Origin of the sequence: Agrobacterium rosae (genome assembly GCF_002915175.1) — a bacterium.
Taxonomy (GTDB): domain Bacteria; phylum Pseudomonadota; class Alphaproteobacteria; order Rhizobiales; family Rhizobiaceae; genus Agrobacterium; species Agrobacterium rosae.
This window is the reverse complement of record NZ_NXEJ01000014.1, coordinates 1-50,598: the sequence shown is the minus strand read 5'-3', so window position 1 is coordinate 50,598 and position 50,598 is coordinate 1. Positions and strand designations below refer to the sequence as shown.

The window sequence follows — 50,598 nt, the reverse complement described above, 5'->3', positions numbered from 1 at the left end:
AGCAAACCGAGTGTCACCGCCTGATCCGTCTGGATTGTCACCGGCTCCACATCGCACAGAAGCGTACGTTGTCCGCCATCGTTTCAAGCTGACGACAAAGATCGATCATGAACCCATCAAGGCTGACGGTGTGCACCTCATCTGTGCGCCATAATCTGTCGTGGACCGACGCTTTTGTCTGAGCACGCGATTGAGCATCTGTTAGGGCCTTGCGAATTTCCTCGCCCGATGAACCTCTGGCCTGCATCGCAAGGCGGCCTCCATAGGTTGATATTATCGGATTCTTCTGACGTCAGAATGGAACGTTCCACCCCCTGTTTTCAGCCCCACGCCCCGAAATGGAATAGTTTTTGAGTGTGGACCGGACGTGGCTTTTTATACCGCCAAACAGAATTCTGATCCCGCACGGTATTCATGGTGCCGCGCCAACGCGCTATTCCGCCACCATCAAACGTAAGCCCCACACAATGACTCCACCGTCTATTTGTGATGTAATTATTAGCGCAATCTTGTGAGGTCAGGACAATGAGGCTCTTCAAAATCAAGCTTACATATCTGGACGGCGCGCGATCCCATCCTTGGTCGGTGTTCGCGTCAAGCTTCGGTTCCGCTCTATCAAAGTCTCGAATCAATCGGGGTCACATCCGAAATACTGCGTGCGGACATCCAGGAAGTTTTTAGGCCAGAAGCCGGGTATTGGGGGAGAGACTACGACAAGCCGAATAGACAAATTGAGGAACACCGCGACATTCAGTGGGTTGCAGGCTAATTTTTCCAAGATGCTGGCAAGGAGTTGGTTCGCTTCCTGGATTTCATTGAGAACGCTGAATGGCCCTCATCCCAGACGCAGGGTGAGATCGAACGCTTTCATCAGACGCTCAAGAACCGCATCCTGCTCGAAACTACTTCTTCAAGGAAGACCTCGAGGCCCAGATCGCGGCCTTTTTCGAGCATTACAATCATCGCCGATACCACGAAAGCCTCGACAATCTCACCCCCGGCCGACGTCTACTTCGGACGCAGCCAGACCATCCTCATCGAACGCGAAAGGATCAAACGAGAAACCATTAGGCACTGATCAACAGGGAAATCTTCAAGCGGCGTGCGAAACTGCATGCAGGCATTGTTGATCAAAATGTCGATTTGGCCAATGTCCAGCTCGATGGCGTCAACACCGCGCTTCACGGCTTCTGGATTTGTCACGTCAAAGTCCGAAATCGAAACCGAGCTGTGACCAGCCTGCCGCAAGCTCGCAGCGGCTTCCTCCAGCTTGCTGCGATCACGGCCGTTCAGAACGACTTCAGCGCCATGCCCCGCAAGCCCCTGCGCCAGCGCAAAACCGATGCCTTGAGACGAACCCGTAACCAACGCACGCGAACCGGATAGATCAAAGAGAAGAACGCTCATGCAAATCCCTGATCAACGGGACAGTGTCTTTTTAACGCCGTTCATGCCAATGCGCAGGAACGGATCGGAATGCATGTAAAAGAACTGGACGCCCTTCTCGAGCCAGTGCGGCAACTCGTCAGAGGTTGCCAGTGTTCCGGCAATCTTTCCAGCAGCCCGGATTTTTTCGACCGCAACGGCAACCTTGTCCATAACCACTGCTGGGCGCGGTTCACCGAAGGGCGGCGCAGGTGGAAAGCCCATATCCTGTGATAGATCACCAGGTCCGATGAAGAACACGTCGATGCCTTCAACGGCCAGCATCTCTTCAAGATTATCGACGGCTTTGACAGTCTCGACCATGCTGATCACCAGTCTCTTCTGGTAGTCGGCTGGAATAGCATACCGCACTGTATCGACAATCGCCTGCGCCTGTTGCGCCGTGTCGACCATCGGCACCATGATACCGTCTGCACCAGCATTTAGATACCGGATGATAAGCGGACGTTCGTGTGAATGCGGGCGAACAATCGCGGCACCATTAACGGAGCGGACGATCTGCGCTGTTTCACGAACGTCTTCGAAGCTCCATGTTCCATGTTCGCAATCGAGAAAAACAGAGTCCGCACCCAGTTCCACCAGACGCGCAGCCATGCCGGATGATGAATGGTGCGGCGTGAACATGGTGATCGCTTCGCCGGCCTGAAGGCGGGCACGTAATTTCGCACCGTTCATAATGGATGCTCCTCCTACTTAACTGTCTTGGGCAAATCGGGCGTGTCGGCTGGTGCGCCAACCCAACGTGCTGTCTCGATATCGGCAGATGTGTCGCGCATGAATGTCGGGCAAATATGCAGCTCCGGGATCACCGCGCCATTTTGAAGGCTGGCGCAGAGGTGAACAGCACGGGCCACATCATGCGGATCAAGCATGATCGCACGCTCGGTTTCCAGCGGCGGGCGGGCACGATTGTTCATGATCGGCGTGTTGGTTTCGCCGGGAAGGATCGTAGTCGCCCGAATACCCTGATTGCGGTAGGTGTTGTGAACGAAGGTCATGAAATTTTTGACGCCTGCCTTTGCCGCGCCATAAGCCGCGCCGCCTAGCAGATTGGGGTTAAGAGCCGCAAGCGAGGAAACGGTGATGACCGTTCCCTGCCCCCGAGCGATCATGTCCGGAAGGACTGCCTGCGTCAGATTGAAAACGGCGGTCAGGTTGACATTGACCGTCGAGTTCCACTCTTCTTCACTCAAAAAGCGGGCATTCAGCACCTTGCTTGCGCTGCCAGCATTGTTGACGAGAATATCGACTGGACCGATGCCGTTTTTGACCCATTCCACAGTGGCAAAAATCTCATCGCGGGATTCGATGTCGAGAACATAGGTAAATGCCTTGCCTCCCTTTTTCTCAATCAACGCAGAGACTTCCCGAAGCGGAGCAAGACGCCTGCCGGTGAGAACAACGGTCGCACCGTCCTGCGCCAGCAGCAGGGCGGCCTCGCGGCCGATACCCGTTCCGGCACCCGTGACCAGTGCGGTTTTTCCATCAAGCAAGCCCATTCCCAACTCCTATTCTGCGGCTACAGCGAGTTTACCGTTGTAGCTATATGCATCCTTCGCGGCCTTCAGCGTAATCAAGCCTTCTGCAAGATCATGTTCAACGTCCTGTGTCGCACGTTCGCTCGCACGACCCCATCCTCCGCCACCTGGTGTCTCCACTTCAAGCCGTTCATTCGTTTTAAGAACGACTTTTCCCTTGGGAAACTGTGGCTTTCCATCTTTCGATACCTTGCCGGGGGTGCCGCTTTCGCCTTCGACAACGCCAAAGCAGGGATGACGAACGCGCTCGGAAGCGAGGTAGATATTCATGGGCGTGTTTCCGATATTGCGAAGGACAACGCGCTGACCCAATCCGCCGCGGTATTTTCCGCGTCCGCCGGAATCTGCAATCAGTTCTTTCCGCTCGGTGAGAACCGGAACTGCAATTTCGAACATTTCAATGGCGGTGACTTTGCAGTTGGATGGGAAGCTTAAAGTGTCGAGGCCATCGAATTGCGCACGCGCACCTTGGCCGCCATGGAAGTTTTGAACAGAACCATATTGGGTTCCGTCATCCCTGCGGCCCACGCAGTTGGCAGCCCAGATGGGGGCACCACCGCTATCGCCCATGACCTTGTTCGGCACGACGGTTTCCAATGCTTTGAAAATCAGGGATGGAATAGCGTGGCCGATCAGATTTCGGGAGTTGCCAGCCGTCCATTGCTCAGGGTTCAAGATGGAGCCGAGCGGAGCATCATCGGTAATAGGCGTGATGCAGCCTTCATTGTTGGGCGTATCAGGGTCCAGCAGGCACTTCAGCGCATAAACCGAGTGGGCATAACGATAATTCGTGCGGCAGTTGATTGAATGGAGAACCTGATCCGACGTGCCGGCATAGTCGACATGAATGGAATCGTCCTTGACGATAACGGTAGCCTTCAACTTGATGTCGGCTTCATAACCATCCAGCAGCATCTCTGCTGAGTAGCTCCCATTCGGCCAGTCACCAATTGCCTTGCGGGTCTGCGCTTCGGAACGAACATGGATCGCTTCTGCTAGACCATCAACATCATCCAAACCATATTCGTCCAGAAACTTAACGAGTTCTCGGCCCATCACATTATTAGCCGCGATCATCGATTCCAGATCGCCGCGGACTTCCGTGGGGAGACGGACAGATGCCGCGATAATATCGAACACGTCTTCGTTCGGCACGCCCGCTTTTAGTAGCTTGACGATTGGAAAGCGGATGCCTTCCTCGAAGATATCGCTTGCCTCAGAGTGCAGCGGCGCACCGCCAATATCCGGCAAGTGAGCGATGGAGCCGGCATACGCAACGACCTTGCCGTTCTTGAAGATCGGCGTGATCATAGTTACGTCCGGCAGGTGGCCGGTGCCGATTTCAGGATCGTTTGTCGCCAGCACATCACCTTCGTTCAGGGATTCAGCCGGAAATTTCGGCAGGAAGTATTTCTGGGCTGCCGCTGGAAGCGATGTGATGAAAACTGGGATCGACCATGTGCACTGGGCAAGCGCCTGACCCTTGCTGTCGAGCAGCACGGTCACGTAATCGTGGTTCTCGCGGACGATGGGCGAGAACGCCGTCTTGCCAAGAACGTTGTCGGCTTGGTCAGCGATGAAGATCAGACGGTTCCACATGACCTGTAGATTGATCGGATCATTAAAATCGGTTGCGGGCTTCGACATCTGATGTCCCCTTAGAGAATATTGATCACGAGGTTGCCACGGGCATCCACATGGAAGACGCCGCTTGGACCAACGACTGCGGTTGATTCACGCTGCTCAACAATGGCTGGCCCCTTGATCTCGTGACCGACGGGAAGCTTGTAGTGATCATAGACCGACGTTTCGGTATATTTTCCAAGCTCCTGGAAATAGACCTCGCGGCTGCCCTTCTTGGCATCGGCAACCTGCGTTTCATGAGGACGAGTGACCTGATCCTTCTCACCGCTGGCGCGCAGGCGCCATGTGATGACTTCGACCGAAGCAGCAACCGTGCGTCCGAAAAGCTCCTTGTAAAGCTTGAAGAAGTTGTCGAGCAATTGCTTGAGGAACTCTTCCTTTGGAAGCTTGCGATCAGGCAGAACAACCGTAATTTCATGGCCTTGGCCAACGTGGCGCATATCGACGGTATAACGATTTGTGATCGTGTCCTTGCCAACACCAGCGGCAGAAACAACCTCTGCACCCTGTGCGGAGAGATCGTCCAACAGGGTGTTCATCGCATCCATGTCCCAGGCATCGACGCCCATCGGATGGCTTGCCGAAAGATCAACGGCGACTGGCGCAATCAGCAGACCGATGGCGGAGGTAACACCTGCACCCGTTGGGCAGATAACCCGCTTGATGCCGAGCTTTCTGGCAATTCCGTAAGCGTGGACCGGGCCAGCGCCACCGAAGGCGACCATTGGCAATGATCTTGGGTCAACGCCCAGATCAGTCGCGTGCATCGCCGCAGCCTTGCTCATGGATTCGTTGACGAGGTCATGAATGCCCCATGCGCAACGATCAACGCTGACATCGAGCGACGTGGCGAGTTTCGCCATGGCTTCGCGGGCCGCGTCTTTAGAAACCTTGAACGATCCGCCGACGAAAGATTCCGTGCCCATATAACCGAGTAGAATATCGGCATCGGTCACGGTGGGCTGTATGCCGCCGCGCTGATAAGCGGCTGGTCCCGGCATTGCACCGGCAGAATGTGGGCCAACATCAAGAAGACCAAGCGGGTTCTTGGCAGCAATGGAGCCGCCACCGGCACCGATTTCGATCATCTGAATGGACTGGATTTTCAGCGGAAAGCCTGAGCCCTTGCGGAAACGCTGGTAATGCGCGACCTCAAGATCAGTACCGACTGTTGGCTCACCATGCGGGATGAGGCAGAGTTTCGCAGTCGTGCCGCCCATGTCGAATGACAGAACGCTGTCTTCACCAGCGATACGACCAAATTCCGCAGCGGCAACAGCGCCCGCAGCAGGACCGGATTCAATCAATCTTACAGGCAGTTCAGCGGCGCGGCTGCTGGGAACAAGACCGCCAGAAGAGGTCATCCAGAGAACCTGACGATCAATACCCTTTGCGGCAAATTCGCGCTGAAGGTTGGCCACATGGCCTGCCATTTGTGGGCGGGTGTAAGCGTTTACGACAGTCGTGGAGGCGCGGTCAAACTCGCGCATTTCAGGGCAGACTTCCGAGGAAAGCGATACGAAGATATCAGGATATTCTTCACGCAGAAGCGCTGCGACACGCTGCTCATGCTGCGGATATTTGTAAGCGTGAAGGAGACACACCGCGACAGAGCGAATGCCCTTGTCCTTGAGCTTGATCGCGATCTCACGAACTGTGTCTTCTTTCAGTTCCGTCATGACCGTGCCGTCTGCGGCAATACGTTCCTGCGCGCCATAGCTGTTTGCGCGGGCAACCAGCGGATCTGGATATTTGATATTCAGATCGTAGAGATCATAGCGGCCTTCGTTGCGGATGCGGAGCATATCCTGAAAACCGTCTGTCGTGACAAAGCCGGTTTCAACGCCCTTGCGCTCCAGAACCGCGTTGGTCACAACCGTGGTTGCGCCAAGCACCTGCAGGTTCTCTATCGCAATCGCCCCTGAAAAATTTTCGAGAAGTTCAGAAACGCCCTGCACGACAGCTTCCGCAGGGTTCTTCGGCGTGCTGAGAACCTTGTGAAGATGAAGCTCGCCATTGTCATCCAGAAGAGCAAAATCCGTGAAGGTGCCGCCGGTATCAAATGCCAGTTTTGCCATGTTTTCCTCAGAGAAACGGTAAGGCAACGAGGTGCCGAACAGGTTAGGTCCGACTTTCCGGACCCGTTATCTGTCATGAGGTTAGGCGACTTGTGACATGATTGGCCAACACAACTATGGTCTGCCGCCATAGGGTTTGCTTATGGCAATTTGATCAGACGGCACGAATTCCCGGATGGTCGCCAGCCATCAATTTGCTGACGACGCCGAGCAGGACGGAGCGCGCCGCCAGCGCAGGTTCTGACAGCGGGAGATGGTCGGATATACAAAGCGAAACAGTCGCCTCAATAACCGGCTTCACCAAAGCGCGTATCTCTGCTCCTGCAAAAGCGGAGTTTTCCGTCACGACGGATGCGGGCAGAATGGTGGACCCCATGCCGTCCAGAACCGCGGCGCTGAGTGCCGGAACCGATTCGATTTCCGATATGACTTTCGGTGTTGCCCGCGCTCTGGCCATCGCCTCATCGATGAGCCTACGCAGAAGGTGCCCCTTGCTCGGCAAGAGCAGCGGAATATTATCCAGCTCCGACAGGGGCAATGGCTCTCCCTGATCACCCGGTAGCTTTATTCCAGGCGGGGAAACAAGGAACATTTCTTCGCGGAAAAGCGGCTGCAAGGTTACGCCTTTGATGGGGTCTGCCGCATAGATCAGCGCCATATCCATTTTGCCAGTCATGATCAGCTCGCTCAGGATGTGGCCGAAACTGTCATTGATATGCACGACGATTTGCGGGTGCTGCGCCTGCATTTCCCGGATGATCGGCAGGGTCAGCGCGCTGGAGGTCGAATAGGTAGCGAGACCAATCGATACGCGCCCGGCAAGGGACTGCGTGGAAAGATTGATGTCGGTCTGCGCCTGCTCAAGCTGCTTCAACAGCATTTGCGCATGTCGGTAAAGAATGAGGCCCGCTTCGGTGGGCGTTATGCCAACATTACTACGGATCAGGAGCTTGTGCTTGAAATGCGCCTCAAGCGATGCGATTTGCTGGGACAGTGCCGGCTGGGCCGTGCGCAAGATAGCGGCTGCTCGCGATACACTTCCGGTATCGACGATCTTGACGAAACTTTTCAGTTTTCTGAAATCAACGCTCATGGTCCCACCCTTTGGCGAAACCTAAAACGTCGGGCAGGTGTGATACAAGCCCTGCCCGACGAAAGACTTTAGCGAAGCGCAGCGACTGCACTTTCAATACGGTTACAAGCAGCCTTGATCACGTCCATGGAGGTCGCAATCGACAGGCGGAAATAGGGCGACAACCCATAGGCCGCACCTTGCAGAGCCGCAACGCCGACGCCATCCAGCAGATAAAGCACGAAATCAAGGTCGTTTTCGATGGTTTTGCCATCCGGCGTCGTCTTGCCGATAACGCCGCTGCAATTGGGGAAAAGATAGAATGCGCCGTCTGGCACAAGGCATGACAGTCCTGGGACGGCATTCAACCGTTCGCAGGCGTAGTCTCGGCGCTCTTTATAGACCTTGACGCTATCGTTGACGAAAGACTGGTCAGCAGACAGTGCGTAGGCCGCAGCAGCCTGACTGACTGAAGACGGGCACGACGACATCTGGGATTGCAGCTTGTTGATCGCAGCAATCAATGGAGCTGGCCCCGCCGCATAACCGATACGCCATCCGGTCATTGCGTAGGATTTGGATACACCGTTTGCGAGGACGATACGGTCTTTCAGTTCCGGCACCGCCGCAACCAGCGTCGTCATCGGCTCATCCTTGAACCAGACCTGGTCATAGATATCGTCGCACAGCACGAAGACATGTGGGTGACGAAGGAGAACCTCGCCAAGCGCTTTCAGTTCGTCCTTGCTGTAAGCCGCGCCGGTTGGATTGGACGGCGCGTTCAGGATCAACCACAGCGTCTTCGGCGTAATGGCCGCTTCCAGTGCCGCCGGTGTCAGCTTGAAACCCTGCTCCTGCGGGCATTGCACTATGACGGGCTTACCATCATTGGCGATGACCATATCGGGATAGGAAACCCAATAGGGTGCCGGGATGATGACTTCGGCGTCATTTTCGACGCTTGCCATCAAGGCCAGAAAGAGAATCTGCTTGGCACCACCGCCCACGCAAATCTCGTTTTCGGCGTAGCTGACATTCAGGCGACGCTGAAAATCACCAATGATTGCCTTGCGCAATGCAGGCGTGCCATTGACGGCGGTATACTTCGTTTCGCCTTTGTCGATTGCCGCATGGGCTGCGGCCTTCACGTCATCTGGCGTATCGAAATCAGGTTCGCCCACCGTCATATCGACAATATCGCGGCCTGCGGCCTTCAATTCGCGGGCGCGCGCGGCGGCAGCGGTGCTTGGAGACACCTTGATTTTGGACACGCGCGATGCAGGCACAAAAGTGCTCATGGAAGTTTCCTTAGATTGTTCTGTGATTATGTTCAGGCAAGGCTAGTGAACAGCCTCGGTCTCACCACGCATTTTTCCGGTCAGGAACAGTTCGCCCAATTCGTCATGCGTAATGTCCTTGGGCAGACCATCCCAAATCACCTTACCCAGACGCAATATGACGGCACGCTCCGCGACTTCCATTGCCTTCTTGGTGTTCTGTTCGACGAGAAGAATGGTTTGTCCTGCGGAATGCAAGCGAAGAAGCTCATCAAAGACGATGCCGATGGCGGCGGGCGACAGGCCAACCGAAGGCTCGTCCACCAGCAAGACCTTGGGCCGTTGCAACACCGCCATGGCGACTTCCAGCAATTGCTGCTCACCACCAGACATATTGCCAGCCAGCGTGGCGCGACGGTCTTTCAGAATGGGGAACAGGTCATAGACATAGTCCCTGTCCGCTTTCACCTTGGCGTCTCGCAGCGTATAGGCGGCCATTTGCAGGTTTTCATCCACCGTCATGACGGGGAAATTACAGCGCCCCTGCGGCACGAAGGAAATGCCCTCGCCCAAAATCGCTCTGGATTTGGCACCGGCAATATTCTTGCCCTGCCAGTCGATGACACCGCCTTTAACGGTCGTCATACCATAAAGCGTTTTCAGAAGCGTCGATTTACCAGCCCCGTTCGGCCCCATCAGCGCGACGAACTGACCCGATGGAATGTCGAGATCGACGCCGTTCAAAATATCAAGTGAACCGTAGCCTGCGCGGAGATCTTTGATCGTAAGGTTGGAATTAGCCACCAAGATAGGCCTCCCTGACACGCTGGTCTGCAATGATATCGTGCGGCAATCCCTCGACAAGCTTCTTTCCCTGATCGAGAACGATGACACGTTCGCAAATGCTGGTCACGACATCGATGTTATGTTCGATGACGAGAAAACTGGTTCCGAGGGACTTGTTCGCGTAGCGAATGGTATCGACGACACGTTCGATGATTTTCGGATTGATGCCTGCCATCGGCTCATCCAGAAGAATGATCTTCGGTTCCGGCATCAACATTGATGCGAACTGAATGAGCTTCTGCTGGCCGCCCGAAAGGTTGCCCGCAGGCATGTGGCGCACGTCCCACAGACCCGCCATCTTGATCAGCTCACGAGCGCGTCCACGCAGAGCAGAAACACGGGTCTCGGACATGCGGCCAAGACCAAATGTCGACAGGATCGAAGGGAAGGTAAACATTTGCCCGGCAATGATGAGGTTTTCTTCCACATCCAGCGCCTTGAAGACGACTGTTTTCTGGAACGACCGCAGCATCCGGCCTTCCCGCGCAATACGGTTCAACGTCCAGCCTGTGATATCCTGACCATCAAGTTTGACAGTACCAGAATCCGGTTTTCCAAGGCCCGTGCTGCAATCGAAAAATGTGGATTTGCCTGAGCCATTCGGGCCGATCAATCCCGCGATTTCACCGCGATTGACATGAACGCTGACGTCATTGACGGCTTTTACGGCACCGTAAGACTTGGTGAGGTTGCTGATCTCAAGGATAGGAAGGTGGTTCATTTCGTGCCTCCGATCAGGTTCCAGAAGCGGTTGATGAGAGGTGCACAGCCCTTTTTGAACCAGAATACCAGCACCAGAAGGCAAAGCCCGTAGGCAATCATTCTAAGTTCCGGAGTGATTCTGAGCGCTTCGGTCAAGCCCACAAATAACAGGCTACCGAAGACCACGCCTGAAATCGTACCCGCACCGCCGCCAAGCACGATGATCAGCATCGTCGTGGAATAGTACATCTGGAACGTCAGCGGGCTGACAACCGTGAGGTAATGGGCATAAAGGCTTCCACCAACACCAGCGAAGACGGCACTGAGCATGAAGACGATAAGCTTATAGCGCCATGTTGGAATTCCAACAGATTCCGCCAGTGTTTCGTTTTCACGAATGGCAATCATATTGCGTCCGGCTGGCGATCTTACGATGGCCCACACAGCCAAGGTTGCCAAGGCACCAACGGAAAGCGCGAGATAATAAAACGCGGTGGTTCCAGAGACCGTGAACGACAAAGGGCCAAGCTCAAAATAGGGCTTTGGAATACCTGACAGGCCCATGTCGCCGCGGGTCACGGTAATCCAGTTTTTGGCGATGGCCTGTCCGATGATAACGAAGCCGAGCGTACACATAACGAAGGATGTTGCACGCAGACGAAGGGCTGGAATTCCTAAAGGAAGCGCAATGGCACCAGTGACCAGACCTGCCGCCGCCATATTGATATAGAAGGGCGTGCCGTAGGTCACGGCAAGCAGGCCCGCAACATAAGCACCGATGCCGAAGAATGCGGCCTGCGCCAGTGAAAGCAGGCCGGTATAGCCCACCAGCAGGTTAAGACCGTGGGCGGGAAGCATGAAGATCAAAGCGATGATCAGAGAGTGTGTAACGTATCGGCTGCCGATAAAGGGGGCGGCAAGTGCGACAACGATCAGAATAACAGCCAGCGGGATACGCAGATCTCGCTTTCTTATCGGCTGTGTTGTTTCTGTAATAGCCATGTCGGGTCCTCGAATTCAGGATTGATCGGCGGATGCGCGTCAGAAGCGCGCTTGCGTCGAAAAGAGACCGTGTGGACGCCACATCAGCATCAGGATAAGGGTTGCAAAGCCAACCGTATCGCGGAACTGAAGCCCCACATAGGTCGCAACCAGACTTTCAGCGACACCAAGGATCATGGCTGCAAAGAAGGTTCCCCGCACGTTGCCAAGACCACCCATGATGATGATTGGGAGGGTTTTGAAGGTGATAAGTTCACCCATGCCGCCATAGACGCTGACATTGACAGGTGCCGTGAGGACACCGGACAGGGCAGCAAGTGCAGCACCAAGAACGAACGTCCGCATCACGATCTGTGGCACGTCGATGCCAACCACTTCGCAGCATTCGACATTCTGCGAAACGGCCCGCATCGCCTTGCCCATGCGGCTGTAAGTTACCATCAGTTCAAGGCCGACAAAGACGAGCAGGCACACGACCAGAATGAGGATGCGCTGCTGCGCCAGGCTGAAGCCAAGAATCGAAACCGGCTCGATATAACCGCCAGCAAAGAACTTGTAGCCCCCGCCGAACACGAGGATCACCGTGTTCTGCAAAACCAGTGCGATACCTAGCGTGGCAAGCACGCCGGATTCAGCCGGAGCACCAACCATGCGACGCATGACCAGTTGCCCGACAATATAGGCAACAACGATGGTGGAAAGGACGCCTACGAAGATTGAAGCCTCGTAGGAAAGCCCGAGATAGTCGATGGCAAACCATGCCCCGAAGGTCCCGAGCATGTAATATTCGCCATGAGCGAAGTTGATCGCCCGCAGCACGCCGAAAATCATCGTCATGCCGACTGCGACAATCGCGTAGACGGAACCCGTCACAATACCATTGATAATCTGCTCGAGAACTGTCGAGAACATGGTTCTATCCTCCAGAAAGCATTACTTGGCAGGATACTGGATATCTGCTGTGAAGGCACCCTTGATGCTCGGCTTGCCGTTCTCAATCTGAAGAAGGATCATCGGCAGACGCGCTTGGTTGTGGTCATCGAATGTGACGTCCCCAACAGGGCTCTTGTATTGGATTTTGGAGAGAGCATCGCGAACCTTCTCACGGTCCGGGCTGCCGGCTTCTTTGATTGCCTTGGCAAGCAAGTTTACCGTGTCCCAGTGAACATAAGCATGGTTGTTTGGTGCTTCGTTGTATTCCTTCGTGAATTTCTCGACGAAGGCCTTGCTGGCAGAAGAATCGAAGGCAGGAAGCCAAGCCGCCGCCTCGACAGCGCCTTCCATGGCGGTCGGTGCAGACTTGATAGTTTTTTCGGTGTTGAATTCACCATTGCCAATCAGCGTTACCTTGCCGGCAATGCCTAGCTCAACCATCTGGCGGGCGATGATTGGCGTGGTGTCGGCCAAACCATACATGATGATTGCCTGAGCGCCGTTGTCGCGGATTTTGGCGAGAACGCTGCGGAAGTCGACTTCACCTTCCTTGTAGTAATCTTCGCTGAGGATTTCGCCCTTGAATTCGGGAAGATACTTCTTGGTGAAGGTAATGGCGGAGCGTCCATAATCGCTATCGACGGACAGAACAGCAAATTTGGTAAAGCCGCGCTGTTCAGCTGCATATTTTGCAACGATCAAGGCGCGATTTTCATCGGTTGGATAGTTGCGGAACGTCCACTTAAAGCCGCCGACACCAGCACCATAGGTAATTTTTGGGTTGGATGAAGCCGCGTTCAGCAAGAGCACGCCAGAATCTTCTGCGACAGGCTGCATCGCGAGTGTTACGGAGCTGGAAACGTCGCCGATCACATAATCGACTTCATCTTCGTCGATCAGTCTGCGCGTGGCGGAAACACCTTCAACCGGCGTTCCCTGGCTGTCTGCGTTGAAAAGCTTTATTTTGCGTCCATCGATGCCGCCAGCCTCATTGATTTCTTTAACTGCAAGCTCAGCACCGTGCATGGAAAATGCGCCGTAACGGGCGTTTGGTCCGCTCATTGGCGCGACAAGACCAAGCTTGATCGCGTCGTCTGCCGCCTGAGCAAGTCCTGAAATAGCCGGCATAGCCGACGCCAGCGAAAGAACTGCTGTCGAAATGCAAAGTATTCTGCGAGTTAGCGTGTGTTTCATGTTCCCACTCCGTTTTTCGGATGCTTTCGTCCGGCACATGCCGTGACGTGCTTGCTGCCGCTTTTGCGGTTCTATTTTTTGCGCCAGCGCGTAGCCGACACCATCACAGTAGGTTCATAAAAGCGTTTTTGGCCAACACAACTCCATTCTGCCGCCATAGCGTTTCACGATGGCGGGAGAGGGCGTTTTATAGGATTTGATAGCAATCTAGGCGTGACATGCACTTTTGGCATGCCCAACCTGCGCGCATATGCATTCTATTTCATCACAAAATGCACATATATTGCGCAGCAAAGCAGGAGCTTACAATGAACATCTTCAAGAAAATCAAGACATATGCCTCTAACCGTCGCGCCATGCATGAACTAGGTTCGCTAGACGACCGTACCTTGCAGGACCTCGGCGTCTCTCGTTCGCATATCCGCAGTGCGGTAACCGGTGCTACAAGAGGTTAATAGGTGGCACTCTCCGGTTGGGTAGTCGCAGCCATTTGATCGCCAATCTTTGCCGTGCATAATTACATGAGTGAACCGCTATGCAAATTGCCAAAGATTTGCTGCTCTTGCCGTGTTGAACGCGTAAAGCAAGATCAAGCTATCTGACTGCTCTTGATAGGAATTGAACTGGCGACCAATATCAAAACGCGCTTCGGGGTCCCACTCTTGAAGACATCATTTGCTCCGGCAGGCTGAACTTAGCGCTCAATAAGATGATCGAAACGCTCCACTATTGATTCTTATCCGGCTCGTCGCTATGCAAGTCTCAACGAACTCATGGTGCTGATCCAGTCACCGGATAGCGATCATATCGGCCGGGGCCGCAACGAATGGCAAGCCACGATGAAAAAATGGTCGCAATTTTCATGCGCGAACGCGCAGGAATATCACGCTACCTGTCCAGACGCGCCGGATCCGCTGAAGATGGCGAGGATTTGGCGCAGGAGGCATGGATCCGGTTTTCCCAAAGCAAAGCGATGACCCTTGTCGCTCCCGTCCCCTACCTCCGCCGCCTTGTCAAAAATCTTGCTATCGACCACAGCCGATCGGCTCACCGCCGCCGCCTCCATTCGCATGAGGTTGACGAGCTCCTGAATGTCGATGATAACAGACCCGATCCCGAAGCCGTCTTGATGTCTCGCGACACACTGTCGAGGTTGTTGAAAATCATGGACGAATTGCCTGAAAGGCGTCGAGCAATCGTTTTTGCCGCACGCGTTGAGTGCGAGCCACATCGGCAAATCGCGGCGACCCATGGCGTCTCGACCCGAACCATTGAACTGGAAATTCGAGCGGCAATCGAATACTGCTTCGCACGCCTGCACGAACCTGCTGATCCAGAATAATAATCTGCCAGCGGGTTTCGGCACCACTGCTGCCAATCGTCTTATCATTGTAATACAACTTCGCTGACTGATATCCTGATCGATTTTGCCCCATGCCCCTCGACGACGAGATTAAACGCGGCTCACCCCTCACGCAGGAGGCAGCCGAATGGATTGTGATCCTTACGTCAGGCGACGCCACGACGGATGATGTACAGCGTCTGCAGGCATGGCGCGGCATCAGTCCCAGCCACGAGCAGGCCTTCGTTGATGCGGCCCGGCTCTGGAAAACGATGGGACCGGCGTTAACGCGAAACCATTCACGGGGCATGGGCTTATCCCGCCGTGCGTTTATCGGTGGAGGCGCCATCGCTGCGTCCGGCGTTGGAACAGCTGTCGTAGGCTCCCTCCTGGGAATAACCCCATCCTATTCGGCACTTGCAGCCGATTTTGCGACAGCGCGCGGAGAACAGAAGACCGTCATGCTTGCCGATGGCTCGACCGTTGAAATGGATGGCGGGTCAAGTCTGTCATGGGACTTCACCTCATACACGCGAGCGTTGACCCTCAGCGACGGCGCCGCGGTATTCCATGTTGTCCCTGATTCCCAACGCCAGTTTCGGCTCTCCGCCGAGAGCGGCATCACGACCGCATATGCCGCAAACTTTGCCATTGGACGTGGCTCAGATGAAGTGTCCGTAGAATGCCTGGAAGGGCAGATCGAAGTCGAATGTCGTGGGAAGATGTTTTTGAAGTCTGGTCAGTCGGTCCGCTATTTCGATACGGGCCTGGGCGAGATCAATCAAGACGAACCGCAAAACATGGCCGCGTGGAGACGCGGGCTACTGGTGTTTCGGGACAAGCCCCTGTCCAGTGTCGTGATGGACATCAATCGCCATCGACGTGGCAATGTCGTTATCGCTAGCAGTACGCTTGGTCAAAGACGCGTTTCTGGTGTCTTTCACCTGTCCCGGCCCAACGAGATCATTGCCCAGTTGGAGGCGACGCTGAATGTTTCAGCAACGCGCTTGCCCGCAGGTATCGTCATTTTGCGTTAGCGCCCACGGCCATTTTCAACCGCTCGGCTAAATTTCTCAGAAAAATCATCAAAAGCGATTTCGGCTTCAGCGCGGACATTCGTTCTTGTCTTTAGTGGTGTCGGCAAAACCGTGCCATGGGCAGCATATTTTGGGGACTATGATGAGCAAGCAGAAACGCGGCGCGGCGAAAAAAAACCGGTTCCATCTTTCAAACGTCACGACGGCGGTTGCCTTAGTGATCGGGACATCATTGATGACCGCAGGACCGAGCTGGTCTCAGCAACAGACGCAACAGATTTCCGTCCCGGCAGGGGCACTCGATACAGCGCTGTCCAGGTTCGGTGTCGCGAGCGGTGTTCAGGTTCTATATGATGCCGGGCTGACGCGGGGACGAACGTCGCCTGGCACCAAAGGCGCGCCCTCGACGGAAGCCGCCATCAGACAGATCCTTGACGGAACCGGCCTTACATACAATTTTACCAGCCCAACCTCCGTCACCATAGCGAGCGCTGCGAGTCAAAAGACTAGCGTCATTTCATCAGGTGCTTCCACCGTCCTAGAGACCATTGTTGTTCAAGGACAAAATGCCTTTGGCCCGGTCGAGGGGTATCTCGCCCAGAGCAACTCATCTGCCACCAAAACAGACACTCCCCTCATCGAGACACCGCAGTCTGTCACAGTCGTGACGGCAGACCAGATCAGCAATCAAAAAGCGACCTCGGTCGCCGACACACTCAGCTACACTCCCGGGGTGACGACGCAGTCTGGCACCTTCAGCCGTATTGTGGATGACTTTACAATCCGGGGCTTCAATGTGGCGAATGGCAATACCGGCACACTTCGCGACGGAATGAAGTTTCAGTCAAATGTCTATGATGGTGGACAGGAGCCTTACGGCCTTGAGCGAGTCGAGATTCTGAGAGGCGCATCATCGGTTCTCTATGGGCAGTTGGCTCCTGGTGGCATCGTCAACGGCGTATCGAAACGCCCAACCGATACGGAGCTGCGCGAGCTAAACGTCGAATATGGCAGCAACAACCGCAAGCAGATTTCAGGTGATTTCGGCGGACCAGTCACCGATGACGGGGTGCTGACGTACCGTCTGACAGGACTGTTGCGCAATGCCGACAACTGGGTCGACAACACACCTGACAACAAGACCTACATCGCACCTGCCTTGACCTGGAAGCCCGATGAAGCAACGTCATTGACGGTTTTATCCAGCTACCAGCACATTCATACCCGGTTTGCCACGCCGCTCCTCTACTCTGATGTCAGTGCCGGAAATATTCCCAGGAACACGTTTCTCGGCATAGACGGTTTCGACAAATACAACATCGACATGTACGCGATCGGCACGATCTTCCAACACGAGTTCGATAATGGTGTGAAGCTTTCAAACAGCAATCGTTATTTCCGTTCTGACCTTGAATGGAATTACATGATGGGAAATCTTGCTCCCCTGTCGAGGAACGGCGGGCTGCTGGCGCGTCTGGGCAGCGCACGTAACGAATCGTCCTATGGCGTCACCTCGGACAGTTCACTTGAATACTCTTTCGATGCGCTGGGTGCTGATCACACCGTCCTTGGCGGATTTGATTATTACCGCCGCTCATATGATTCCCATCGTTTCCGGGGTGCGGCAACAGACTTCCTTGATCTCGACACCGGCAATTATAGCGGATCGCCGTCCATCAACTACGCCGTTGATCGTGGCGCTGATGCGATTGGTGATCAGTATGGGGTCTATTTGCAGGATCAAATAAAGTTCGACGATCACTGGGTCTTGCTTCTGGGCGGTCGGCACGACTGGGCAAACAGCGAGTCGAAGAGCTATCAAACAGGGGTCATTACCGGACAGACGGATTCCGCTCTGACAGGACGCGTTGGTCTTGTTTATCTGTTCGACAATGGATTTGCGCCTTATCTTAGTGCCAGTCAGTCGTTCCTGCCGCAGGCAGGCATCGATAATATTACGAAGGCAGCATTGAAGCCCAACGAGGGTGTGCAGTACGAGGCCGGTCTGCGCTACCAGCCACTCGGCAGCAACATGCTGTTCAGCGCGGCTGTCTATGATCTGACACAGACCAATGTCGTTACGTATGATTCCGCCGGGCTTTCCTACCAGCAGGGAAAAGTGAAATCGCGCGGCCTCGAGCTTGAAGCACGCGGCGAATTCGGCAATCTCGGTCTCATCGCAGCCTATGCCTATACGGATGCAGAAATTACTGAGAGCGCAAAAACGGCCGAAATCGGCGAGCAGGTTTCTCTGGTTCCTCGACACAATGTCTCTCTGTGGGCAGATTATGCACTCGACGATGTCGGGTTGGAAGGCGTGAAGATCGGCGGTGGTGTCCGCTATGTCGGCGAGACCAATCTTACCGATAGTACCAGCGACATCCCAGGTTACGTGCTTGTCGACGCGATGGCGAGTTTCGATTTGGGTAAGTTCAAAAACGAACTCGATGGCGCCACGCTGAAACTGAACGCGCGCAACTTGTTCGACAAGCAGTTTTACACTTGCGTCGCGTCTGATGGATGCCGCTATGGCGAGCCACTGACCGTGTTCGCGACCCTTTCTTACAAATGGTAGGAGCGCCACTCCTCGACAGGCGAAAGTTCATCGGGGTGGCCTTGGCCGCTCCGGCCCTTTTCGCCTGGGTCGGCACTGCCAAGGCAGCGACACCGCAGCGCATCGTAAGCATGGATCTGCTGTTAACCGAATTGCTGCTGACGCTTGGCATTCAACCCATCGCTATTGCCAACATTCCTTTGTACCGGCGACTGGTGGCCGAGCCTGCCCTGTCGGACAAGGTCGCCGATCTTGGCCCGTTGAACGAGCCCAATCTCGAGTTTTTGCAGATTCTGAAGCCGGATCTGTTGCTGATGGCCGACTGGCAAACCGCGGGTCTCGACAATTTAAACAGGATTACCGAAGTACTGCCGTTTGCGGTCTTTCCCAAAAACATTCCGGCGGTCATTTTCGTCCAGTCCGTGTTGCGGCAACTAGCAAAGCTTCTGAGCAGACAAACAGAAGCAGAATCCGCGATCGCTGCCTGCGAACAGGCAATTGCGAATGCCCGTGGAACCTTGAGTGGCCTGCGCCGTCCTGTCTATGTGTGTCGGTTCACGCGTGACGGTCGCAACGCCGCAGTGTTTGGTGGCAACGGCATGATTAGCGATACCCTGGCACGTCTAGGCCTGCGCAATGCCTTTGGCGGTCGTGTCAATGGATCGGGAGTAGCTTCAGTATCCCTAAGACGTCTGGCGGATGTGCCCGATGCAATCATCATTCATTTCGATCGGGGCATAGAGACCGACCGCGCCCTGGAACGTCTGGCGGAAAGCCCGCTCTGGAACGCCTTTTCAGCCGTGCGGGGCGGTCGGGTCTTGCGGATGCCGGTTATTTACCCCAATGGCGGAGTACGCTCGATCGAGCGACTGGCAACGCAGTTGGAAAACGGTCTTGCGCAGGTGAAGGATGTCTGATGCCATAACTGGCGGCCCGGCCAGAAACCGGGGTTTGCTACTCGCAACCTTGTTGATAACAGCAGGATGCGCGCTATTCATTTTCAGTTTGCGATCCACGAACCTCTCTGCGCCCGGATGGGCAACTGCGCTCGACCCGGATCTGACTAATATTGATCAGGTTGCGGTATATTTCAGCCTATTACCGCGGTTCGTCGTCGCCATCCTGAGCGGGTTAATGCTCGGCCTCAGCAGCACGATCCTGCAGCAGGTGATGCGCAATCCCCTTGCGGAACCAGGTACGCTTGGCATTTTTTCAGGCGCGCGCGTCGGAGTAGCAATCGCCATGCTGTGGTTCCCTCCCCTGCTCGTATTCGGCTTTGCACTGCCTGCCCTCTTGGGCGCGTCACTGACCATTGCATTGGTTTTGGCTCTATCGGCGCGCGGCAACTTTTCTCCGCTGTATCTTGTCCTCAACGGTCTTTTGTTATCGCTATGTCTGGACGCACTGACAGCCATGCTGATCCTGGCCAACTTCGAGGACCTTGGCGAACTTCTCACGTGGCAGGTCGGATCTCTAACGCAAGACAATTGGCGCATAGCCCTCCTGCTGTTGCCCAGTTTAGCTGCGGCCTGGATATCGGCATTCTGGTTGTGCCGTCCTTTGACGCTGATTGGACTGGAAGAGGTTTCTGCCCGTGGGCTAGGGATTTCCCCGGCTCGACTGCGAGCGCTGGCGCTTTCGATTGCAATCGTTCCAGCAGTGTTGGTCGTTGCCCAGTTGGGCGTGATCGGCTTCGTCGGCTTGGCCGGCGCCGGATTGTCGCAGGCCAGCGGCGCGCGACGGTTCAAGGATCGTCTGCTTACGGCCCCGTTGATTTCGGCAGGTCTGCTGCTGGTCACTGATCAGGCTCTGCAAACATTCATCACTGTAATCGAAATCCCAGCTGGTGCGGTGACCGCAATTCTTGGCGCGCCTATGCTGATCTGGCTGCTCAGCAGGGTGAAAAACAGTCCTGCCGGACATCGGCAGCCGCACCTGCCGGCACTTTGCCGCAGTCCAAGAACCAGTTTGCTTGCAGTGGCCAGCGCACTTGTGCTCACCGCACTGATCGCCACCAGTGTTGGCAGGCTTCCCGACGGCTGGCACATAGCAACCGGTACAGATTGGGTTAATCTGTTACAATGGCGACTTCCGCGCACAGTCGCTGCTGCCAGCGCCGGCGCGATGTTGGCGATGGCGGGTTGCCTTATGCAGCGGATGACCGGAAACGCGCTTGCCAGTCCAGAGTTACTGGGGGTCTCTTCTGGCGCCGCATTGCTGATGATCCCCGTCGTCTTTTTTCTACCGCCACTTGGGCGCACCCAGACAATGCTTCTGGCGACGTTGGGTTGCCTGTTGTTCCTAGCCTTCACCATGCGCATCGCGAGACGCTCGGCTTTCGCGCCGGAAAAGCTGCTCCTAAATGGCGTGGCCGTCACCGCATTGGCGGGCTCGGTCATCTCCGTTTCGGTGCTGTTCGGCGACGTCCGCGTCACTCGGATGCTGGGTTGGATGTCGGGATCAACCTATTCCGTACGAGCCGAAGACGCTGTCGTCGCCATCGTGTTACTTCTGATATTTCTGATACTCCTGCCGCTGGTACGTCGATGGCTGACCATCGTTCCGCTGGGGCCTTCGGCTGCCATCTCGGTCGGCCTGCCTCTTGCAAATGCCCGTCTGACCATGTTGCTCATGACCGCCGGGCTCACGGGAACGGCAACAATGATCGTTGGGCCCCTAAGCTTTGCGGGGCTGATTGCACCGCATCTCGCCCGCATGATCGGCTTGCGAAAACCGGTTACCCAATTGGCAGGAGCGGCATTCATAGGTGCAACGATCCTTGTTCTTTCAGACTGGGTTGGACGCACCATCGCATTCCCCTGGGAAGTCCCGGCCGGGCTGGTATCAATGATTATTGGTGCAGGCTTTTACGGACTGCTTTTGGTGCGTCGATGAATCCCGAACTGGCAGGATTATTCCGCGGAGACCTGGCCGCTGTAGGAGCAGCGCTCGTCATCAAAGACCATACCCGCAGTTTCGAACCCGTCGCTGACCTGATGCAACCCGATCGTCTGTCTGCGATCCTCGAAAAGTTTTCCACGTGCTATCAAAAACCGGAACGACGAGCGGTCGCGTCGCAGTGGTCGAAAATCTACTTTTCAAAACTGATTGTTCCCTCGGTCGCGGCCGCGCTCATGCTTGATTGGAGGCTGCCGCTTGACCTCGGTGTCACCGGTATCACACTGGACGAGTTTGGTCGTCCAGGAGCCTTTTGCCTCACAGATGCTGGCTTAGCGATAGCTGCACAGACCGCAGACGAACGTTTTTCCTTTGTGATTGACGCACATATCGCCCCGGTCATCGGCGCCATCGCTGGTGCTTCAGTACTGTCGCAAAAAGTTCTCTGGAGCAATGCAGGCAATATCGTCGAGAACGTTGTCAGCTACAGCGAAAAATCTGCCCCTGCGAAAAAAAGCGTTGAGCAAGCACGGTTGCTCCTAAGGGCTCGCCGACTGTCTTCTGGCGAACCCAACCCGCTTTTTGAACCAGTTCGCTATACTCATATTGGTGAGACACAGGTCAGAAAACGGCGGGTCTGTTGCATCCGGTATCTGATCCCATCCTTGGGCTACTGCAAGACGTGCCCACTTACAAAACAAGACATGGGATAGTGGTGCGCTTCGCATCTTTACCCGTCGCTGCGTAGTGATTTTCCGCTTCAACCCTTACAACATTCAGATGATACGGCCACCAGACTGTCCCAAAGGAAAGGAATTGATGTGGCGATAGCTCAAGAGATCGACGAAGCAGAGTGGGTCACCAAGGCGTTCGCTGTTCAGAACATAGGACTTGTGATTGACCGCCGCGTAATCCTGTCGGATGTCACCCTCGACTTCCCTGCCGGCGAGGTTGTAGCTCTCGTCGGGCACAACGGCTCGGGAAAATCCAGTCTTCTCAAAATCCTCGCCCGACAAATTCTACCGACGACTGGACGTGTCACCTACGACAGCCAGAACCTGCGGATTTTCCAGGATCGAGCCTTCGCTCGATCGGTCGCCTATTTGCCGCAAGACGTCAGCACTGGGTCGGAGATGACGGTCCGCGAGCTCATAGCCTGTGGTCGCTACCCGTGGCACGGTGCACTCGGCCGATTTTCACAAATAGACCACCAAAAGGTTGAGGCCGCCCTAGAAGCTACCAAAATCGAGAGCTTGGGCGACCGGATTGTGGAAACCCTTTCGGGTGGCGAACGACAACGCGCTTGGATCGCTATGATGATCGCTCAAGACGCGAATTGCATCCTACTAGACGAACCCACAGCAGCACTCGACGTCGCCCATCAGATCGAGGTGCTTACGCTTGTCCGACGTCTGGCGCACGAACGCCGCAGGAGCGTCATCATCGTTCTGCACGACATAAACATGGCAGCCCGTTTCTGTGACCGCATTCACGCATTGAGGGCAGGGTCCGTTGTCGCCAGCGGACCGCCGAACGACATTCTTGTACCAAAGGTGCTGCATGACATCTACGGGATCGACATGGATGTAATTTCCTCGCCCAACCTTGCAAATCCCCTCGCCTATGTTCGCTAAGAGGACTTGGGGACGAAGCCAGGACAGGTTCAGCATTCACTGTCCGACCTGAGAGATAGGTGACGTTTTGTACCGGAGACATGGGTAATGCTTTTCGCTGTTGAGCGTAGTGCGGCCGCCATCATCGGAAAGATCATCCGATAGGCCAAGGTGACCCAGCACGGCAGGAGAAACTTGGAAGATAATCTATTGAACCTTGACGAACCAAAGTGGCTCAACGATTTTCGAGGTGAACAATAGGGTGTCTTTTCATGACCGCATTCACGATCCGCGTCCCAGACGAGGTGGCCAACCGCCTGAACGAGATTGCTCAAAAGCTCGACCGTTCCCGCTCTTACATGGCAGCGCAGGCCGTTGAAAATTTCGTTTCACGCGAAGAATGGCAGCTTGCGGAAATAGAAGCCGGAATTGCGGAGGCGGACCGGGGCGAAGTCGCAAGTGATGAAGACGTGGCACGCGTAATCGGTAAACATATCAAGGCGACTGCTTAGTCATGAAGCAGAGGCGCATTCGCTGGACAGTGCGGGCGTTGCAGCGTCTTGACGAAATTGGTGCGTACATTGAGCATGAAGACCCAGATGCCGCTGCAAGGGCCGTTGCACGGATTGTAGCCTCGTTGATATGTTGGCAGAGCTACCAGCCGCTGGTCGTATCGGTCGCATAACCGGCACGCGCGAAGTTGTATTGTCCGACATTCCTATATCATCCCTTATCGGGTTCGGCAGGGCATCGAGATTATTACGGTGATGCACGCCTCGTAGAAATGGCCGAAAAGGCTTTGGAAACAGTGCGTCACGTGGATCGACGTCGGCAGTTATGATTCTGCCATCACACTGAAGGAATAGGAACCGTCGATCCCTTGGTTCTATAAATCATACCGGCTTTAAATTTTCAGTCCAGGCAACTACTGAGCCTCTGGGAAGGCTGGAGTGGGGCCGATCGCTGACTGGCAGTGCAACTGGTACTTCAATCGATAAGCTGGCATATCGGCGATGAATGTCCGAGGTAGAGACCGGCTCTAAGCAGCCATCGGCAGTTTCATGATCGTGCGTTTCAGTGGTGTCGCGGGACACTGTATTCCTCTGGAATACCGCCATGGCACCTCGTCCGGTCTCGGCGTTTCCCGTTAAATGGCTGGGATGTCAGCATTGCGCCCCATTGATCGAGCATCGATTGCGCCTCCTCCAATGAAAACTTATGATTGCGAACTACAATTAAAAGGCGCATACCGGTCTTCGCTCAGCAGCTCTCCTCCGGATGTTGCTCGTAGCTTTCGTCAGGATTGCCACATGAACGTGCAAGAGATGACGACGCCTGAATGCCGGGCCATGCTCGAAGCCAACAGTATATGCCACTTGGGCTGCATAGCGGCCGGCAAACCCTATATCGTGCCGCTCCAGTACATTTATCGTGGTGGTATGCTTTACGCTTTCTCGATGCCGGGCAAGAAGATTGATAGCCTGCGCGCCGACCCGCATGTCTGTCTGCAACTGGATCATGTAGAGACAAAACAGGAGTGGCAAAGCGTTCTGGTCGAGGGACGTTACCAAGAGTTGCCCGATGACGAAAAGTGGCACGGAGAGCATATGTATGCTTGGTCACTCCTCCAAAAGAAAAACGACTGGTGGGAACCCGGTGCATATAAACCAGCCGGAGTTGAGCCTCCCAAACCTGCATCTCTGCCCGTCTTTTTCAGCGTGGAGATTGAGACCCTGTCTGGCCGCTGCGCGAGAAACGATTAGGATGATCAGATGCTTGAGCCGTCTGATCACCGTCGTCAAGGTCTGCGATCGAACGACGGAAAACTCCTGACATTCAACGCTGGTTCGTCGTCCATCAAAATGGGTCTCTTTAGCCTGGTAACCGGCACTCCCGAAAGGATCGGCAATGGCACAATCGATTTTCAGGGAAAGTCTTTAAGATTCCATATTGAGGGTTCAGGGACATCCGAGATCGCATTTGAGCACGGCGGCGAACCGCATCCCAACGCTATTGTTGAAGCCGTTTTTACAAGTCTGGCTTCCCATATCGATATCTCACATATCGCAGCGGTCGGCCACCGCATGGTGCATGGAGGCGACCTTTTCCACGGTGCAGTGGCGATGAACAACTCGGTGCGGACATCAGTGGAGAGCCTGCTTCCTCAGGCTCCTCTCCACCAGCAGCACAGCCTTGAGCTGATTGACGCGGTGTTGCAACTGCATCCAAACATGTTCCAGACCACATCTTTCGATACATCGTTCCACAACACCAACTCTGCGCTTGTGAAACGATACGCCCTGCCCCGTGCCCTGCATGACCAGGGCATAAAGCGTTTCGGATTTCACGGCTTATCCTATTCATTCATTGCCCGGGAGTTGGCCCGAGTGGCACCAGAGATAGCGCATGCAAAAGTCGTTATCGCCCATCTTGGTAGCGGCTCCAGCCTCTGCGGGATGGATGGTGGCCTGAGCCGCGATGTCAGCATGGGGTTTTCGACGCTGGACGGCATACCGATGGCCACGCGCTGTGGCGCGCTGGATCCCGGCGTCCTGCTTTATCTGCTCACTGAAAAGAACCGCACCCCGGCAGAGCTAGAGCATCTCTTATATCACGAAAGCGGCCTCCTGGGCGTTTCAGGGATCAGTTCGGACAGCCGCGTCCTTCTTGAAAGTGATCTCCGTGAGGCAACAGAGGCCATCGACCTGTTTGCGTTTCGCACCGCTGGTGAGACCGCACGGATCGTCAACACTCTGGGCGGAATAGACGCCTTCGTGTTCACCGCTGGAGTAGGTGAAAATCAACCATCGATCAGGGCAGCCATCTCTTCGCATCTCGGCTGGCTCGGTCTCGACATCGATTTTGAGGCGAATGCGGCGAACGCCCAGCTCATCAGCAGCACGGACAGCAGGATCAAGGTCTTTGTGATTGCGACGGATGAAGAGCAGGTGATTGCAGACGATGCCTTCGGCTTGCTGAAAGCACTGAGGGCGAACTGGGCCAGGCCTTTAGGCTAGACGCCAAGCAGCCACGTTTCCACGCGCACGACAAACCTCTTGGTTTCCGTTTTCAAGCCGCAAAACCAGATGCCACAGGAGCAACTATGGATCATCTCAATCAGACGGCGCAGCCACTCAGTGGTGAGGAACTTCACAAGATCGATGCGTGGTGGAGGGCAGCTAACTATCTGAATGTGGGGCAAATTTACCTTTCAGCGAACCCACTTCTACGCGAGCCTCTAAAAGTCGAGCATATCAAGCCGAGGCTGCTGGGGCATTGGGGTACGTCCCCAGGCCTGAATTTGATCTACGCTCACATGAACCGCCTGATCAAGAAATTCGACCTTAACACTATTTACATGGCTGGCCCCGGCCATGGTGGCCCTGCCCTGATTGCAAACGTCTATCTTGAAAAAAGCTACACTGAGTTTTACCCTGACGTAACACAGGACGAAGCCGGTCTGCTGCGCCTGTTCCGGCAGTTTTCGACACCCGGCGGCATACCCAGCCATGTCAGCGTTCCCACACCCGGCTCGATCCACGAGGGCGGGGAACTCGGTTATGTTCTGGTCCACGCCTTCGGAGCGGTCATGGATAATCCTGACCTTCTTGTCGTTGCTGTGGTCGGCGATGGCGAGGCGGAAACCGGTCCACTGGCTGGCAGCTGGAAAAGCATCGACTTCATCAACGCAGCACGCGACGGAGCAGTTCTCCCGATCCTGCACCTCAACGGCTACAAAATCGCCGGTCCAACAGTCCTTGCGCGTCATAGCGATGAAGACTTGCGGAAGTTTTTCGAGGGCCAAGGCTACGAGCCCTATTTCGTCGAGGGTGACGTGCCCGTGGTCGTCCATCAGCTTTTCGCCGGCGTGGTCGAGCGCGCTGTCTTGAAAATCCGCGCGATCCAATCATCGGCGCGCAATGGCAGCGCAAGCACTAGACCTCGCTGGCCAATGATCGTCCTGCGCACGCCAAAAGGCTGGACCGGACCCAAGGTCGTTGACGGCATTCCCATCGAGGGCACGTTTCGAGCCCACCAGGTGCCTGTATCTGAGGTTCGGACAAACCCAGAGCATCTCACCATTCTGGAAGACTGGATGCGCAGCTATAGACCGGAAGAGCTGTTTGATGGCAACGGAACGTTCCGCGCAGAATACGCAAATCTTTCTCCCGAGGGGACGTCGCGCATGGGGTCAAACCCGCATGCCAATGGCGGCACGCTGACAAAGCCTCTCGATCTACCGGATTACAGGTCCTATGCCGTCCAATTGGAGCAACGCGCCACGGAGCGGATGGGGTCTACGGCGGGCCTCGGAGACTATCTTCGCGATATTCACATCAAGAACCCGCACACCTTTCGTCTGTTTTGTCCCGACGAAACCAACTCCAACCGGCTTGGAGCAATCTTCGAAGTGACCGATCGATGCTTGGTGAGCGAGATCTTGCCGGGCGATGACCACGTCTCCCATGATGGTCGTGTCATGGAGGTGTTGAGCGAACACTGCTGCCACGGATGGCTGGAAGGATATACGCTGACAGGCCGCCATGGCCTCTTTGCAACCTATGAAGCCTTCGCCATGATCGTCGATTCAATGTCGATGCAGCATGGCAAGTGGATGGAACATGCAAAACATGTCCCCTGGCGCGCCGACATCCCGTCGCTGAACTATCTCCTGACATCGACCTGCTGGCGGAATGACCACAATGGCTTCAGCCATCAGGGACCCGGCTTCATCAACACCATTATCCACCGCAAACCAGCGGTTGCCCGTGTTTATCTTCCGCCAGATGCCAATTGCCTTCTGTCCGTCGCTGACCACTGTTTCCGCAGTCGTAACTATCTCAATCTCATCGTCATCGACAAGCAACCGCAGTTGCAATGGCTGACGATGGATGAGGCTCGCGAACACTGCGCGAAAGGTGCTGGCATCTGGGATATGTACAGTAATGAACCCGATGAGCCGGACGTCGTTCTGGCCTGTGCAGGCGATATCCCGACACAGGAAACGATTGCCGCGGCATGGTTGCTCCGTCAAAAAACTGCGGGATTGAAAGTTCGCATCGTCAATGTTGTCGATCTGATGCGTCTATGTCCCGCAAACAAGCACCCCCATGGCATGAGCGACATCGAATTTGCAGAGATATTCACGACAACGGCACCCGTCATCTTCACATTCCACGGATATCCGGGCGTCATCCACGATCTCTTGCATGGCCGTGAAGCGCACGACCGCTTCCATGTGCGTGGCTACCTCGAAGAAGGAACAACCACCACGCCGTTCGACATGGTGGTTCTAAACAAGATCAGCCGCCTGCATCTATGTCTGGACGTTCTGCGGTACGTTCCAAAAATGCTGATCGATGGCGCTGACCTGCTGACATATTGCACCGACACGCTCGCAACACACCACGATTACATCCGCGAGCATTTTGACGATTTGCCGGAGATCAAAGACTGGGTGTGGAGCTCTTGAACAATTACGAACCCTCGACCACCCGTGAAATCGCATCTGGTCATAAATTACCTCCTGCTCAGCAAAAACATTAAGAACGGGGCTCCGACGAGAGCGGAGACGAGGCCTGCGGGGATTTGGTAAGGAGCGGCTATCGTGCGACCGATAAAATCCGCTGCGACCATCAGCCCGCCGCCGATGACGGCGGCACCTATCATCTGTGGCAGGGCTCGCGTGACACCCGCCTCCCTGGCAAGATGGGGACCCATGAGACCCACGAAGGACAATGGACCGACGGTCAGCGTCGCGGCTGCGGTCATAAGTCCGGCGAGCCCAAATAGCGCCAATCTTGATTTTGCCAAAGGCATACCAACGGCAGTTGACGTCGCTGGCCCAAGCGGGAGGATGTTCAACCAGCGGCGCGCACCCAAAGCGGCTGCAATCAATACGGCTCCGATGGCCACTTCTGCCGCAGCGGTCGTGCCTGAGACCAAATATGTTGAGCCGCTCATCCAGCGCATCAGCAGGACCGCTCTCGGGTCTCCCGTCGAACTCAGTATGCCGACGACCGCATCAACCATCGCGCTGAGCGCAATGCCTGCCAGCAGAATGCGTTCCGGAGCGAAATTGGACTGTCTCGAACTTAACAGAATAACGGTAAGAACGGAGACGGCACCGCCAACAGCAAAGACGAACTGACCGGAAAAACCAGGGGCAATGACAAACAGCGCGATGGCCACCCCAAAGGTCGCACCCGCGCTGATTCCTAAAACTTCAGGGCTCGCCATCTCATTACCGGTCAATCTCTGGAGGATCGATCCAGCCACGCCAAGCATCGCGCCGGACGCGAGCGCCGCGAACACTTTTGGCGCGCGGATCGCAAGAATATCATCGACGTATTCCCCAGAAAGGAATGTCCAGCCTCCAGCCGGCCCTCGGCCAACAAAAAGGCTGACAATCAGAAGAACCAAGATGCCGGTAAAAGCGACGACTGCCAGAGATTTTGTATTCCATTTTCTTGGTCGCGGGCGAGATACAACCGGCTGAAGTCTATGGCGAATTTTCAACCGCGGTAGCAGTGCCAGAAGCAACGGCGAACCGAAAATTGCCGTGACTGCGCCAGTCGGTAGAAAATCGCCAAGCCCTCCTGCAGTGAGTTGCAGGACGGAATCGGCAAGCAGAAGTAGGCCAGCACCGATAATGGGTGACCATATGATCAACTGCATGGGCCGACGTGCGCCGGTAAGCCTTGCAAGTGTGGGAGCGACCAGCCCGATGAAGCCAATGACGCCAACAGCGCTTGTGACAAAAGCAGCAAGCGTTACCGCACAGCCGACAACAACAATGCGAAGGCGGACCAGCCTCACCCCAAGTGCTGCCGAACTGCTTTCTCCCAGATCAAGCAGCGACAGCGGCCGCATCACAAGTGCGCAGATTAAAGCGATGACGGCAATCTTCCAGCTGAGTGACAAGGGGATCACCCAGCTCTGCTGCGATAATGAACCGGCACCCCAGATGAAGAGGCTCGCGAGATATCGCTGATTGAGATACGTCAAGATCGCCGCAAGTCCGCCGCACCAGAGGCTCAGCACAAGGCCCGCAAGAACGAGAGAATAAGGAGAAAAGCCCCGGCGCGCGCCAAAACCCACGACGATTGCAGCAGCGACCGAACTTCCCAACAAGGCGACGACGTCCCGGCCGGCACCGAGAAGGCCAGGGATAAAAAGCGACACCAGAATCAGTGCAAGATTGGCACCAGCCGATACGCCCAGCGTCGTTGGATCAGCCAGTGGATTTCGCAAAACCTGCTGGAAGAGGGCCCCGGACAATGCGAGCGCACCTCCGGCAAGCACCGCCGTGGCGAGACGAGGCAAGGTCGAATAGTAGAGCACCATGCGCTGAATGTCATAGTTGTGTAATGTTGCTTCCGAAAGTGCCGGCTGCACCAGAAGCCATGATGCTAAACACCCGCCGCAGAGCAACATCACAGACACAACGGCTGGTCCAAGATTATCACGCTGAATTCCGTTCATGCGTCTTGTTCCAGTAGATCGGTTACCAGACCTGCGAACCGAACAGCCTCGTTCACCATGCCGAACATAAGTGCTGGCGGAACGACCGAGAACTGACCGGGCCGTGCGAATGGCAGCGCTTGCCACAAGGGGCTCTCGGCGAGTTTCGGCAGGACGTCTGGCGGAACAGGATCGAATGCGATCAGCCTTGCGTCCGTTTGGGTTATCACTGAAAGCTCCTCTATGCCGATCGTCTCGAAGCCCCAATAGTTCGACTGCCGTGTCCAGGCGTTGCGTATGCCAATGCGCTCAAGCGCGTTGTGGAACAGACCAGGAGCCGAATAGACACGGACATGTCGCGCATCCATAAAGCTCACCAGCGCGACCGGCGGAACCGCTACTCCTCCCAGCCGTTCGCGGCATTTATTGAAGAAAGCATCGGAACGTGCGAGAAATTGTTCCCCTTCATGTGCACGCCCGAGTTCGGCCGCCAGTTTTCTCGTCGCCGCCATGGCCGCTGGCAAAATTTGGCCCGTATCTGGCGTGAAGATCTCCATCCGGAGAATTTTTGCAATCGGTTGAAGCTTGGGCAGCAGTTCATCCAGATAAGGTGTCGTGAGGATAACATCCGGCTTCAACTGTATGAGACGTTCAAAATCGACTTCGTAGGAGCTGCCGATATCGACGACCGAATGTGGCACGACGGGATCGACAACCCACCTGCCCCAGTCGGCAAGGTCGGATATTCCAACGGGGATCACGCCAAGCGACAGTAGCGTGGATGTCAGTCCATAATCGAGGCTAACCACCCTTTTTCCGGCTACCTGCGCCCGTAATGGTGCCGGGATCAACAGACTGGCAGTCACGATGGAGTGCAGAAAAACGCGTCGTGAAATCGTCATCTGGGAGCAAACCTCAGCACGCATAGGCCAGCGGATATGGCAGGTGCGGAACGGAAACCACATCCATGTCGATCCCGTAGATGGCATGGAGTGTTTTCGGCAGCAGAATTTCCCCCGGCGTCCCGCTTGCCACCACTCGCCCGCCTTTCAGCGCGTGAATTCGGTCGCAGAAGCGAGCGGCCATGTTGATGTCGTGCAGCACGACAATGACGCTGCGCCCATGCTCGCGTGCCAACTGGCGCACCAGAGAGAGCACCTCGACCTGATGGGCGATATCCAGCGCCGCGGTCGGCTCATCCAGCAGCAGACATCCGGCATCCTGCGCGATCAGCATGGCAATCCAGGCCCGCTGTCGTTCGCCACCGGAGAGTGTTCCGACCACACGTTCGGCAAAAGCCTCGATATGCGTTGCGACAATGGCCGCCTCCACCTTTTCCTTGTCGAGAGCAGAGAACCGGCCAAGAGCGCCGTGCCAAGGATATCGCCCGCAACCGACGAGTTCCCGGATCGTCATGTCCGATCCAGTCCCAAGATCCTGAGGCAGATAGGCGACGGACCGCGCAAAGTCGCGGCTATGATATTGCGCCAAGTCTCGACCATTATAGGTAATCGATCCTGCGGTCGGCGTGATCTGCCGTGCAAGAATTTTCAAGAGGCTGGATTTGCCCGATCCATTGTGACCGACTAAAGCCACGACCTCTCCTGCCGGAAAATCGAGACTGACATTTGACAGGATTGCGCGCTCGTCGATCATAAGACCGACGTTGTTGATTGCAAACGCTCGCATTGTGTCAGGCCCCTTCTGAGCTAGCTGTACCGAGACCACGTCACCTCCTCTATCAACATTAAACGGAACGGCGAAAACGAAGGTGCTTGTCACGCATTCGTAGCTATCACTTCAAAGGCAATGCCGACGGCACGATTGACGGCCGGTCCGACGACGGACATGTGGGTCTGCCCTGCAAAAACTTCGAACTGCGTGCGAATGCCGTCAACGCTATTCAATCGTTCTGCCATCTCCTTGGCCAATGCCACAGTCCGTTCAGCTTTCCGCTTGTCCAGGCGCGATGCTGCATCTTCGTTTTGGTACTGAAAGGGCGCTAGTTCATCGCCCTCATGTTCACCGGCCGAAAGATGCAGGAAAGTCGAACGTCCTATACTCTTGCGGTTGGCCTCATTGTTATGGATTTCACTGCCTTCCCAATAGATAGTCGGGCTCGCGGCAATCCAGTTGGCAAAGAGGTCTGGACGTTCAAAAAGAGCGTAGAGCGTGAAAAGACCGCCAAAAGAATGCCCGAAAAGCGATCGACGCTCCCTATTGATTGGCAGCCGATCGGCAAGCAGAGGCAACAGTTGTTTTTCGATGAAGTCGAGGAGTTCCCCTGTCCCACCAATACGGACCGGTGGACCACCTTCGAAATAAGGCGAATAGGATTTGACCGGCGGAGGACCTAGGTCCCACGCCCTTCGCAACGCATCATAGGGTTCGTCGGACGGATATCCAATTGCCGCGATGACGCCCCAACCGACATTGGTTCCAGTGGGATAAGGCGCTTGCGTCACCAGACTGGCAACCGCAAACGGGAAGGTCGCATTGCCATCGGTCATGACGAGAAGGGGCCATCCCTCGGCAGGCGGGTCTCCTGCGGGCATATACAAGAATATACGATACGGTTCGCGGCCCGTTGATGGTTCTAGGTCGAAGTGAAGGGTTCCGGGCAACGCATATCGCTCTTCAGTCATGCTCATCTCGCTCTGGGTTTTTCATGGGCACCATTTGATCGATCTCTAAGCATTCGTTCCGGCCTGAGTGTTATCTTTAGGGTGACCGCATCGATTGGTTAATGCTGTGGTTGACCCCGTCACCACTTATACTTCAGCGAACCTAAAACCGTGCGGCCCTGGCCGAAGTAGCAGTACCCCCCATTGCAAACCTGCTCTTGACGGCCTGCAAGGTTTGTTGCGCTCACGGCAAGCGAAAGACCTTTCAGGTCAGGCGACTTCACGCCGAAATCATAGGAGAGCGAAGCATCAAAATAGACTGCGCCGGCATTCTTGGCCGTATTGATGTCATCGGTAAAGGATTCGCTTGTTGCACGTATTCCACCACCGATGCTGAAACCACCGATAATCAGATCTTCCGCTACGGTGTAATTGGCCCACAACGAAGCCATATGCCGGGGCGTCGTTGTCGGCGTGTTACCAATGATGGAGCTGTCGAGATTTCCCGTAATTTCTCCATGGGTATAGGTGTAGGCAGCGATCAGACTGATACCGTTGTCAAACGTAGTGCGGCCTTCGACCTCAAAGCCGGTGAAGGTATTTTCACCCGAATTTTCATAGAGAAAGAGCGGAGCGGAATAGCCCGCATATTGTGGCTTGCCTGTTTCGACCAGCTTATAGACCGAAGTGCTGAGAGAATAATTTTCACCATCGGGCTGATATTTTATCCCGGCTTCAATTTGGCGGCCTTTCGTAGGATCAAGCACGCCACCATTCGCGGAACGCTGCGTCGAGGGCACAAAGGAGGTTCCGTAGCTCACATAGGGAGCAAGGCCATTGTCGAAGAGATAGAGGAGCCCAACCTGTCCGGACAGAGCGCCGTCATCTTTCTGGGCACCTGTCGCAGCGACTTTGTCCCGTGTTTCCTGATGCAGCCAGTCGTAGCGCAGGCCGCCGACGAAACGCCAATTTCCGATTTCCGCCTGCTCTTGCGCGTAAAGTCCCGTCTGGCGGAGATCGTTACTGGTGAAGCCCGTTAGTGCGGGAGATAGTGCGGAGCCGATATCAGCTGGGAGCGTCGAACCATATCCGTCGGCGAAATCCGAATTTACACTGGTAGAATCTAATCCCGCGAGGAGCGTATGGGAAATGGCGCCGGTATCGAATTTGGCCTGAAACTGGTTATCAATCTGATAGGCGCGCACTTTGTCAGTTACAGCTGCAGTGGGCCAAGGATCGGCGGGAGCGCTGAACATGGTTCGACGGTCTGCATATCGCGCCCTCAGTTCAAGATCGCTCGCTCGTGCGTTTTGTCTAAACGTAAGGCCATTATCAAATTCATGCTCCAACTGATAGCCCAGCTGATACTGCCGAACCTTCTGGTAGTCGTAATCCGGGTCGCTGACGCGATAAATTTTTCCGTCGTTCTCGAAAGTCCAAGCACTCGATTCAGTTTCGGTATCCTGAGCCAGGCCGTAGATTGTGAATTTGGTCGCCTCGGTCGGTTCCCATGTGAATGATGGCTGTAGCAGGTAGCGGTCATCCTGGATGTCGTAGTTGCTCTCCCCTTGACGAACGAGACCAACGACGCGGTAGAACAGTTCGTCGCTTTCGCCGACTGGTCCACCAAAATCGAACGCCGCCTGCTTGCGCCCAATGGTGCCGTACTGAACCTCGATCTCGTGATGCGCATCCTTTAGAGGAAGCTTGGAAATCTTGTTGACGATGCCGGCAGCGCTCGCAGCTCCGTACATGACTGAGACAGGACCTTTCATAACTTCAACACGGTCGAGCGTGTAAATCTCGGTCGTGAAAGCACCGTAGTTCATCACGGGCTGGCGCAATCCGTCCCGGAAATCACCGCTCTCAGTTGTTTCGATCCCTCGAATAGTAATCTGGTCAAATCGCGGGTCGTAGCCGAAACCACCCGTACTCACCCCAGAACTGTACCGCGTTGCTTGAACCATGTCAGTCGCGCCGCGCTGTTCCATTTCCTTCCGTGTGACAACAGAAATCGACCGCGGTGTCTCCACCAACGGCGTGTCGGTTTTTGAGGCCGAGACGGCGCGTGTTGGAACGATGGTATCATTGTCCTCACTGATCGTCCTTCCGGAGCCTTGTATAATGATTGTCTCAAGTTGTGTCGCACCGCCAGCGGCATCCTGCGCAGATGCGATGCAAGGCGCGAAACCTGTAGTCATCGCACCAGCGAGTATTGTGGAGGTTAGAAGATTGCGACTCGGGAAATGGTCGAAAGAAAAATTCATTGCCCTATCCTCTTCGGCAAGCGGCAGATTTCGGTAGTGATCCGGAAGGTCACAGATGAAGGGGAGCAGCGAGGAAGGTCGCCGAGCGGTATGTTCGCCAACCCGACCTATAAGAACTGAATTTGTGACAATCAACAAATATGATAATTAAAATCAACTTTCCTGGGGAAAGCGGCAAATCCTTGGGACAGCTCAAACGGTGGTGTCCCAACTCAAGCGAGTATCTCCAACTCTCATAGGCGCGATAGCTTAACCGCAGACTGACCAAGCCTTGACGGCGGTTCTACCTGCCTGCCTTGAACAGATGTGAACCGTCGGAACAAGGATCGCCAACATGCCACACCATTGACAAATATAAGGATTGCGGCGGTCAATATTTTCTATTGGAGTGAATGTCCTCAAATTTTATGCTTGGATGGCCACTCAACCTTTTGTAACTCCAAGCCTCAAATTATCCTTCCAGATCGCTTGGCTTATTGTGCGATTGCCAAATCTGCTATTCCAATAATCCCAGCTTTCGATCCCAGGGTTGCCGCTTCCACGTATGGTATTGCTGATGGCGCAAGCGCTATAATTTCCGCTCTCACTTTTTCCAGAAATCCGGTGGCCAGCCCCACACCGCCGCCAACAACGATCCGCGCTGGATCGATCGAAAGCTGAATGTCGCAGCAAAGAAGAGCAAACCGTTTGGCAACGCCGTTGACGATCCCGTTTGCCCAGTCTTGGCCTGATTGGGCCGCTTCGAAAACTGCCTTGGGATCGCATTCATGGCCCAGACGCTTTGCTTCGGCTGCGATCCATGGACCGCAGATCTGACTTTCGAGCGGGAGATCGGATCCGGACGATCCGCGCATCTGTCCGAAGTGGCCGGCGACGCCGCGTAGAAGATGGCCGCCAGAAACGATGCCACCGCCAAGTCCCGTAGAAACAGTGATGAACACGAGATCGGACTGATCTGCCTTCGCTTTGAACTCGCCCCAGGCAGCAGCCTGTGCATCGTTGACGACCATGACCGGCAGCCCGAGGAGGTCCTTTGCTCGCGCCTCCAATGGGAATTCCCCCTCAATGCCGAGAGTTGCCTTGTTCATGGCGCGCCAGTGTCCGTGGCGGACTGCACCGGTGACCGCAATACCGGCAGAGGTATAACGCCCGGCCCAAGGCTTCACAGCTTCGGCGATTGAAGCGAGCCATCCTTCGGGCCCCCCGTTGCGATCGGTTGCGAACGTGAGGCTGTCGAGAACTTGATCGCTCTGAACAAGCGAGGCCATGATTTTTGTCCCGCCAAGGTCAACTGCCAGAACGACGGGCGCGGGCGAGTAGATCTCATCAAGGGCCTCACGAAACCAGGCCGTTACATGTTCCGTCCTGGTAATTGCGGATCCGACAACGACGCACGCGGCCCCTGCCCGCGCCGCAGCCTGGGCCTGTTCAAGGGTGCGAATTCGCCCTTCCGCAATCACATGCGGGGTCAGCTCTCGCAGCGCTGCGACAAGTACGATATCGGGATCGACCGGCTCCGGGCCTCCTGTATAGCCCGACATCGTTGAACCTACGAAATCGACCCCGGCGGCAAGAGCGCGGCGAGCATCATCGATGCAGCTACAATCCGCCATTGACAGCTTACCGGCATCACGGACGGCCTGAGCCAGATCTTCAAGGCTGACGGGGCGAATGCGGTCCGTTGCATCGAAAGCGATGATGTCGGCACCAGCTTCTGCAAGTGCGGCGACGTCGTGAAGGAATGGCGTGATCCGGACCGGACTGTCGGCAAGATCCCGCTTTATCAGGCCGATGACCGGGGCGTCGGTGGCGGCACGCACGGCCGCCACATAGCGTGCAGACTCAATGCGAAGCGCAGATGCGCCGGAGGCCATGGCCGCAAGCGCAAATGCCACCACAAACTGGCTATCATCCATGGCACCGCCAGGAACAGGCTGACATGAGACAATCAGAGCGTTCTTGAGCGTGTCTTTCAGACCGCTTGCGTGGTTGTCGGCATCTTCGCGTGTCATGCTCCAAGCTCCGATACTTGCGCGCGCTCCAGTTTCTGCGCCGCTGCTTTGTCCAATACGAAGGTAGTGTTGGTGTGCCTCAAGAGAGCAGACCCAGGAACATCCGCCGAGACAGGCCCCTTGACGCTGGCCGCGACCGCACTCGATTTCTCGGCGCCGGTCGCAAGAACGATGATCCGACGGCTTTCGAGGATAGTACCGATTCCCATTGTTATGGCGTGCGATGGCTGTGTTTTGTCCGACGCGAAATAGGCGGCATTCGCTTCAATCGTCGACTGGGCCAGTGCAACGCGGCGAGTTCGTGACTCATGGCTAGAGCCCGGCTCGTTGAAGCCGATATGAGCGTTCCGGCCGAGACCAAGCAGCATGACGTCAATACCGCCGGTCTCGGCGATCAGGGCGTCGTATCGCCTGGCTTCCGCATCGGCGTCTTTCGCCGAACCGTCGGGGATATGTGCATGGGCGGGATCGATATCGACATGCCAAAAGAAATTCTTGCGCATATAGAACGCGTAGGAAGCCGGGTCTTCGGATGATAGGCCGAGATACTCGTCGAGATTGAATGTGGTGAGCCCGCCATAGGATCCGCGTCCACCGGCGAACTCCTCGGCCAGATAAGCGTAGACGGGAAGCGGTGTTCCGCCTGTCGGGAGGCCGAGAACGCTGTCGGGCTTGTCGGAAATTTGCCGCAAAAGCATATCCGCAACAGCCGTGGAGGCATCCGCAGCCGTGTCCTTGATGATGATCTTCATGGGTATTCCGTTTAGTTAAGTCGTTTTCCGTTCGCCGCGTCGAACAGCGAGACCTTATCGGTGGCGATCTGCACTCTCACCGTCTGTCCAGCCTTCGTACTGCCTGTTTCTAGGCGTGCGGTGACTTTCTGGCCATTGACGGAGAGGATGACGTTGTCTTCAGGTCCTGTGGATTCGACCAGATCAACGAGGGCTTCGTGCCCCTCTTGATCGGGGCCAACGAGTTTGATGTGCTCGGGACGGACACCGAGAATAATCTCGTCGCCTCTTTCTAGCGGTAACTCGTTGAAGGGCAGCGAAAGCGTCCAGTCTTTTCCATCGCTGAAACTCACGCCCTCGGCAGCAGTGGTCAACGTTCCGGTCATGAACTGCATGGATGGGGAGCCGACAAATCTCGCAACGAAGGTATTTGCGGGCTTATGGTAAACCTCAAAAGGGGTTCCGATCTGCTGGATGTCGCCCTTGTTCATAACCACGATCCGGGTCGCCAGTGTCATGGCCTCGATTTGGTCGTGGGTCACATAGACCATCGTCTTGCCGATACGCTCGTGCAGACGCTTGATTTCGGCACGCGTCTCGACGCGTAGAGTTGCGTCGAGATTGGAGAGCGGTTCATCGAAGAGAAAGACCTTTGGGTCGCGCACGAGGGCGCGTCCGATGGCAACACGTTGACGCTGACCACCGGACAGTTCGCGAGGCTTGCGTTGAAGCAAGGGCTCGATCTGCAAAAGACGAGCCACATCGGCGACCTTCTCGGCAATCGCTTCTTTCGATAATCTCCGCATACGAAGCGGGAAACCGATATTCTGCGCGACCGACATGTTTGGATAGAGTGCATAGGACTGAAACACCATCGCGATATCGCGCTCGCGTGTCGGAATATTCGTAACCTGTCGACCCTCAATGAAGATCTGACCTGAATCAATTGGATGCAGACCGGCAATAGCGTGGAGCAAGGTCGACTTCCCGCACCCCGACGGTCCAAGGAGAACGATAAACTCTCCCTCCGAAACTTCGACGTCGATGCCTTTTAGGACGGTATAGTCCCCGTAAGCTTTGGTGATTTTCTGAAGAGACAGAGAGCTTTTGTTTGTTGGGGTCATGCCGATCATCCTTTGATACTACCGAGCGACATGCCGCGCACGACTTGTCCTTGAACGAGCATGCCAAGCACCAGCATCGGCAGCATAACGAGGGTGGCAGCCGCCGTAAGAGGGCCCCACTGGACGCCTTGGAACGTCAGGAACGAGGTGATGCTTACGGGCAGCGTCTGGGTGTCACGACCGGTCAGGACCAGAGCGACGAAGAATTCATTCCAGGTGAAAAGGACGTTGAGAATAAGGGTTGCAACGATGCCACCCTTGGCCACGGGCAAGAACACGTTCCAGAAAATCGTAAATTCTCGAGCTCCGTCAACCTTCGCAGCGTCACGCAATTCCCGCGGAATATCCTCGAAGAATGTGATGAGGAGCGAGATGGCGAACGGCACGTTGATGAATGCGTAGACAGCGATGATCACCCAGTGGTTATTCAACAGCTTGAGTTGTGCGGCGAGGAAGTAGGTAGGGATGATAAAAATAAGGGGTGGCGCGATACGCAGGCTGAGCACGAACTTCTCATTCTTTCGTCTCACTGGCTCCTCTTGTGCGACGAGGCCGTAGGCTACCAGCGCTCCAATTCCAACTGAGATGACACTGGCGCTGAAGGAGACAATCACGCTGTTGAAGAACGCCCGGACGAATGACCCATTGTTGAGAATGCGCTGGTAGTTCTCCCAGGTTGGTTCGAAGAACCAGACAGGCGGGATTGCGAAAGCATCCTTGGTTGACTTGATCGACGTTACGACAACCCAATAGAGCGGGAAGAGAACTGCAACGAGGAGGATCGCGATCGCGACATAAAACACCAGTTTACGCATCATGCGGCTCCCCTCGCCTGAGCCTTGAAGGCCAGATTGTAAAGCAGAAGCAGGGCGACATTCGTGAAAATTGTCAGCACCATCGCGATGGTGAGAGAATAGGAAATGTCGAAGTTGGTGAAAGCTGAAATATAGCCGTAGAGATTGAGTGTTTCGGTCGACAGGGCCGGCCCCCCACGTGTCATGATATAGAAAATATCAAAGGTCTTGACGCTGTCGATGCCGCGAATCAGGGCCACGACAAGCAAGGCACGCTGCAGCGCAGGGAGCGTGATGTACCAGAGCACCTGCCACTCGCGGGCTCCGTCAACGCGGGCCGCATTTTGTGGGTCTCCTGGCAGGGATTCTAGCGACGCCATGGTCAGTAGGACCACAAACGGTGTCCATTGCCAAACATCTGCAATCATCACTGAGTATAGTGCGACGCTTGGATTGCCGAGCCAGTCGATCGGTCCAAGATTGACCAGCGAAAGAACATAATTGGCCATGCCGCTCGAAGGATCGAACATGAAGCGCCAGGTCAAACCGACAACAATCGGGGTCATGACGATCGGCACGAGCATGATGGCGCGCGCAATCTTCTTGCCAAAGAATTCTTTGTCGAGCAGCAGCGCGATGGCAAGCCCCAGGACCAGCTCGATGGCGGTGGCGCAGATCGTAAACAGAACGGTTCGCCACAGTGCGCTTAGACCACGCGAGTCGAACAGCAACCGGATGTAGTTGTCGAAACCGATGAACTGCTGGGCTCCGGGCCGCAGTAGGTTTATGTTATGCAATGTCAACCACAGTACGTAGATCGTGATGACTACCGAAACAGCGCCAAAAAACGCGATCACGGGTTGGTAAAAAAGCTTGGTTGCGTCCCTGTACACGACACGATCCCCTTTTATTGGTGCCACGCCTGGCATCGACCGGGCGTGGCTACGGATTGCTATCGGGCCAATGCGGCTTCGTTTGCCGTGTTTGCCTCAGCGAGCGCATCCTTGGCGGAAGCTGTTCCGGCTATGGCCTTGGAGACAGCGATACCAGCGTTGTTGATGATTTCGTTTGCGGCCTGGACAGTTGGCAGATATTGCGGATTGCCTCTGGCGATCGAGGCGAGCATCGCTTCTTTGAAGGTACCGTATCGCTTGTTGAATTCATCGGAATTCATGGCGCCCTGGGACGTAACACCCGAATTCGGAGCAAGGTCGAAGGACTTGATCTGCTGCTGCTTGGCGGTCGCCCACGATGCAAAAAGCCACGCGGCTTCCTTTTGTTGCGACGCGGATGTAACGTAGAGGCTGTGGACGGCAAGAGATGAAGAACCGCCTTTGAGATTGTCGCTCTGCGCGGGAACAGGCACGTAGCCAACCTTTCCGACGACCGACGATACCGAAGGATCTTCGTTGAACGCGCCGTTGACGGTGGCGTCCATAGTCATACCAGCCTTGCCCTGCTGGAAAAGAACACGGTTTTCTTCCCAGCCGAAATTCGCAACGCCGACGGGCCCGTAGTTACGCAGAATATTTGCGTAGGCATCGAGCGACTTCGCTGCCTCTTCGGTACCGAGTGCCGATTTGCCATCCTTGGAAATGAACTCTGCACCGTAACCCCACAGCCAACCAGCCCAGACGTAGACGTTCTCAATGCCCTGCTTGCCACGCATGGTGATGCCGACAATCTTACCGTCCGACTTTTCCTTGATTGTCTTTGCAGCGGTAGTCACGTCGTCGAACGTTTTTGGCGGTTGCAGGCCATACTTTTCAAACAGATCCTTCCGATACATCAGAAAGGTGCTCTCGCCATATACCGGAAGGCCGTAGAGCTTCCCGTCGGCGATACTGGTGTTGAGGTATCCTGGAACGAAGTCGGCCTTGTCGAGATACCTTGGCAGCTTATTGGCGAGATCGTCGAGCGGATCGATGTAGCCGGCCTGAACGAAGCCGGGAATGTAAATTATATTGTTCTCGACGAGATCATATCGACCAGAGCCGGAGGAAAACTCTAAGAGCATCTTGGCGGTTATATCGGACTCCGGCACCACTTCGAGCTGGACCTCAATGCCAGTTTCCTTAGTGAATTCCGGAAGCAAGGCCTGGATCCCGTCAGTCGTTGGATGGCCTTCCATCAGTACCGACAGCTGGATTCCGGCGTATGGCTGGGCTGCGTCTTGCGAAAAGGCCGGGACAGCGGCCGAGGCCGAAAGAGCAAGAGTCAAAGCAAGTAGATGGCGTCTTTTCACGTTATTCCCCTTTTATGATTTTCATGAGTTGCGTTGAATTGACTAGTCGATATCAAGTCAGAGCTTGACCACTTCTCCAGTCTCAGCAGACTGGATGAGAGCACGCGTGAGTTCGAGCGAGCGTATGGCTTCTTCGCCGCTCGCAACGTTCGACGGTCCGCCATCAAGCCATTCCAGGACGCTGGCGAGCTGGATCTTGAGGTCCCCTCCAACGCGCCCGCCGATGATCGGCCAATGCTGGGTATCGATTTCACGTGATGTCTGGTTGTCGGCAAAATAGAGGCCGCTATCTCCGCATTGGACCTCAAACGAGCCCTCGGTTCCGATCAGCTCCATGCGGGCGTCGATCATGTGGCGCGCGCCACCGGGCAGCGACCAGGCGCTTTCGAAGTTGACAACTGTTCCGCCAGAGAAGCGAACAATCCCCGCGATCGTGTCCTGGGTGCCGATTGAGCCCAGCAGAATGTCCGTCTGTTGTGCGTAGACGCTGACAGGCGTCTGCCCTTCCAGCATCCAAAGCACCATGTCAACGTCGTGAACCGTAACGTGCAGTGCGAGCGGAAGAGTGCCTGCATACCGTTTCGGACCTTCTGTCCGGGCGCTGTTGCGGCGCGCGTAGATGTGGATGGGAACACCGATCTGACCCGAAGTGATCAGCTCGCGAGCCTTGTAATAGCGGGGGTCGAAACGTAACAGATAGCCAATGCCGAGCTTGACGTTGTTTGCTTTGCACGCATCGACAATCTTTTGCGCATCTTCGATCGTGGAAGCGATCGGCTTCTCCACAAACAGGTTGATGCCCTTTGCAGCAATTGAAAGCGCAGGCTCGAGATGCAGGTGGTCCGGCGTGCAAATACTGACGAGGTCGAGTTCTTCGGCAGCAAGAAGGTCCAAGTGCGACGCATAGGCCTTGACGTGACTTCCAAGCTCCTTGGCAAGCTGTGTCGCGCGATCGACGTTCTCGTCGACGACTGCAACAAGCTCGGCTCTCGGTTCGTTCGCAAATATCTGCGCATGCATGGAACCCATGAACCCAGCGCCAATAACTGCGATGCGGAATTTACTGCTCATTTCATTTCTCCGTTGTCCTCGGGCTCAAACCGCAGAGCGTCTACGGCGTTTGCAAATCGGCGTTTAATCACGTCGGGGCGGGTGATGGCGGAACCAACAACAACGATAGCAACAGCGTACCGCTCGAGAGGCACGCGTGAGCTGCTTGCCGTATATTCACCATCGCTTAGTTCCTGCTTCTTGTTGAGATAACGCTAAGAGAAATGGCGATATTCGTCAATATTTTTCTTTGGATGAAAATTTTCGTCAAAACAAAAATCAGCAATTCATCTGTCGTTTTAGGTGTCAGATGGTTTGCGAACTATACGCTTCGGTCGGTAACGCTTTGAGCAGTTTCCCGAATAATATCAACACGTTCCGGCGCTGCCTTCGTGATGTACGACACGATCGCGTCAACGATGAGCAACTCACTGATCTTCGACGGATAGGCACCACCGGTAAGGGGCGTTTCAGGCCAAGAAGCGAGTAAAATGAAGTCGCAAACCGCCGCCAGAGGGCTTTTAATGCGGCTGGTTATCCCCACGACACGCGCTCCACGGGCATGAGCGAGTTGCGCGATCTTGACAGTGTCCAGCGTCGATCCAGAGTTCGAAATCAGGAAGAAAACATCTTTCGAACTGGATGTTGCCGCCGCCATCGTCGCAAGATGGGCGTCTCGAGGAATATGGGATTGAAGACCGAGACGTGCGAGCTTGTACTCGAGATATTGCGCTGTGATAGCGGACGCTGCGACGCCAAAAATTTCGATGTGGCTGGCACCCAGGAGTTCATTTGCGACTGTCTCGATGGTTCGGCGATCAAGCAGCCTTTCTGTTTCGCTGAGAGCGGTTCTAGCGGTTTCGATCAGGTCGTTGACCGTGTCGCCTTGCCCACTACTCGCACTGGGCTGCTCCTGAGTTGCAAGTTCCTGAGCTAAAGCAAGCTTGAAGTTCTGGAAGCCGGCAAATCCCAGCTCCCGGCAGAAGCGCATGACACTGGCTTCTGATGACCGTGAATCCTCGGCGAGCTCAGTGATACTCTTGTAAAGGACAGACTTGGGATCCTCCAAGGCATGGTTGGCGACACGCTGCAACGCCCGGGTCATGTTCGGCGCGCGAGAGCGGATGCTGGCAATCAGGGCCATGTGGTGAGTTGGATCCAACTGTCTATTCCTTAAAAGTGCTCACCAACCCAAGGGGTCGGTCCGGAGAAGATATTGCAGCACTGCTTTATCGCCGCGGGTTCTCCTGAAATCCATCCCGCTTTGGCAAGAAATTGCGCGTTGCGGAACCCAGAGTAAAGGGTTGCGAACTGCGCAAGTTCGATCGTGATATCTGCGGAGCCTAACGCATCCTCCTCACAGGTACCGATGCCGCTATCGACGGTCAGAAGAAGCGAGTGCTTCTGTGAAGGTTCAACAACGTCAATCCTCAATCGTCCAGATGAGCACTCATAGCCCCGTGCAGCAAGCGCGAGCTTTGGCGAGAGGATCCGCATTAGGAACTCTTCCTGATGGACAAGACGCCACCCCTTGTCGGGCATTTCGAATGTCAGCGCGTCTTGAGGCGCTCCGTGCCATCGGACACGAGGATAGACCGTTGAGAATGTGCCGAGGAATTTCAGTATCTGCCGTGCGGTTATTCCAGAGAGAGCAGCCCAGTCGCGCAGCACAAGACCCTCCGGATTGCCGGTGTCCAGCACAATATACCCGATATCGTGCCCGTTATCTTCGAAGACATATGTTGCAAGCTCATCGCCAGACGATTGCAGCAGCACGTTCCAGTGAGCCTCGTTGCGATCGAGGACGCCCGCCTCTGTCCGGCAATGCTGCGCGTAGATCGGTTTAATAATCTCCCGGGCCTGCGCCATTTCTACGCGACGGCATTGAATTTGACCTTTAATCTTGTAGAGCTCGCGGGTGTCGGCCTCGTAGACGATTTCGGAGCCAGCCAGTTCAAAGCCAGACTTTCGGTAAAGTGGCCGCGTTGATGCAAAGAGGCTTGCGACCATAGCGCCGCGTCTGATGGCCTCCGACGCTGCGAAGTCCAGGATCGTTCCGGCAATGCCGAGCCCGCGGTACTCGGGGCTGATGGCGACATGTGCGATGTTACAGGCAGGAACTATTTTCCCACTAAACCAGTGGCCTGTTTCTATCAAAGCCAGTACCGCCGCGCGGGAGCCAGCGTGTTCGATGACGTGAAAGTTCGAGAGACCTGTCTGTTCAATATACTCCGTCGTACGGTCACGGCTAAAAGCAAAGGCAGACGCGTAGGCCGCTACAATGAACTCTACGTCGGATTTGGTCGCCACTCTCATAGGCTTTGCCCCTGTGTTCTCTAATGACTTGCCCCGCGTCCCTGAATCGCTAGGGACGCATGAATTTCTTCCCATCAATCCACGTGTCAACATGTTCCAGCTCGCGGCTGAGCACAACAAAATCGGCGATATAAGACGGCTTCAAGGATCCGAAGTATTCATCGACGCCCGCAGCCCTTGCCGGTGCACTCGATGCCAGCGAAATCGCAGCCTCCAGCGAGAGGCCGACAACCAAATGGATAAACCGGATGCTGGTCAGCATATCAACGTCGGCACCCGCAAGAGTGCCATCATCTAGCGTTAGCGTCCCGGCACATCGGTGAATGACCCTGCCATTGAGCTCAAATCTCTTGAGAGAGGTACCAATTGTCTGCATGGCATCTGTGACTAGGAAAATCTGGCCGGGTGAAAGTTTGGCACGGAGTGCCACGCTGATTGTCTTTGGATCAACGTGGATCCCATCTGCGATCAGCCCCGCGTGGACACGGCCATCATCCAGCGCAGCGCCAACGATACCCGGTTCCCTGTTGCCGAGCGGGCTCATCGCATTGAACAGGTGAGTGACCATTGACGCACCCGCATCGAAATAGCTCTTCACGGTCGCAGCGGACGCGTTGCTGTGCCCGATGCTGACGACGACACCTTCCTTGGCAAGGGCCGCGACCTGCTCTGTCGTCACGTTCTCTGGAGCGACAGTCGCGAGGATGAACCCACCCTCCTGGCGATACCCACAGATGAACTGCAAGTCCGAATCCGTCATCGGACGAATGAACGTCGGATTGTGAGCACCTTTCCGTTCCAAGGAAAGATGGGGGCCCTCAAGGTGCAGCCCAAGAAATCCGGGAATACCCTTTGCGCGAGCCTCGCGCCCACCTTCGAGTGCTCGCATAGTGACCTCCGGCGTGTCCGTGATGAGAGTCGGGAGAAGCTTGGTGGTGCCGAAGCAAGCATGCGCCGCAGTAATTGCGCGGATGGCCTCAGCCGACGTCTCCTCTCCAAAGCGAATCCCGCCTCCACCATTGACTTGCAGATCGATGAAGCCAGGGACAATCAGCTGGTCGTCGTAGTCTTGCCGACGACAACCTCTTGGAACTTCATCGATCCCGACAATAGTATCAATCCGTCCATCACTGATCAGAACCGCGCTGTTTTCACACCAGCGAGTACCATCGAAGATACGAGCAGCAGAAACTGCAGTGGGAGCGCTCATCGCCTTGGAAACCTTGTTATGATCATTACGATGTTTCAACGCTAAAACGAATGGAGATAACCGTCAATATAAATTTTTTTTTGAAGTTTTTCGCCAAATTACGTGGCTGACGCTGTCGACCAATGAAACCCAGCCCAATCGTCGCTAAGTCTCGGCCAAGAAAGCCGGTGGCATGAACCCAAATTGTCGATTGCTGCCCTTGAAGGGAACCGAACCTGAGTCTTATTTTTTTGCCGTCGGACTTCCAGGACCGCTCTCGCGTCTGGAGCCTAGAGAGAATCCCCAGGCGCTAATGCCACAACGCCGAAATTGGAACCGCCGATAAACGTTCTCCAAATGGAATTACCTTGTGGTGGTCGTAAAGGACCATGCCTGATACGAAGCGCTCTCCGCATTCCTCGGCCAAAATTCGTAAGCCAGAGAAATCGGAATTTGTGACGGATGCTGCGGCTTTTATCTCGATACCGACAATCCGCCCCCGCCTGTCTTCAACGACAATATCGACTTCATTCTGCTGCTTGTCACGAAAATGCGAAAACTCAAATCGTGTATGTGCGGCACTGGCGAGTTTGAGTATCTCCCCAAAAACGAAAGTCTCGAGCAACGCCCCGAACTGCCTTCTGTCGTCCCGCATTCTCTCGAGAGACAGGTCACGAAGAGATGCGAGCAGACCAGAATCGAGGAAATGTATTTTAGGGGTTTTGGTCAAGCGCTTTAGTTTGTTGGAAAACCAAGGTTGAACGGTTCGGGCGAGGAACAGGCTCTCGAATATACCGACGTATTTCTGGGTTGTGACGTGGTTCATCCCGATGGGGGCGCCAATTCCGGAGTAGTTCACGAGTTGTCCCGAATGCTCAGCTAGAATGCGCAGCAAGCGCGGCATTTGCGCAATCTGCTCGATTTGGGCAACATCACGAACGTCGCGTTGAACGATCGCTTGGATATAATCCGCATACCAGTCGTGTTTGCGGCTCAACGTTTTGCGGCTCAGTGCCTCGGGATATCCACCGGCAAGGACCGCAGCAATCAAGTCGTCACCGATGACGGGTTCTCCGACCTTTGATTCATTTTGAAAGGCGTCGCTCAGGAAGCTGCTGCCCGCGGTTCTGATCTCGCTCTGCGCAAGCGGCAGCAATCGAACGACCTCCATGCGTCCTGCGAGCGAGTCCGCCACACGTGGCAGCGTCATAATATTAGCTGAACCGGTCAGGAGGAACCGTCCCGGGCGCTGGTCGATATCCACACTTTCTTTGATTGCGAGCAACAATTCGGGCGCGCGTTGAATTTCATCGATGACGGCGCGATCTATACGCCTTACGAAGCCAACCGGATCCTGTCGCGCTGCATCCAGAGTGGTCGCATTGTCTAGAGTGTAATACTCCATGGTTTCTTTGGCTATCTTCTTTGCCAGTGTCGTTTTTCCTGATTGTCGGGGACCGACGATCATAATCACCCTTGTGTCTAACATGGCATCGGCAACACGTTGCTCGACGAGTCTTGGATAGAGCATCACGGCCTTATTCCTCTCAATGACCGTTTGAAAATGCATTATTGACTAACTGAAAGTCAATATGTGACCATTTGAAATTCACTTGACGGCTGATTGAAAATATAGGTCCAAACTCGGTGGCACGAGGTAGGCGAGAATTACGCAGGCACCGCCTCTCGCTAATCAATCACCCGAACTGATTTAGCTGAAACGCGCCGAGAGGATGGTCATGAATGATGAGGAAGGCAATTTGTGTACCTCCAATGCTCGGCTGGCACGTCAACTGGGGAGAAATTTCGCCCGCATTCGGTCTTGGGAAACATCAGCAGAACTCAGGAGAATTGCCCAATACGGTTTTGACGCGATATCACGGTGGCTCGCTGACACGGGGCCAAGCCATAGAAGGCCCTCAATCACCTGCAATTCAACAAAGACACGCAGCCGCGCAAAAGTCTTTCAAAAAAAAGCACGCCTGACGCGGCAAAAACCAGTTATCGATCAAAGCCCGGTCCGAAGCCCAAGCCCATCGAAGAGTTACCAGAACCGCTTTTCGAGACTTATGAGGAACCGATATCTTTTCAGGCTGCTCTCCAATTCCATATCGACCGTTTCGGTGAGAGCTATTACCATTTGCATCGCGCCATATTCCGAGACGGTGACGCTCTTGAAGCAACGACCTTGTTGAGCTGGTTGAAGGGAACGAAGGTGCCGCGCAGTGTGGCAACCTGGACATTCTCAATCGAATAGAGCGGCGCTACCGACTGCCAATTGGTTATTTCAAGGAAAAGCTTCCGCATCAGTCTCGTGCCGGGGTCGGATATGATGTCGGTGACGATGTATCTCCTGCAGAGCGTCGACGTCTGGCAAGGCATCTGCCGGATGACTTCAACTTATTGCCGGAGGAAAAACGTGCTGAAATTCTTGAATGGGTAAGGCGCGTAATCTTAACCGGTGCGACGGACTATCGTCGTATCAAGGGCTGGCGACGAAGCAGCGTTATGCCATCCGCGTCCCTGGCGTGACGTCACAGACCGATGACCTCACCCCGTAAGATGGTTGATAGCTGTAAAGACGAGCCGGAAGACCCCGATATGCTTTCAGGGGTAGCCTCCAGCATCTCGAGCAGCTTTCGTCTGATGTTCTGAAGATCGACAAATCGTTCGTTGACAGTATTGGTATCTCATCACCGAAAAGCATGGTGATCCATCATATCATCGAAATGGCGAAATTGCTTGGAGCACGCATCGTCGCGGAGGGGGTGGAGCGGTCTGAACAAGCGGAATACCTCAGGGTAAAGGGGTCGAATTCGGACAGGGGTGGCTGTTCAGTCGTGCGTTGCCAAAAGACGAGTTTGCGAACTTTCTGATCAAGTGAGGGACGTCCCTAGGTAGAAGATTCAACGGATACGAAAACTATTTCGCTTTAGTTTTAGTTATTTCTACCGCCTTCATCCCATCCGGCATCATCTGCATGATCTCGATGCGATGAGCGTCGGGATCCTCGACGATTTGTCTGATGGTCTTGCCGATGTCGGCCTTCCTGAGTTTCCCTCCGGGTCGCTCACGCATCTGCAACCGTTGTAGGCGCTGGTCAGACTGATGAGATTTGTGATGGCCGCCATTGTATTCTGGATATCCTAAGCCCGGGACGCCACTCCTACTGACTTGCGACGGGATTAGATCTAGAAGGCATTGCTGAAGGCATTGAGACCGCCGAACAGGAAGACCTGATGCGTCAATACGCATGCGATGAAGGACAGGGCTATCTCTACGGACGACTAATGACAGCGAACGACTTCACGCGCCTTTACCTCGCGACATCTATGAATCAAACTATGATCAATATTTTAAAATCAATCGCGTAAAACATTCGAGTCAATTTTTGGTGCTCAGAGCTCACAGACGTGATCCTCCATACTCTTCGCTGAGCATACTGACTGTCGAGGATGAGGTAGTCGTCGCCACAATGATTGAGGACATTCTGGCCGATGTCCGGTTTCTGATACCGACAGTTATTGGTCCGTCTTGATCGGCCTGAACTGAACCATAAAGCGTGTTCCCGGCGATGTGTTCATCCAATGCGGAGAGCCGCCCAGT

42 protein-coding genes and 3 pseudogenes are annotated in these 50,598 nt (G+C 55.1%); 15 read left to right on the top strand and 30 right to left on the bottom strand.

What is annotated here, in order from left to right; all coding sequences use genetic code 11:
- Positions 1 to 37: 37 nt before the first annotated feature.
- Entirely contained in the window at positions 38 to 247 is a 210-nt protein-coding gene (locus CPJ18_RS27740) for a histidine kinase dimerization/phosphoacceptor domain -containing protein (protein ID WP_103660420.1), read from the bottom strand.
- A 594-nt stretch (positions 248 to 841) separates the two neighbouring features.
- On the opposite strand from CPJ18_RS27740, the pseudogene CPJ18_RS27025 reads away from it, so the two are divergent.
- Positions 842 to 1,078 (top strand): annotated as a pseudogene (locus tag CPJ18_RS27025) (integrase core domain-containing protein); the annotation flags it as partial.
- On the opposite strand, the pseudogene CPJ18_RS25830 reads toward CPJ18_RS27025, so the two are convergent.
- From CPJ18_RS25830 to CPJ18_RS25775, 12 genes and pseudogenes are all read right to left on the bottom strand, one after another.
- Positions 1,075 to 1,407 (bottom strand): annotated as a pseudogene (locus CPJ18_RS25830) (SDR family NAD(P)-dependent oxidoreductase); the annotation flags it as partial. The pseudogenes CPJ18_RS27025 and CPJ18_RS25830 overlap by 4 nt on opposite strands.
- Before the next feature lie 12 nt (positions 1,408 to 1,419).
- Positions 1,420 to 2,121 (bottom strand): HpcH/HpaI aldolase family protein, encoded by a 702-nt coding sequence (locus CPJ18_RS25825; protein ID WP_103660418.1) that lies wholly within the window; start codon positions 2,119 to 2,121, stop codon positions 1,420 to 1,422.
- A gap of 14 nt (positions 2,122 to 2,135) precedes the next feature.
- Positions 2,136 to 2,945 carry an SDR family oxidoreductase gene (locus tag CPJ18_RS25820; protein WP_077104604.1) on the bottom strand — a complete coding sequence of 270 codons (810 nt, stop codon included), beginning with the start codon at positions 2,943 to 2,945 and terminating at the stop codon, positions 2,136 to 2,138.
- Positions 2,946 to 2,954: 9 nt separating this feature from the next.
- Positions 2,955 to 4,631, bottom strand: a complete 1,677-nt coding sequence (locus CPJ18_RS25815; RefSeq protein WP_103660417.1) for a hydantoinase B/oxoprolinase family protein — start codon at positions 4,629 to 4,631, stop codon at positions 2,955 to 2,957.
- Positions 4,632 to 4,642: 11 nt separating this feature from the next.
- Positions 4,643 to 6,706 (bottom strand): hydantoinase/oxoprolinase family protein, encoded by a 2,064-nt coding sequence (locus CPJ18_RS25810; protein ID WP_103660416.1) that lies wholly within the window; start codon positions 6,704 to 6,706, stop codon positions 4,643 to 4,645.
- 154 nt (positions 6,707 to 6,860) lie between these two features.
- Entirely contained in the window at positions 6,861 to 7,799 is a 939-nt protein-coding gene (nac, locus tag CPJ18_RS25805; RefSeq protein ID WP_103660415.1) for a nitrogen assimilation transcriptional regulator NAC, read from the bottom strand.
- 68 nt (positions 7,800 to 7,867) lie between these two features.
- Entirely contained in the window at positions 7,868 to 9,076 is a 1,209-nt protein-coding gene (locus CPJ18_RS25800; RefSeq protein WP_103660414.1) for an aspartate transaminase, read from the bottom strand.
- 42 nt (positions 9,077 to 9,118) lie between these two features.
- Positions 9,119 to 9,862, bottom strand: coding sequence for a branched-chain amino acid ABC transporter ATP-binding protein (locus tag CPJ18_RS25795; RefSeq protein WP_077104595.1), 744 nt, complete (start codon positions 9,860 to 9,862; stop codon positions 9,119 to 9,121).
- Positions 9,852 to 10,622 (bottom strand): ABC transporter ATP-binding protein, encoded by a 771-nt coding sequence (locus CPJ18_RS25790; protein WP_077104593.1) that lies wholly within the window; start codon positions 10,620 to 10,622, stop codon positions 9,852 to 9,854. The genes CPJ18_RS25795 and CPJ18_RS25790 overlap by 11 nt, the downstream gene beginning before the upstream one ends.
- On the bottom strand, positions 10,619 to 11,605 hold the full coding sequence (locus CPJ18_RS25785) for a branched-chain amino acid ABC transporter permease (protein WP_103660413.1): 987 nt from the start codon (positions 11,603 to 11,605) through the stop codon (positions 10,619 to 10,621). The genes CPJ18_RS25790 and CPJ18_RS25785 overlap by 4 nt, the downstream gene beginning before the upstream one ends.
- A gap of 39 nt (positions 11,606 to 11,644) precedes the next feature.
- Complete coding sequence (locus CPJ18_RS25780; protein WP_103660412.1) at positions 11,645 to 12,517, bottom strand: branched-chain amino acid ABC transporter permease; 873 nt, start codon at positions 12,515 to 12,517, stop codon at positions 11,645 to 11,647.
- Positions 12,518 to 12,538: 21 nt separating this feature from the next.
- Entirely contained in the window at positions 12,539 to 13,732 is a 1,194-nt protein-coding gene (locus tag CPJ18_RS25775; RefSeq protein ID WP_103660411.1) for an ABC transporter substrate-binding protein, read from the bottom strand.
- 218 nt (positions 13,733 to 13,950) lie between these two features.
- Between CPJ18_RS25775 and CPJ18_RS27735 the strand changes: the two genes are divergently transcribed.
- From CPJ18_RS27735 to CPJ18_RS25710, 13 genes and pseudogenes are all read left to right on the top strand, one after another.
- Positions 13,951 to 14,187 carry a DUF1127 domain-containing protein gene (locus CPJ18_RS27735; protein WP_407026632.1) on the top strand — a complete coding sequence of 79 codons (237 nt, stop codon included), beginning with the start codon at positions 13,951 to 13,953 and terminating at the stop codon, positions 14,185 to 14,187.
- A gap of 371 nt (positions 14,188 to 14,558) precedes the next feature.
- Positions 14,559 to 15,074: an RNA polymerase sigma factor gene (locus CPJ18_RS27730; protein ID WP_103660410.1), complete on the top strand. Its 516-nt coding sequence runs from the start codon at positions 14,559 to 14,561 to the stop codon at positions 15,072 to 15,074.
- Between the two features lie 92 nt (positions 15,075 to 15,166).
- Positions 15,167 to 16,111: a FecR family protein gene (locus tag CPJ18_RS25760; protein WP_103660409.1), complete on the top strand. Its 945-nt coding sequence runs from the start codon at positions 15,167 to 15,169 to the stop codon at positions 16,109 to 16,111.
- A gap of 142 nt (positions 16,112 to 16,253) precedes the next feature.
- Positions 16,254 to 18,686, top strand: a complete 2,433-nt coding sequence (locus CPJ18_RS25755; RefSeq protein WP_167397985.1) for a TonB-dependent siderophore receptor — start codon at positions 16,254 to 16,256, stop codon at positions 18,684 to 18,686.
- A gap of 41 nt (positions 18,687 to 18,727) precedes the next feature.
- Positions 18,728 to 19,582, top strand: coding sequence for an ABC transporter substrate-binding protein (locus CPJ18_RS25750; RefSeq protein ID WP_167397984.1), 855 nt, complete (start codon positions 18,728 to 18,730; stop codon positions 19,580 to 19,582).
- Complete coding sequence (gene fhuB, locus CPJ18_RS25745) at positions 19,575 to 21,560, top strand: Fe(3+)-hydroxamate ABC transporter permease FhuB (RefSeq protein ID WP_103660406.1); 1,986 nt, start codon at positions 19,575 to 19,577, stop codon at positions 21,558 to 21,560. The genes CPJ18_RS25750 and fhuB (CPJ18_RS25745) overlap by 8 nt, the downstream gene beginning before the upstream one ends.
- Positions 21,557 to 22,276 (top strand): siderophore-iron reductase FhuF, encoded by a 720-nt coding sequence (gene fhuF, locus CPJ18_RS25740; RefSeq protein WP_103660405.1) that lies wholly within the window; start codon positions 21,557 to 21,559, stop codon positions 22,274 to 22,276. The genes fhuB (CPJ18_RS25745) and fhuF overlap by 4 nt, the downstream gene beginning before the upstream one ends.
- Before the next feature lie 114 nt (positions 22,277 to 22,390).
- Positions 22,391 to 23,197: an ABC transporter ATP-binding protein gene (locus CPJ18_RS25735; protein ID WP_245445506.1), complete on the top strand. Its 807-nt coding sequence runs from the start codon at positions 22,391 to 22,393 to the stop codon at positions 23,195 to 23,197.
- Between the two features lie 251 nt (positions 23,198 to 23,448).
- Positions 23,449 to 23,688 carry a CopG family ribbon-helix-helix protein gene (locus CPJ18_RS25730; protein ID WP_103660404.1) on the top strand — a complete coding sequence of 80 codons (240 nt, stop codon included), beginning with the start codon at positions 23,449 to 23,451 and terminating at the stop codon, positions 23,686 to 23,688.
- Between the two features lie 2 nt (positions 23,689 to 23,690).
- A pseudogene (locus tag CPJ18_RS25725) lies at positions 23,691 to 23,958 on the top strand (type II toxin-antitoxin system RelE/ParE family toxin).
- Between the two features lie 528 nt (positions 23,959 to 24,486).
- Positions 24,487 to 24,939 carry a pyridoxamine 5'-phosphate oxidase family protein gene (locus CPJ18_RS25720; protein ID WP_103660403.1) on the top strand — a complete coding sequence of 151 codons (453 nt, stop codon included), beginning with the start codon at positions 24,487 to 24,489 and terminating at the stop codon, positions 24,937 to 24,939.
- 9 nt (positions 24,940 to 24,948) lie between these two features.
- Positions 24,949 to 26,193, top strand: coding sequence for an acetate/propionate family kinase (locus CPJ18_RS25715; RefSeq protein WP_103660402.1), 1,245 nt, complete (start codon positions 24,949 to 24,951; stop codon positions 26,191 to 26,193).
- 86 nt (positions 26,194 to 26,279) lie between these two features.
- Positions 26,280 to 28,649 (top strand): phosphoketolase family protein, encoded by a 2,370-nt coding sequence (locus CPJ18_RS25710; protein ID WP_103660401.1) that lies wholly within the window; start codon positions 26,280 to 26,282, stop codon positions 28,647 to 28,649.
- Positions 28,650 to 28,696: 47 nt separating this feature from the next.
- Here the strand turns inward: CPJ18_RS25710 and fhuB (CPJ18_RS25705) are convergent, their stop codons facing one another.
- From fhuB (CPJ18_RS25705) to CPJ18_RS25630, 16 genes are all read right to left on the bottom strand, one after another.
- Complete coding sequence (gene fhuB / locus CPJ18_RS25705) at positions 28,697 to 30,661, bottom strand: Fe(3+)-hydroxamate ABC transporter permease FhuB (RefSeq protein WP_103660400.1); 1,965 nt, start codon at positions 30,659 to 30,661, stop codon at positions 28,697 to 28,699.
- Positions 30,658 to 31,542 carry an iron-siderophore ABC transporter substrate-binding protein gene (locus CPJ18_RS25700; RefSeq protein WP_103660426.1) on the bottom strand — a complete coding sequence of 295 codons (885 nt, stop codon included), beginning with the start codon at positions 31,540 to 31,542 and terminating at the stop codon, positions 30,658 to 30,660. Before CPJ18_RS25700 ends, fhuB (CPJ18_RS25705) begins: the two co-directional genes overlap by 4 nt.
- Before the next feature lie 13 nt (positions 31,543 to 31,555).
- Positions 31,556 to 32,329 (bottom strand): ABC transporter ATP-binding protein, encoded by a 774-nt coding sequence (locus CPJ18_RS25695; protein WP_245445503.1) that lies wholly within the window; start codon positions 32,327 to 32,329, stop codon positions 31,556 to 31,558.
- Positions 32,330 to 32,418: 89 nt separating this feature from the next.
- Positions 32,419 to 33,285, bottom strand: coding sequence for an alpha/beta hydrolase (locus CPJ18_RS25690; RefSeq protein ID WP_103660425.1), 867 nt, complete (start codon positions 33,283 to 33,285; stop codon positions 32,419 to 32,421).
- A gap of 119 nt (positions 33,286 to 33,404) precedes the next feature.
- The gene (locus CPJ18_RS25685) at positions 33,405 to 35,531 is read right to left on the bottom strand and encodes a TonB-dependent siderophore receptor (RefSeq protein WP_103660398.1); all 2,127 of its coding nucleotides are present in this window, start codon (positions 35,529 to 35,531) and stop codon (positions 33,405 to 33,407) included.
- A gap of 473 nt (positions 35,532 to 36,004) precedes the next feature.
- The gene (locus tag CPJ18_RS25680) at positions 36,005 to 37,543 is read right to left on the bottom strand and encodes a putative N-acetylmannosamine-6-phosphate 2-epimerase (RefSeq protein WP_103660397.1); all 1,539 of its coding nucleotides are present in this window, start codon (positions 37,541 to 37,543) and stop codon (positions 36,005 to 36,007) included.
- Entirely contained in the window at positions 37,540 to 38,295 is a 756-nt protein-coding gene (gene nagB, locus CPJ18_RS25675) for a glucosamine-6-phosphate deaminase (RefSeq protein ID WP_103660396.1), read from the bottom strand. Before nagB ends, CPJ18_RS25680 begins: the two co-directional genes overlap by 4 nt.
- An 11-nt stretch (positions 38,296 to 38,306) precedes the next feature.
- Complete coding sequence (locus CPJ18_RS25670; RefSeq protein ID WP_103660395.1) at positions 38,307 to 39,407, bottom strand: ABC transporter ATP-binding protein; 1,101 nt, start codon at positions 39,405 to 39,407, stop codon at positions 38,307 to 38,309.
- Positions 39,404 to 40,213 (bottom strand): carbohydrate ABC transporter permease, encoded by an 810-nt coding sequence (locus tag CPJ18_RS25665; RefSeq protein ID WP_103660424.1) that lies wholly within the window; start codon positions 40,211 to 40,213, stop codon positions 39,404 to 39,406. Before CPJ18_RS25665 ends, CPJ18_RS25670 begins: the two co-directional genes overlap by 4 nt.
- Positions 40,213 to 41,085, bottom strand: a complete 873-nt coding sequence (locus tag CPJ18_RS25660; RefSeq protein ID WP_103660423.1) for a carbohydrate ABC transporter permease — start codon at positions 41,083 to 41,085, stop codon at positions 40,213 to 40,215. The genes CPJ18_RS25665 and CPJ18_RS25660 overlap by 1 nt, the downstream gene beginning before the upstream one ends.
- Positions 41,086 to 41,144: 59 nt before the next feature.
- Positions 41,145 to 42,437, bottom strand: a complete 1,293-nt coding sequence (locus CPJ18_RS25655; RefSeq protein ID WP_103660394.1) for an ABC transporter substrate-binding protein — start codon at positions 42,435 to 42,437, stop codon at positions 41,145 to 41,147.
- 57 nt (positions 42,438 to 42,494) lie between these two features.
- A complete protein-coding gene (locus CPJ18_RS25650) occupies positions 42,495 to 43,508 on the bottom strand; it encodes a Gfo/Idh/MocA family protein (RefSeq protein WP_103660393.1) in 1,014 nt (337 codons plus the stop codon).
- 301 nt (positions 43,509 to 43,809) lie between these two features.
- Positions 43,810 to 44,631: a MurR/RpiR family transcriptional regulator gene (locus tag CPJ18_RS25645; RefSeq protein ID WP_103660392.1), complete on the bottom strand. Its 822-nt coding sequence runs from the start codon at positions 44,629 to 44,631 to the stop codon at positions 43,810 to 43,812.
- A gap of 29 nt (positions 44,632 to 44,660) precedes the next feature.
- On the bottom strand, positions 44,661 to 45,803 hold the full coding sequence (locus CPJ18_RS25640) for a GNAT family N-acetyltransferase (RefSeq protein WP_103660391.1): 1,143 nt from the start codon (positions 45,801 to 45,803) through the stop codon (positions 44,661 to 44,663).
- A 49-nt stretch (positions 45,804 to 45,852) separates the two neighbouring features.
- Positions 45,853 to 47,013, bottom strand: a complete 1,161-nt coding sequence (gene nagA, locus CPJ18_RS25635) for an N-acetylglucosamine-6-phosphate deacetylase (protein ID WP_103660422.1) — start codon at positions 47,011 to 47,013, stop codon at positions 45,853 to 45,855.
- Between the two features lie 289 nt (positions 47,014 to 47,302).
- Complete coding sequence (locus tag CPJ18_RS25630; protein ID WP_103660421.1) at positions 47,303 to 48,526, bottom strand: ATP-binding protein; 1,224 nt, start codon at positions 48,524 to 48,526, stop codon at positions 47,303 to 47,305.
- A gap of 1,117 nt (positions 48,527 to 49,643) precedes the next feature.
- Between CPJ18_RS25630 and CPJ18_RS25620 the strand changes: the two genes are divergently transcribed.
- Positions 49,644 to 49,868, top strand: coding sequence for an EAL domain-containing protein (locus tag CPJ18_RS25620; RefSeq protein WP_246670419.1), 225 nt, complete (start codon positions 49,644 to 49,646; stop codon positions 49,866 to 49,868).
- 529 nt (positions 49,869 to 50,397) lie between these two features.
- Here the strand turns inward: CPJ18_RS25620 and CPJ18_RS27065 are convergent.
- Positions 50,398 to 50,598, bottom strand: a 201-nt coding sequence (locus tag CPJ18_RS27065; RefSeq protein WP_206780942.1) for a hypothetical protein, incomplete at its 5' end; no start/stop codon positions are given.

Coding starts and splice junctions, on each gene's coding strand:
- CPJ18_RS27740 (WP_103660420.1), bottom strand. CDS start 247: ATGCAGGCCAGAGGTTCATCGGGCGAGGAAATTCGCAAGGCCCTAACA.
- CPJ18_RS25825 (WP_103660418.1), bottom strand. CDS start 2,121: ATGAACGGTGCGAAATTACGTGCCCGCCTTCAGGCCGGCGAAGCGATC.
- CPJ18_RS25820 (WP_077104604.1), bottom strand. CDS start 2,945: ATGGGCTTGCTTGATGGAAAAACCGCACTGGTCACGGGTGCCGGAACG.
- CPJ18_RS25815 (WP_103660417.1), bottom strand. CDS start 4,631: ATGTCGAAGCCCGCAACCGATTTTAATGATCCGATCAATCTACAGGTC.
- CPJ18_RS25810 (WP_103660416.1), bottom strand. CDS start 6,706: ATGGCAAAACTGGCATTTGATACCGGCGGCACCTTCACGGATTTTGCT.
- nac (WP_103660415.1), bottom strand. CDS start 7,799: ATGAGCGTTGATTTCAGAAAACTGAAAAGTTTCGTCAAGATCGTCGAT.
- CPJ18_RS25800 (WP_103660414.1), bottom strand. CDS start 9,076: ATGAGCACTTTTGTGCCTGCATCGCGCGTGTCCAAAATCAAGGTGTCT.
- CPJ18_RS25790 (WP_077104593.1), bottom strand. CDS start 10,622: ATGAACCACCTTCCTATCCTTGAGATCAGCAACCTCACCAAGTCTTAC.
- CPJ18_RS25785 (WP_103660413.1), bottom strand. CDS start 11,605: ATGGCTATTACAGAAACAACACAGCCGATAAGAAAGCGAGATCTGCGT.
- CPJ18_RS25780 (WP_103660412.1), bottom strand. CDS start 12,517: ATGTTCTCGACAGTTCTCGAGCAGATTATCAATGGTATTGTGACGGGT.
- CPJ18_RS25775 (WP_103660411.1), bottom strand. CDS start 13,732: ATGAAACACACGCTAACTCGCAGAATACTTTGCATTTCGACAGCAGTT.
- CPJ18_RS27735 (WP_407026632.1), top strand. CDS start 13,951: ATGCACTTTTGGCATGCCCAACCTGCGCGCATATGCATTCTATTTCAT.
- CPJ18_RS27730 (WP_103660410.1), top strand. CDS start 14,559: ATGGCAAGCCACGATGAAAAAATGGTCGCAATTTTCATGCGCGAACGC.
- CPJ18_RS25760 (WP_103660409.1), top strand. CDS start 15,167: ATGCCCCTCGACGACGAGATTAAACGCGGCTCACCCCTCACGCAGGAG.
- CPJ18_RS25755 (WP_167397985.1), top strand. CDS start 16,254: ATGAGCAAGCAGAAACGCGGCGCGGCGAAAAAAAACCGGTTCCATCTT.
- fhuB (WP_103660406.1), top strand. CDS start 19,575: ATGTCTGATGCCATAACTGGCGGCCCGGCCAGAAACCGGGGTTTGCTA.
- fhuF (WP_103660405.1), top strand. CDS start 21,557: ATGAATCCCGAACTGGCAGGATTATTCCGCGGAGACCTGGCCGCTGTA.
- CPJ18_RS25730 (WP_103660404.1), top strand. CDS start 23,449: ATGACCGCATTCACGATCCGCGTCCCAGACGAGGTGGCCAACCGCCTG.
- CPJ18_RS25720 (WP_103660403.1), top strand. CDS start 24,487: ATGAACGTGCAAGAGATGACGACGCCTGAATGCCGGGCCATGCTCGAA.
- CPJ18_RS25715 (WP_103660402.1), top strand. CDS start 24,949: ATGCTTGAGCCGTCTGATCACCGTCGTCAAGGTCTGCGATCGAACGAC.
- CPJ18_RS25710 (WP_103660401.1), top strand. CDS start 26,280: ATGGATCATCTCAATCAGACGGCGCAGCCACTCAGTGGTGAGGAACTT.
- fhuB (WP_103660400.1), bottom strand. CDS start 30,661: ATGAACGGAATTCAGCGTGATAATCTTGGACCAGCCGTTGTGTCTGTG.
- CPJ18_RS25700 (WP_103660426.1), bottom strand. CDS start 31,542: ATGACGATTTCACGACGCGTTTTTCTGCACTCCATCGTGACTGCCAGT.
- CPJ18_RS25695 (WP_245445503.1), bottom strand. CDS start 32,329: ATGCGAGCGTTTGCAATCAACAACGTCGGTCTTATGATCGACGAGCGC.
- CPJ18_RS25690 (WP_103660425.1), bottom strand. CDS start 33,285: ATGACTGAAGAGCGATATGCGTTGCCCGGAACCCTTCACTTCGACCTA.
- CPJ18_RS25685 (WP_103660398.1), bottom strand. CDS start 35,531: ATGAATTTTTCTTTCGACCATTTCCCGAGTCGCAATCTTCTAACCTCC.
- CPJ18_RS25680 (WP_103660397.1), bottom strand. CDS start 37,543: ATGACACGCGAAGATGCCGACAACCACGCAAGCGGTCTGAAAGACACG.
- nagB (WP_103660396.1), bottom strand. CDS start 38,295: ATGAAGATCATCATCAAGGACACGGCTGCGGATGCCTCCACGGCTGTT.
- CPJ18_RS25670 (WP_103660395.1), bottom strand. CDS start 39,407: ATGATCGGCATGACCCCAACAAACAAAAGCTCTCTGTCTCTTCAGAAA.
- CPJ18_RS25665 (WP_103660424.1), bottom strand. CDS start 40,213: ATGCGTAAACTGGTGTTTTATGTCGCGATCGCGATCCTCCTCGTTGCA.
- CPJ18_RS25650 (WP_103660393.1), bottom strand. CDS start 43,508: ATGAGCAGTAAATTCCGCATCGCAGTTATTGGCGCTGGGTTCATGGGT.
- CPJ18_RS25645 (WP_103660392.1), bottom strand. CDS start 44,631: ATGGCCCTGATTGCCAGCATCCGCTCTCGCGCGCCGAACATGACCCGG.
- CPJ18_RS25640 (WP_103660391.1), bottom strand. CDS start 45,803: ATGAGAGTGGCGACCAAATCCGACGTAGAGTTCATTGTAGCGGCCTAC.
- nagA (WP_103660422.1), bottom strand. CDS start 47,013: ATGAGCGCTCCCACTGCAGTTTCTGCTGCTCGTATCTTCGATGGTACT.